We start from the raw sequence: 57,671 nt of genomic DNA, 5'->3' as shown, positions 1-57,671 counted from the left end.
TTACTGATTTTGTTTTGATGGTTGATAAAACAGCTCAAATGTTTATAACAGGTCCAAATGTTATAAAGGCTGTCACAGGAGAAGACATATCTAAGGAAGACCTTGGTGGTGCATATGTCCACAATTCAAAGAGTGGTAATGCACATTTTCTTGCGTTGGATGATAGACAGGCAATTGAAATGGTTAAAACTCTTCTTTCTTATATTCCTCAAAACAATATGGAAGAGCCCCCAGCAAAAGATGAATTTGCAAAGCCAGATTCATCAGACATTCATACGATAGTACCAATTGATTCAAAGAAAGGCTTTGATGTTAGAGATGTTATAAAAAGGATAGTCGATGATGGCGTGTTTTTTGAAGTTCACGAACACTTTGCTAAAAGTATTGTGATTGGGTTTGCGAGAATAAACGGTCATTCTGTTGGTGTAGTTGCTAATCAACCTAATTATTTAGCAGGTGTTCTTGATATAGATTCTTCTGATAAAGCAGCAAGGTTTATTAGATTCCTTGACGCATTCAATATTCCAATATTAACTTTTGTGGACACTCCAGGCTATTTACCTGGTGTAAAACAAGAACATGGTGGAATAATAAGGCACGGGGCGAAGCTACTTTATGCTTACAGTGAAGCAACAGTACCAAAGATAACAATAATTTTGAGAAAAGCATATGGAGGAGCGTACATTGCAATGGGAAGCAAACATCTTGGAGCAGATTTTGTTGCAGCATGGCCCACAGCAGAAATAGCTGTCATGGGTCCAGATGGTGCAGCAAATATTATATTCAAAAAGGATATAGACAGTTCTGAGAATCCAGAAGAAACACGAAAGCAAAAAATAGAAGAATACAGACAAATGTTTGCTAATCCGTACTTTGCCGCTTCAAGAGGATACATAGACGCTGTTATTGATCCAAGAGAAACAAGAGAATGGATAGAAAAAGCACTTGAATATGGTTCGACAAAAGTAGAACCAAGACCAAAGAAAAAACATGGGAATATACCGTTGTAAGATTAGTGAAATATTTTTTGCTTTTAATAGCGGGGTGATGAAATGGAAGGAGTAAACGAATTAACAGTAACAGTAGTTGGTGTTCTAACTGTTTTCGTTGTATTCGTAATACTTTATGCTATTTTTAAAATCATGGAAATGGTTGGAATCAGTCAAAACAAGAGGATGAAATTACCAAAGCAGATAGAGGAAAATACGCCAAAGGTAATTGGTTTTCACAATGTAGAAACTACTCAAAAAGACACAATAAACACAGAGCATGAAGAAATAGCTGCGGTATTCTCTGCAATATATTCGATTTTAGGGGAGGATGTAATTATAAAATCAGTGACTCCTGTGAAAAAAATAGCCAGTAAGAAAGGAAAAAGAGAATGGGAAGAATGGAGAATGTATGGCTGGAGAGGTGGAAATAGATGGTGAAGAAATTTCTTGTTAGAGTAAACGGTAAAGAATACGTTGTTGAGGTTGAAGAAGTTTCAAGTGCCCAATCATCAATTCATACTCAAAAGCTCCAAGAAACTAAGCAACCAATCGAAATGACGCAACCAGTTACACAAAATATGCAACAAGAAAACCAAACAAAACAGTTAGCTGAAGAAAAATCTGTAGTTCAGTCATCAAGTCCAACGTCAGAAAGTATGAAAATCCATGCCCCAATGTCTGGAGTCATTTTAAAAGTGCTTGTAAACAGTGGACAGAAAGTAGAGTATGGTCAGAAAGTTGTTATACTCGAAGCGATGAAGATGGAAAACGATATAGTGGCAGATAGACCAGGAATCGTGAAGAGAGTACTTGTTAAAGAGGGCGATACAGTCGACACAGGTCAAGTGTTAGTTGAATTAGAATAATATCGAGAAAATCAATAACAATAGCGGAATAAAAAAGCAGGCATAAAAGCCTGCTTTTTTATTAAAATTTTATTTTTTATATCATGGTACCATTAGTGTTAGTTTTACTTTCAGTACTTTTTGGCACACTTTTAGCAGTTGGTGATGTTAGGCTTCAGCTTGTTGGTCATGTTGGTCAAAGTGTTAGCTGGTCACAAACACTTACTTTCTCTGAAAGGCAATGGATTAGGATTTCCTGGGATAAGGTATTATCTGGACAGCTTGTCGTTGTTTTCTTTGGAGTTGAAAACATATCAAAATATCAAATGACTTCCAAGTAAAATTTGAATTTAGCTTCATGTCATTCTAGGAATAAAGATAAAACTGAAAAAAGGTGCCGTTTGTGGCACCTTTTTATTTCTCTGCAATTGAAGCTAGCAATTTTACAAACTCGTCGTACAATGTTTCTGAATAAAGCTGTGTTCTTTTGGAAAAATCAAGAAATACATCCCTTTCTTTCTCCACAATAGTCCAGTCTTTTCTTTTGATTGGTCCTGTTAATGCCATAGTTATGTCCATTTTTTCTATATTTTCACTTACCGTCCTTAAAAGCCTTGAAATTATTTTTCTTGAATTTTCATCATCAACTCCGATCTCCCTATACAGAAGGTATGAGATATATGCTAAACCTACGGGAAAATTACTTGAAATCACCGCAGCAAGGTGATACAGGACCTTTTTCTCAGAGGGGATAATAACATAATTTGCTTCTAAGAGTTGTACAAGATTTTGAGCGGTAGCAATACCTTTTTCTGTACCTTCTAAACCAAATAATACGTCCTTAAATAGGGTAGAATCACTTGCAACCGCACAATTAGGATGCATAGAAGCTGGGTTCCAATCATTTGGAAACACTGTCGAGGGGTGGAATCCACTGAAATGAATAGCAATTATATTCTCTATTTTTGAATAGAGTAACCTTTCTGCTTCTGGCAAAGTTGAATCATTTAACCCAAACAGCACTACGCCGTTCAACTTAAAATCGTCGTTGTAAGTAGCAGGTATTGCATTTAGTTCTTTGGAAACCAACTTTGCTTTCTCAAAATCACGTGATACAAAATACCCGAACTTTACTTTACCTTCAAGTTGTCTTGCTATTGAAAGTGAAACTTTTCCAAGTCCAACAATATTCACAAGCACGCTGAACTCTCCAATTTTTTAGTATCGATTCTTAGCTTCGCAAAACTTGCTTAATATGTACTCAACTATTTCTGAAACACTTTTTCCTTCTGGAATTCCATCTGACAGAATCTTTTGCACTCGTCTGTTCAAAATAGTTTCGGCGTGTTTCTTTCTTCTTCTTTCCTCTCTCTTGTAAATCTCTCCAGATTCGGCAAGGTAGTTTCTGTGTTTCTCAATTTCATTGTACAATTCTTCTATTCCCTTTCCAGAAGTGGCGATACACATGACTATTGGTTTCTTAGTATCTGAAAAAGAAAGTGTAGTTTCCAAGTTTAACTTCAACAAATCGGCACCTTCCATATCTGATTTGTTTATAACGAACACATCTGCGATTTCCATAATGCCAGCTTTCATAAGTTGTATCTCGTCACCGCTACCGGGTGATAGCACCAGGATAACTGTATCTGCCACAAAAACAATATCTATCTCACTTTGTCCTGCTCCAACAGTTTCAATTATTATATAATCAAATCCGTACAACTTATAAAGCAAAGTAACACCGAATATGGAATCGTTCAAACCACCTACATTTCCCCTACTTCCCATGCTTCTTATGAAAACATTGTCATCGGTGAAATGCCTCTTCATCCTGATTCTATCTCCTAACAGAGCACCACCAGTGAATGGACTGGAAGGATCCACAGCTATTATTCCAACTTTTTTTCCAACTTGTCTAAGGCGAGAAACATACGCATCTGTCAATGTACTCTTTCCAGCGCCAGGACTTCCCGTAAATCCAACAATGTGAGATCTACTATCTTTTAGCTTATTCCGATACTTCTCTTCAATTTTAAATATCAGTTCTGGTTCATTCTCGATTATTGTAATCGCTTTTGCAAGAGCAATCTGGTTTCCAAGAATCACTTGATTTGATAGTTCTAACAGTTTATCTTTTGTATTCATTGCATTTCTACACCTTGCTCAAGTACTTCCTTTATTTTCTGAACAACTTCAGAAATAGGAGTACCAGGTCCAAAGACAGCCTTAATTCCCATTTTCAACAATTCTTCAGAATCGTCAGCTGGGATAATTCCACCAACAAATACAGGTACGTGAAAATCGTACTTATCCATTAACTCAAGAATCTTTTTACAGACGCTCATATGCGCACCAGACAAAATAGAAAGTCCGATGATATCAACATCTTCTTGTATAGCCGCCTTGACAATTTCTTCCGGCGTTTGTCGTAACCCGGTGTATATAACCTCCATACCAGCATCTCTTAACCCTCTTGCCACAACCTTTGCGCCTCTGTCATGCCCATCAAGGCCAGGTTTCGCTATAAGTACGCGTATTTTTCGTTCCATACACCCCACTCCTTCTTGAAAAGTTTGTAAAATATACTATTATCCGTGTTAATATAACTCAAGTCAATTTTATCATGACGGAGATTATTTTCAAATGCAAAAAGTGGTGAAAAATAATTGAAAATAGTTTAGACAAAGCTAAACACTCGCTTTTCCAACCTAAGCCAATTTTCATGACATTCGAAAAAGAAAGTTGTATACTCCTAAATTGCAATTTTTAGTAAATTATAATTTAATATTTTCTCTATTCAAATTAACATTTATCGTATGAAACTTTACTGTAATTAGAAGTCATAAATTAGTTTAACATGCAATATTTGTAGGTTATTCTGCTATGATCTTGTTTTTTCTGAAAATGGAAAGGTGTGGAAGGGTGAGGAGTTTGATAGGTTCTTGGGAGACTTTTCAATTGATGAAGCTTCAGAGTTATCACCTTCTAAAAGAGAAATATTTATTTTCATGTACTTGCTAACAAAGCGTAAATATACGTATGTTAATCAATTAGCAGATTTTTTTGTGTTTGAAAGACAAGTTGATAGCTCAACCATAAAAAGATTTTGAAGAACTTAGCAAAGAAGTTACAACAGGATAAAAAATTCTTGATTCTAAATTACTGAGAGGTTTTGATGACGACTAGATTCAGTAGTTTAGGAATCTTGTGAACAAGATTTACAGTAATTTGTTACTCCAACTGAGAGGAGGCGTAAAGACATTTTGAAAGCTAAATTATACAGTTATCAACGAGAGAAAGATACTTTCTTCGTCAAAATTTTGGACGAACAGGAAGTAATAAATATGTTTAAATATGTTAGAGACGTTATACTAAGTCAGAAATTTTGTAGAGAGTTGATAGGAGGTATGGATAACGATATTCCAACGCAATCAATAGTTAGCATCGAAGTGATAGATTTTATCACAGATGGTTGAGATTATGTCTTTGATGGTCCCAATAAAAAGTATATTTAAAGCAATATGTGAAGCTAAAAGAATAAAGTTATGCACTCTCTATTCAACAACAGAAAAAAGTGGTGGTTAATTTCGACATTCCAGTAGATCTTCCTGGTGCCACCGGTGTATTTGCTTTAAGAATCTTGCAAGAAAAGGCAACGGTAGGTCAAGTTCAAGTAAAACTAAATTATATAGTTCCATTTTTTGTAAGATTTAGGAATATTCCTGTGTATCAATCGATAAAGATAACAAATATTTTTGTAAGAGACCTTTCAGAGGAACCTGATGATACTTACGGAGATTTTGAATCATTGATAACACCTGAAATAGAAAACAACGATAATATCTTCTTTCCTCCAAAGGGATTTGAAAACAACGATATCAGAAATTCCAATAGACTCTTTCGATTTAGTGATTTTTCCCGAAAGGAAAACTTACTATACATTCTACACTCCCTATGTTTTACCTAGGGATAAAAAGATGTTACCCCGTCTGGAAAATCTTATGATATGAATTTTCATACAAGTTCTTATCATTACTTTCTTCAGAAAATCAAAATATCTCATTTTATCCGAAGAAATTGACAATTTATCCCTATAAATCCGTAACATTTTCTATTAGAATAACGAATAGGATTTAAAGATATTGTTATACCACCAATATTAACAGAACTAACCGATGTTCACACTTTTTGTTTCTTCCGTGATCATAATTTTCTCCGACTCGTTGTAATACCACTGAATCACTATGTATTGGGCGATGTTTATTCTTTCTACAAGTATAAAAATATCACCGCAAGAACCTTAAAGTTCAGCATAAGCAACTCCGCTAAATGTTGTGCAGTTAAAAAATGGTAGCAGAATGATTCTGCTACCAGAAAATTTTAAAAATCATATTGTTATTTTGAATGTCATATAGTTTGTATCCACAATATCTTTGCTTTTTCTTTTCCAGGGTTTCTAAGGTAGTGTATACAATCGGCGGAATAATAGAAGCAATCTCCTTCATTGGCTCTATATTTCTTGCCATCTATATAAATCTCCACAGATCCTTCTATTACAAATCCAAACTCATCACCATCGTGATAATCCTCTTGTTCTGTTTGTGCTCCAGGTTCAAGCTCAACGATCTTTGCATCGATTTCCTTATCTTCTACTCCGTCCATAAGTATGTCAATTTTGACGCCTTTAGGTAATTCGTAAATTGGTACGCGCTCTATTTTTTTGAAGACAATTTTCTTAGGCTCGTCCGAGAAAAAATGTTTTAAATCTGTTCCGAGTACCCTTAATACACGCTCTAAGGTTTCTACGGATGGTGAAACTTTATCACTTTCAAGTTGTGATATAAAACTTCTCGACAAATCACATCTATCTGCAAGTTCTTCCTGAGTATACCCGCGTGCGATTCTCAATCTTTTTATCTTACTGCCAAGCTTCACTATCTCACCTCGTATCGGTTAAACGCATAAAATTGTTTGATAATCTCAAATTTAATTAAGAACGGCAGGATAAAACCTGCCGTTTACCAAAAATCTTATTCTTCACCTATGTACTTTTTAACAAAATTTGGAAGTGCGAAAGCAGCTACATGTATCTCCTCATTATAGTACCTTAAAGGTTCCTTGAAACTTTTTACTTTTTCAGGGTTGAAATCTTTCACTGGATGTATTTTAGATTTTGATGCGTATGTGTAAGACCAAATACCACCTGGGTAAGTTGGCATAAACCCAAGATACATCTTAGTTAGAGGAAAGTTTGATTTAATTCTTTTATAAGCAGTTGAACCCCACTCATAATCGTAGGTCATACCTTCAGTTTGTGCACAAAGTATTCCGTCTTCTTTTAGAGCCTCGTAACATGCTTTATAAAACTCAAGTGTAAACAAATGCCCACCTTCACCGGCAGTCGGATCTGTGGAATCGATTATTATAACGTCAAATTCATTTTTAAATTGTCTAACGAATTTTGCACCATCTTCATATACAAGTTCAACCCTTGGATCTGTTAATTTCGAAGCGGTGTATGGAAGATACTCCATTGCAGCCTTAACTACTAACTCATCTATTTCGCACATAACAGCTTTTTCAACACAAGAATGTTTCAAAACTTCTCTTATACTTCCACCATCTCCGCCGCCTATGACTAACACTTTTCTTGGGTTTGGATGCATGAACATCGGTACGTGCACAAGCATCTCATGGTACATGAATTCATCTATCTCTGTTGTCATTGTTATGCCATCAAGTGCAAAGACTCTCCCATAAAATGGTGTTTCAAATATATCTATTCTTTGATATTGACTTTGAGCGGAATAAATGTACTTGTTAACTCGCATAAAAAGACCACCAGGATCTTTTGAATACCATTCCATGTATATTATGTGTCTGCCTGTTTTTAATTCCTTTTCCAGTTCTTTGCTCACAGTTGCACCTCCTCGGAGATAAATTAAGCAAAGTTTGATGTATCAAGAACTTTTACAAACTTTCAACTAATTCTTCAACGTACGCTTTATGTGGGGCGTTTTCTGGAATACCAACTTCGTCGTATTTTCCTCTGAGGTGTTCAACAACATGGGCTCTCTGCGATTTGAAGATTTTCTTAAGATATGTAAATGCCTTCCAAGGATCAACATGATCACCGCATGTGAATAAGTCAACAGCTGCGTAACCATATTCTGGCCATGTATGAATTGTCAAATGCGATTCGCTTATTACAACTACACCGCTCACTCCATAGGGGAGGAACCGGTGAAAAGATGAGTTAACTATCGTTGCACCAGTTTCATAAGCAGCTTGTTTCATGTGAAACTCAATAGCGTCGATATTGTCGAGTATTTGCTTGTCGCAGTCATAAAATTCTGCTATGATGTGCCTTCCCAAACTCTTCATAACAATCCCTCCCCATCAGTATTTTTTGTCGTGTTAAGTATACATCCTTTAGTAACTTATATAGTCATGTCTACTTAAGTGAACAAAATACGTCAGTAGTACGAACAATATTATATACACTATTTTTGATTTTTATGGTTACGAAGATGTAAAAAATATGGTAAATTTTGGTTTAAAAAATGGTCTTTGATTCGATGGTGAAGTATAATATCATGCCATAAAAATCGCAAAATTAGAAATATTTAGCTGGTAAAAGGAGGACCGGATTACATGAAAACAGAAAAAAGGATTATGCTATTTACAACACTTTTCATAACAGGCATTGTTATTTCAAATGTTTTAGCTTCCAAAGTGGTCAAGCTTGGTATCTTTGTTTTTCCAGCGTCTATAGTGAGTTATACATTTACTTTTATACTTTCCAATATGGTTTCTGACGTTATTGACAGAAGATATTCCAAGTATCTTATATTTATGGGTTTCTTAGCACAAGCAACGGCAAGTGGACTCATTTTGGTTAGTTTATTTATGCCTGCGCTTTCAATTGAAAGATCAGAGGCTTACAAGCTTATACTTGGTACTAATTGGAGATTTACATTATCAAGTTTATTAGCGTATGGTGCATCGCAACTTGTAAATCATTACATATTCAACAAGGCCTTTTTCAAGAATACTTTCTTTTCAAACTTACTTTCTGTAGTCATAGCTCAGCTTGTTGATACTTTGGTATTTACTTACGCGGCATTTCTTGGTGTTTATCCAAGTCTTTGGTCTATGATATTGTCTCAATATGTAATTAAGGTTATAATAGTTTTGGCTATAAATCCTGTCTTTTTATTAACAAAAAGATTTAAGGAGTGACTCGGATGTATTTCTATGAATCATACAATTTAGACGGCGCAACGAATATGGCTATAGATGTTGCATTAGGTGAGGTTACAGATGATGTAACGGTGAGGTTTTATACCTGGAAGATTCCGACTCTTTCTCTTGGAAAACATCAAAAAATAGAAGATTTGAATTACGAGTACATAGAAAATCAAAAATTTGATATCGTTAGAAGACCGTCTGGAGGTAGAGCGGTTCTTCATTGGGAAGAGTTAACTTATTGTGTGATTATTCCAAAAAGACACGAGCTTTTTAATACAAAAGTTTTAGAGCTCTACCATTTTATATCAAAGATTATTGCCGGTGGATTAAATGATTTAGGATACCCTGTGGAACTAGTTGATGGAAAAAGAAAGTTATTGACTGACGTATGTTTTCAAGTTCCATCTGCATATGAGGTAGTTCTTGATGGAATAAAAGTAATAGGTAGTGCCCAAATGCGCACACAAGATTATATATTGCAACATGGATCTATCGTACTTGTACCTCATGATGAAATAAAGTACTGCTTTAAAAAAACGAGAGATCTTGAAATACCTATGAAAGGTCTCTATGACTACAAGTTTGTTCCGTTGAAAGATATTGTGGAAAGATTAAAGGTAGCCTTTGAAAAACACTTGGGCCCAACTAAACTTTTTCCATTTGAAGAGTTATTAAAAGCAAAGGCAAATGAATTGAAAGGTAGGTTCTTATGGAAAATGTAAATATAGATAATAAAGGTGTACTTTATGTGATAGGAACTCCTATAGGTAATTTGAAGGATATAACGCTGCGCGCTATAGAGACACTCCAAATGGTAGATTTAATACTAGCTGAAGACACAAGAAGAACTTTAAAATTACTCGAACATTTTGATATTAAAAAACCACTTGAATCTTTTAACGAGCATAATTCCAATAAAAAAATTGAAAAAATAATTCTGCAATTGAAATCTGGAAAGAAGATTGCTCAGGTAACCGACGCAGGGATGCCGGTTATCTCTGATCCTGGATGTAATTTAGTAAGAAGATGTCACGAAGAAGGTATAACTGTTAGAGTTATTCCTGGTCCAAGTGCGCTTACAACATCTGTAGCTTTAAGTGGATTCTCTGGGAGTCATTTTTATTTTGTTGGTTTCATGCCGAAAGATAAGAATAGAAGAAGGTTGTTGAGGAAATTATATGAAATTAGAGATTATGAATTAATAGACACTCTGGTATTTTTTGAGAGTCCCGAGAGGTTGGGCAAAACACTTCAAGATATACTGAACATATTGGGGAATTGTGAGATTTTTATCGCGCGTGAGTTAACTAAGATTTACGAAGAATCGTTTTTTGGGAAGGTTGAAGATGCTATTGAAAGATTTAAGCAAACGAAAGGTGAATTAACAGTAATTGTTAAAATAACAGATGCGATCAACAAAAATAAGACAGAGAGTGGAGAATGATGTTGCGGATCGAAACGGGTAAATACAAAGGAAAGATAATTAACACAGTGCCGGATTCAAGAACAAGGTACACGCCTGCTGTAATTAGACGCGCACTTTCGAGTATGATAGATTTTAACGGTAAAATTTGTGCTGATATCTGTTGTGGCAGTGGTATTGTAGGATTTGAAATGTTGAGTAACGGAGCAAGTAGTGTTACATTTGTTGACGCTTCCGCAAAAGCGATTTCTACTGTTAAAACTAACGCCAAACTCCTAGGAGTTGAAAGTATTGTGAACTTTTATAGAAATGATGTTAGAAGTTTTCTTGAAGAGTGCGGAAGAAAATTTGATTTAGTTTTTTCAGATCCTCCTTATGACTTAGGAATAGTAAAGGATATTGTTCAAAGGGTACACCATATAATGAATAATGATTCGATTTTTATTCTTCAATGTTCGAAAAGAGAAAAACCAAAAGAAGAAGACATAAAACTTTTAGAAGTAATTAAAACGAAGGAATATGGAGATTCTTTACTTTACTTCTTCGAAAAAAAGCAATTTGTGATATAATTGTGTAGGGGTGTTAATATGCCATTTGCATTTGCAAGGAAGGAAAAGGAAGTGATTGAAAAAATTATAAATCTTTCCTTTAAGACAGTTGAAGCCACGTTGGCTTTAAAAGAATATTTTAGTTGTTATTTCTCAGAAAATTGCGACAGAATGACCGAGTTTTTTTCTGCTATCAAGCGTATAGAACATGAGGCCGATGAGATCAGGCGATATATAATTTCAGAGACTTACAAGGGTTTGTTTTTACCCGACATGAGAGAAGTGATACATTCATTAAGTGAGAGCATAGACAAAATTGTGAACAAATGTGAATCTGTCAGCAAAATAATCGATTATCAGCGACCAAACATACCAAAAGATCTAAGAGATATGATTTTTTCTCAGCTTGAGTGCAGCATAAATGCGACAAAGTCTTTTTCTAATTCCGTTAAGGAACTTTTCAATAACATAGATAACGTTACTCCACTTATTTTGGAAGTTGAAAAATTAGAACACGAAGAAGATATTGTTGAAGAAAAACTGCTTAAAGAGATTTTTTTACTAGACATACATTTATCAGAAAAGATGCAACTGAAAGAGTTGGTCATAAATATTGGCGATATAGTTGACAGAACCGAAGATGCTTCTGACGTTCTGGAGGTTTTATTATTAAAATTGGTGTACTGAATCTATCAATATTGCTTTGTGTAATTTTCTGTGTTTCAGTTGGATTTGCTGAGGAATATTACGTGTATTACAACGGGATAGTCCCCGTTTATAGGTCTCTTTATGAAATAAAACCCTTTTTTGAATACACAAAAGTGGTAAAGCAATCTTGGAAAAGACCAGAATGTAAACTTGTTGAATTAAGAAAAGGCAAAGAACCTGTAATTCTTATTCATGGAATAGATCCGTATGAAATTTATGGGGAGTGGACTCTTTATAAAAAGCTCTTTGCAGAAAGTTGGTTAAGGTTATTGCCGGAAGTTTATGGGTTATACATTTTCATTTATCCATCATTAGATGTTCCTCTTGAAGAAAGTTCAGAAGTATTAATTAAAGAAATAAAAAGACTAAACTCAAAGGTCAACATTTACGCACACAGTATGGGTGGAATTTTAGTAAGATACGCTCTTCAAGATGAATCTTTCAGAAATCTTGTAATCAAAATAATATTTGCTGGTACACCACACATTGGTTCACCGTTAGCTAATTTTGTTCTTATGGACAAGTTAATTTTAAAACTTCATCATAAGTACAGTATTATAGAACCTATACTTTTATCTGCGAATGCTTCAGGAGTTTTTATTGAGGCACCAAACTACAAGTATGTAGCGGTGGGGTTCAATAACCCGGTTATACCTGATGGAGTAGAATTCCTAAATCTTGCTGGAGTTGTTGTTAATGAACCAACAGAAGTCCTTTTAAACATCGTTGATACAGAAATATTTTCTACTGCAGCGTTGTATGCGATCAGTACCGTTGTAAAAATTTTATATCCGGAAGATTCTGTGTACGTTCAAAGTGATGGACTTGTACCTCTGGTAAGCGCCACATATTTTGGAAGAGAAAAGGTTTTTCTAAATTGTGATCATGCCGATTTGGCTTTTGATAGAAGGGTTATAAATGAATCTATTCAGTATTTCTATAAAGAAAATTAAATTGGATATGCTAAGAGGTGTTAGACGATGAAGAAAGGTATCTACATTTCGATAATAGCTTTCATGATGTTCTTTATTCTTTATTCTTGTTCGATACCGTTTTTGCCGGAAGTTCCACCATCAAGTTACTCGTTGGAGGCTGCTATAAACGTACTTACAGGAAAGTATTACCTTCTTGATAGTGGTTATATAAATGGCTTTGGTGACATAAACCTTGAAGAAGGTAGGTATGCCGTGTTCGATGGGGTCGATGGTCTGTTTATGGTGTTTAGATATGAAAATCTTGATCAAGCGAGAGAAAATTGGAATAAGATTACGAAAAGGTATGGAAATCCATTTAAAATTAAATACGTGAAGATTAATATGCAAAGTTATGGTATTTTTACAATACGGCTTGAAAAAACGGATTTATATGCCTGGTACAAGGATAATTGGTTGGTAGTCATAACTGGCGATGGAGTTGAAAATTTCGTTAAAGATGTGAACAATATATATAAAACTATCAAAAGATAAGAACTGGTGATAACATGATAAATTACAGAATTATCGGAGTTGATGAAGCAGGTAGAGGACCTATATTTGGACCAGTGGTTGCTGCAGCGGTTTATTTTGATGATGGAACTTTAATTGAAGGTGTAACAGATAGCAAAAAGTTAAGTGAGGAAAAAAGGGAAGAACTTTACGAGAAATTATTTCTTAGTGCCAAATTTGGTATAGGCATTGCAACAGCCGAAGAAATAGATATGTACAACATACTTCATGCTACAGAAATTGCTATGAACAGGGCACTTGAAATACTCGCTCAATATATTGAGATAAAAGAAGTCTATGTTGATGGCAAAAATTTAAGACTAAATTTCCCTTGTAAATGTGTTGTTAAGGGTGATGAAAAGATATACCAAATTTCGGCAGCCTCCATATTAGCAAAGGTTACAAGAGACAGATTAATGAGAAAATTTGACGAACAATTTCCACAATATGGTCTTTCGAAAAATAAAGGATATCCTACGACTGAACATATTAAAGCTTTACGTGAGTATGGTCCTACACCGTATCATAGATTGACGTTTGATCCGGTTTTTAATATGATAAGCAAAAGTTTGTTAGATAAATGGCTTTCAGAAAGATTGATATCACTTGAAAGATACAAATTGCTTCTTGACTCTATGGAGGTGGACATGTTTGGAAACACACGAACCAAACACTTCAAACGTAAAGTCAAGTAAAAACTTTCATGAACTGAAAAAAAGTATATTAGATAAAGGATTTGTAAGACTTGTCGATATGATGGGGGATGATTATTCGGCAATATTGGCCGCTCGTGTTTCGTATGGGCAAGGACTAAAAACCCCAGAAAGGGACAAGGCGCTCATTATGTATCTTATGGAGCATGGACATGAAACACCATTTGAACATATTGTTTTTACATTTCATGTAAAGGCACCAATTTTCGTTGCTCGACAATGGTTCAGACATAGAATAGGTTCATTCAACGAGATTAGTCAAAGATACACGGAAATTAAAGAGGAAGAGTTTTATATACCACTAAACGTACGTGTAAATGTACCGGAAGACAGGCAAAAGGCAGTTGAAGTAAATGACAAAGATCTATTTGAAAGTGTTGTTCGTAAAATGGAAGTTTTATTTGAAGAGAGTTACAAAACTTACAAAGAACTTCTCGAGATGGGAGTTGCACGCGAGCTTGCAAGAATAGTCCTCCCTCTTGCTACATATACACAATTCTACTGGACAGTTAATGCACGAAGTTTGATGAATTTCTTAAGTCTAAGAGCGGACTCACATGCGCAGTGGGAAATTCAGCAATATGCATTAGCAATAGCGGAGTTTTTCAAAACAACTTGTCCTTGGACTTATGAGGCATTTGTTAAATATTCTTATAGAGGTGATATTTTGTGAAATTGGGGCAATTATTGGAACTTGTCGAGGGAGAGGTAGTGGTTTCTTGTGATTCGAACTTAGACGATATAGAAATAGAAAAAGTGGCAGCTTCCGATTTAATGAGCGATGTACTTGCGTTATCAGAGCCTGGTTCATTACTTGTAACTGGATTGGCAACACCTCAGTGTGTTAGAACTGCCGGTGTGGTCGGTATACCTGTTGTATTGATCGTTAGAAATAGGGAGATAATGCCAGAGACAAAAAAGGCAGCTGAGATGTCGAATGTTGTACTTTGTGTTACAAAGAAAGGTATGTATGAAGTTTGTGGATTGTTGTATCAGGCCGGTTTAAGGCCGGTTTATGGTCAAACTTGAAATTTGTACTTAATTTGGGAAGGTTACAGAGGTGAAGAAAAATGATGGTAAATCTTGAACCGCTTTATTCATCAATAGTTGAAAATATAAAAGAACGAGTAGCGGTTTTAACTAATCCACCAAAGCTTGCAGCTGTCACTTGTCAACCAGAGGCATCAACACTAGCTTATTTGAAAAGTCAAGAGAAACAGGCAAAACGTTTGGGAATAGAATTTGCTGTTTATGAAGCCCCGAAAATTTCCGATTTAAAATCACTGTTGCCAAAACTTTCAGCAGATTCTTCGGTAAATGGAATATTTTTAACACATCCACTTCCGGAAGGTATATCTGAATATGAAGCGGTTACGTTAATTTCTCCTGATAAAGATGTGGAAGGAAGACATCCTGCTAACTTAGGAAACATAATATATGATCATCCAACGTTTTCACCTTGTACTGCCGAGGCTGTACTAAGGATCATAAACTATCTGACCAGTCCGTCGGGAAAAAGGATAACTATTGTTGGTAGAAGTGTAACTGTAGGAAAACCTCTTGCGATGTTACTTTTGCAAAAGGGAATTGATGCTACTGTAACTGTATGTCATTCAAAAACTAGGAACATAGATGAAATTACTCAGAGTTCAGATATCGTTGTGGTTGCAATTGGAAAAGCGAAGATGTTGGGTAAAAATTATTTTAAACCTGGAAGTATAGTCATAGATGTAGGTATAAATGTTGAAGACGACGGAATATACGGTGATGTTGATCCTTCAGTTGCAGAAATATGTGAATTAACGCCAGTGCCAGGTGGTGTCGGTAGGATAACAACACTTGTTTTGATGGAACATACAGTAAGGGCAGCTGAAAAAGCTGCTGGGTTATAAGAATCAGGTTCAAAGAAATAATTTAAAGTTTATCAATACTACCGAAGGAGGGATTTTAGTGAAGCTGATTTTTGCAGGTGCACCGGATGCAGGAGCATCCACAGCAACATCTCAGACAACAGGTGGAGCAGGAGCATTGATGCAAATGCTCATAATGTTACTCATATTCTTTGCCATGATGTACTTTCTTGTTATTCTTCCACAAAGAAGAAGAGAAAAGGAATTCAAACAAATGATCGAGAGTATGAAAAAAGGAGACGTAATTGTTACAACAGGTGGTATCATTGGTAAGATTATAGACATAAAGAAAGACACGGTGAAGATTAAAAGTGCAAACACCACCGAACTTGAAGTTCATAAAGCCTATATTGCCAAGGTTGTGAAAGAAAAAGAAGAAACACAAGAAGAAAACGATAATTCCAAACAATAAGTATTAAAAGGAGGGTTACAGAATGCGAAGTGATCGCATAAGACTCATAGTCTCATTGGTACTACTGATCGCAGCCGTTGTGGCTTTATTTTTACCTGGAGGTAGGCCTGCTACGGGATTAGCTAAGCTGTTTAGTAGAATTAAACTTGGCTTAGATTTGAGTGGTGGGGTACGGCTTGAGTACAGGGTAGAAGTTGAAAAAGGTGCTGAAAATCCAAGTGCAGTGGTTGATGATGTATGGACAGTTTTAAGAAGCAGACTTGATTCCGCTGGTTACACGGAGGCGGTTATAAGGAAAAGCTTTCGAGAAAATAATTCCTTTATAATTGTTGAAATACCAGATGCCACTGACACAACATCTGCTGAAAAACTTGTTGGCTCAACTGGTCTTTTATGGTTTGGTCAAGCGATCGATGAGAGAACATCTGATCCAACGTTAAATCCAGATGATGTTAATTTGGCAACAAGAGAAGGTGCACAGTGGTACCCAGACAAAGATGGTAAGAAGTGGTATTTAATTAGGAAGGAAATAAACAATAGAAAAGATCTTATTTTATCAGGTCCAAAGATTATAGAAGCTATTCCTGTGATTGATCAAAAAGGAGTAGCAAATTATGTGGTTTCATTTACCTTAGACAGACAGTTTGTAGAAGTGTTTAAGAACATTACAAAAGAATTATATGTCCCTGAGCAAATTCTGAACAGTGGAGCAACACAATATCAGATAGCCCTCAAAAAGAGGTTAGCAATAGTCCTCGATGATAAAGTTCAATTTGTTGGATTTGTTGTAAGTCCTATAGAAGATGGTAAAGGGCAAATTAGGGGCAACTTCACGTTCGACGAAGCAAAAGAACTTGCAGCAATATTAAGAAGTGGTGCGCTTCCTGCAAGACTTGAAAAAACAACTGCAAGCTTAGTTTCTCCATCACTTGGAAAGGATGTGCTAGAACAATCTTTAAGGGCAGGTATAATTGGTGCTATATTAGTTATGGGATATATGCTAGCTTTCTACGGTGTAATGGGTATAGTTGCGGTAATTGGTATTTTCTATGCATTAATAATCATATTTGGTTTCTTAGCCGGTACAGGTGCAATACTTACCTTACCAGGTATTGCAGGTATTATATTCACTATCGGTACTCTTGTTGATGGTAACATAATAATTTACGAAAGAATCAAAGAAGAAATAAGAGCGGGAAAGACAACCAAAGCGGCTATAGAAGTTGCGTTTTCCAGATCGTTCTGGACCTTGTTCGATGCGAATTTGACAACAATCATTGCTGCTTTGTTCTTGTATTATTTTGGAACAGGTACTATAAAAGGGTTTGCAATAACAACAATAGTAGGTATATTCTCAGCGATGTTTATGAACCTTGTATTCAGTAAATTCTTGCTCGATGCAATGGCTGCAGAAATTAGAGTTAGAAAGACTGGGGGTGCGCAGTAATGAAAATTGATTTTGTTGGTAAGAGATACTACTTTATATCTTTGTCTATTGTTCTTATTGCCGTGTCTTTAATAAGCTTTTTTGTAAAAGGTTTCAACCTCGGTCTTGAATTTCTCGGTGGAAGCGAAATGGTAATAAAAACTTCCCAGAATATGACACTATCACAGATAAGGGAGAAGATATCATCGGTTGCTCCAGAGTTTGCCAAGGCTAGAATAATAGAAGTTCATGCACTTGGTCAGGCTGATGAAAAAACATTTTCAATAGTGGTTGCTCCAAAAGATGAAAAAGGTAGTTTAAGAGTATACTCTGCTGATGAAAAAGCTGAGCTTTCAAAAAAGGTTGAGCAAATTTTAAATACAAAGGTTGTATCTTTTAACGAAGTTAGCGGAGATGCTGCAAATGAAATAAAAAATCTTACATGGAAGGCAGTAGTCTTCACACTTATTGGTATACTTGCGTATGTAGCATTGAGGTTCAAATTTGCATTTGGAGTAGGTGCGGTCTTAGCACTTATTCATGATGTTGTGATTACCCTCGGATTTTTCTCAATCTTTGGCATTGAGATGAATATTGCTGCGATTGCGTCCCTTCTTACACTTGTTGGTTATTCTGTTAATGATACAATAATAGTTTTTGATAGAATAAGAGAGTTTGGAAGGAAGTTCAAAGGGAAGGATATGGCATCAATTGTGAATGATAGTATAAACTCAGTTATAATAAGAACTATAAACACATCACTCACAACTTTCTTCACCGTTCTGATGCTTTTACTTTTCTCAACTGGTAGTATCAAATCATTTGCTTTTGGAATGACAATAGGTGTTGTTGTAGGTACATATTCATCAATCTTTATAGCATCTCCGATAGTGATAAAGTGGGTTAAATCCCTGTAATTTTCAACTGATAGACTCGGGGGCACCCACAGTGCCCCCGTTTTTGTAATTTCTGTCGTTTTGAAATTTTTCTTGGGAGGTGATAACTTGGCAGTTTTAATTTCCTCGATCTTAGCAGGTGTGGTGTTAATTATTTATTTAACACTCTCTGTGCTGGACAAGAGTACTGGAAATGAAAAAACAGATAAGATCTCGAGAATTATTCAGACTGGTGCTCGTTCTTTCCTTTTCCAAGAATATGCTGTGTTTTTCCCAATAGTAGTGATTCTCTCCCTAATTTTTACCTTTTCAACAGGTTATAAAGCTGCTTTATCGTTCATGATAGGGTCGATTTTTTCTGTTCTTGCAGGTTTTTTTGGTATGATGATAGCAACAAAATCAAATGCGAGAACTGCTTGGGGGGCAACAAAAGGAGTTGGGGAAGCACTTGATATTGCTTTCTCAGGTGGAGCGGTTATGGGATTAACTGTATCAGTACTTGGGTTATTTGGACTTGCGTTGGTGTATCAGATATTCGGTTTGCAGGAAGTTAGCTTTTATTCGCTCGGTGCATCATTTGTGGCTCTATTTGCAAGAGTCGGAGGTGGAATATACACAAAGGCTGCTGACGTCGGAGCAGATATAGTGGGTAAAGTTGAAGCAAATTTGCCAGAGGACGATCCAAGAAACCCAGCCGTTATAGCTGATAATGTTGGGGACAATGTTGGAGATGTTGCTGGTATGGGTGCGGACCTTTACGAATCGTACGTAGGTTCGATCTTCTCTGGTATTGCACTTGGATACCTATTTTTTGGTGAAAAGGGAGTATTAAACACTCTTTATATTGTCGCGTTTGGATTGATTTCGTCTATATTAGCAATAATATTTGTAAAAGTTTTGTCGAAACTCAACACTGAACCGGCCCTTGCGTTAAGAAGTGGTACCATAGCTTCAAGCATTATATTTTTGATATTGTCATTTGCGTATGCAATTTTGGAGAAAAATTTGAATATATTTTGGATAGTTTTAATAGGTAACGTTGTAGGGGTTGCCATAGGGTTGATAACTGAATGGTACACATCGGGTAAAAAGGTTGAAAAACTCGCACACTCAGCTGCGATGGGACCTGCTAATGTGATAATTAGTGGAACTGCACTTGGCATGGAGTCAACAGCAGTAATAACTATATTGATAGCAATTGGTACACTTCTGTCCTACAAGATAGCAGAACTTTACGGAATAGCGATGGCAGGTGTAGGGATGCTTGCAACACTTGCGATGAATCTTTCTGTAGACGCGTACGGTCCCATAGCTGATAATGCCGGTGGTGTGGCTGAAATGTCTGGACTTGACAAAAGTGTCCGTGCAATTACGGATAAACTCGACGCACTTGGTAACACGACAGCCGCCATGGGAAAAGGATTTGCTATAGGTTCTGCTGCTTTGACGGCTATAGCCTTATTTGCAAACTTTGGTTCGGCGGCGCGTATACAAGAACTACAACTTCAAGATCCAAAGATGTTTATTGGAGCACTTATAGGTGCTATGTTGACATTTTTCTTCTCTGCTTTGACAATGAACGCTGTTGGTGATGCCGCAAACGATATGGTTGAGGAAATAAGAAGACAAATAAGAGAAATTCCTGGAATTTTATTAGGTGGTGCTGAGCCAGATTATCAAAGCTGTATAAAAATAGCTACAAAAGGTGCACTAAAGCGAATGGTATTGCCATCGATACTTGCTATATTATCACCCATAATACTTATGGTAGGCTTAGGCGTGCAATCAGTTGCTGGGTTATTGATAGGTTCCACTGTTACTGGAGTTGCACTCGCTATCTTTATGGCAAACTCTGGTGGTGCATGGGACAATGCAAAAAAATATGTAGAAGAAGGGCACCTTGGTGGGAAAGGTTCATTTGCACATAAAGCTACGGTAGTTGGTGACACAGTAGGCGATCCATACAAGGATACCGCAGGACCTTCTCTGAACATACTGATAAAATTAATGGCAATAACATCCATAGTTTTTTATTCAATAGTGGGGAGGTGGTTATAAATGAGAAGAATAGGTGTGTTGTCTGTTGGTAACGATTGCCCTGGATTGAATGCAGCTATAAGATCTATTGTTGTTAATGCAATTGAACAAGAAATAGAAGTCATGGGAATAAAAGACGGCTTTGAAGGACTATTAAAAGATAAAGTGGATATACTTGTGAGAAACAATGTATCGGGGATACTTCACCAGGGTGGTACAATACTTGGTACTTCCCTTTTTATTCCAGAGAAAGATGAAGAACTTGTAGCCATTAAAAACAAGACAATTCAATATGGAATCACTGGTTACTTACTCCTTGGTGGACGAAATGCAGTTAGAAGTGCACTGAATTTACAGAAATATGGTATACCAAGCATCTTAGTTCCAGCAACAATAGATAACGATTTATCATTTACGGACTTTTCCATTGGCTTTATCACTGCATTAGAACATGTAACACAGGCACTTGATATTATACACTCAACGGCGGAATCACACCATCGGGTTATGATTGTAAAAACAATGGGTGCTCCTGGTGGATGGCTTGCAACATTTGGTGGACTTGCTGGAGGGGCAGATTTTGTTGTCACTAACTCTGACGTACTAGAACCGAAGGAACTTATAAGAACTATACAACACAGATACGAAAGTGGTAAGCGATTTTCCATAGTAGTTGTCGAAGATGGTGTGCAACTACCAGAAGAGATATTGGAAGAATGTAAATGTTCTTATGAAACAGACCCTGCCGAAGTAATAGGGTTATACATCGGTAAAAAGCTTGAACTTGAGTGGAGGTACACAAATCTTGGATACATTCAAAGAGGTGGTACACCTGCAGCAATAGACAGAATAATAGCAACTCAAATGAGTTCAAGGGCTGTTGAGCTTGTAAAAATGGGCAAATTTTACCATGCAGTTGGTATAAAAGGTTTCATAGTTACAGAAGTACCATACAGTGAAACATTGCTGAATATCCGACCTGTAGATTATTATATAAAGCAACTCGCCAAGCGATTCTACTAATTTACATCTCAATGAGTGTAACAAAAATAAGATCTGTAAAACGTAATTTTGTTGGCCAAAAAAATGGTTATAATGTAGCTGAAAGCTTTATCTATGGGAAAACTCCTTCACGATTAAACAAAACAAAGCGGCTTGTACTAAAGCCGCTTTCTTTTTTAAAAAAGCTCTATCACACGCTTAGAGACAATTAGTTTTTTAACAATTTTGTATTCTCAAGAATCTTTTTCAAAGCTTCTAAGTCAGTTTTAGTTATAAATTTATCGGGCTTTTTAACAAAATCTAAAACTGGTATTATCCGCAAAGAATTTTTCCCATTCTTGGAAAAGCGATGTCTCCAAGTTATTATTGGATTGACCACAATGGCACCTTGCTCTGTGTCGTAAGAAACATTTAGAATAACCCCTACATCCGTGTATGGTTCTAGCATATTTGAGACAAAGTTTCCAAGAGAATATGCTATAACTTTTTTCTTGCCGTTGTAGTTAACCACATCTACTCTTTGTAAGACATGTGGGTGTGAACCTACAACAATATCGGCACCATTTTCTATGCACAGTTTAGCTATTCGTTCTTGCTCTTTTGTTGGATTTCTCATGAATTCAACACCAAAGTGGAAATGTACGACAACTATATCTGAATTTTGACGCATCTGCTTAACAGTTGAAAGTACAACATGGTCATTTATATAATCAAACATATAAGCATATTCACGTTGAATAGGTATGCCATTAGTAGAAAAAGTAAAGCCCGCGAAAGAAATCTTTACACCATTTACCTCAACAATAGAATACCTTGGTTCGTCGGGTGACAATCGTCCACCAACCGAAGTGAAACCATAGTTTCTAACTTGCTGAATCGTCCTTCTCAAACCATTTGTACCTGTGTCGAGCATATGGTTGTTTGACACATTTACAACATCAAAACCTGCCCAATGTATCGCCTCTAACACTTCATCGGGAGAGGAAAATTTCGGTACACCTGTGTATGGAGGTCCTCCGAGTGTTGTTTCAAGATTACAAAATGCAATATCAGACGAGGAGATTATATCTTTCACCTCGGAAAATATAGGCTTAAAATCATATCCAGAAGGTGTTTTAAACATCTCAAGAATAGATTTTGGAAACATTACATCTCCAACAAAAGAGAAATTCACAACTGCAGAAAGCGAAATTGAGCAAAAAATTATCAATAACAGGAGAAAAAAATCTTTTCTCACACCAAGCACCCCCAATGCATTTAATCCTATTAATAGAGCTCAGAATTTTTCATAGTTATTATAACATTGGACCATTTACAATTCAATAAAAAAACCGCCACATTCAAAAAATGGCGATTTTTTTATATTTTACATTTAGAACACTCTTTAAAAGATTTATTTTACTCGAGCAATTTCTTGTACTTTCTTATCCAATGATTGCATGAAAAAGATGCCTGAGTAGATGTGTTACCGTGCCAAAGGCAAACACCTTTTGTTCCTTCAGAAAGTGTGGACACGCAGCTGTTTTCCCTTTTTCTGTATCCAGTCCAAAATAAGCACGTCAAACAAACGTTTTCATCTGTGTCTTTTGAGTACTTATTCGTATCAATCTTAAATTTTGATACTTCAGCATCCGTCATGCTCGCTGATCCCCCTTGGCTAGCTTTCGCTACTCGCGCAGAAGAGTGACTTGCATTATCTCCAAAAAAATTATACATTTGATCAGTTGCACAAATTTATCTACTAAATATATTTTATTTTTCAAATAGGTTAAAATCCTGTTTATACCAAAAGTTCGACAAAACGCACCAAATTTACCATCCTGATTTAAAATTCTTAGAATGCAAAAGAAAACATTGCAAACGATAGAAAAAATGAGAAAGAAAAAGATAATTCAAGAAAATTAGTTATAGAAAACTAACCAAAGTTATCGGCATTACAAAATAGACATAAGAACAGAGGGGATTGAATGATAAAATATAATCGATTTTATCGGTAACGTTACCAATCATTCAATGAACAACTAGTTGTGCTGAACATTTCACAACAAAATCTTATATTACAATCTGTTTTAATATTTTCAAATCTCTGTTCGAATCTCTGGAGGTGTTGCACAATGGAGAGGTTGCCCATGTGGAAGAAATGGATGTACGCACTTGGACAATTGGGGTGGTCACTTACGAGTTTTTCAATAGGAAATGTGTTGGTGTATTTCTACATGCCACCGGAAGGTATCAACTTTCCTCAATTTATACAGAAAGGCATAGTATTTGCGGGCTTGACAATTGTTGGATTGGTGTTGGGAGTATCGAGGTTTTTTGATGCCATTACTGATCCCTTAGTGGCAACTTTGTCTGATCGAAGCAAAATGAAACTTGGAAGGAGAAGGGGATTTTTAGCAATCAGTGTCTTACCGTTTGCTGTACTTTCCTTTTTGCCATTTTTGCCACCGTCAACAAGTTACAATTTAAACACTGTTTGGTTGTTTGCAACAGTTATAGCATTTTACTGGTTTATGACTATGTACGTTACGCCTTTTTTTGCTTGGATGAGCGAGCTTGGAAAAGATCCAAATGAAAGGCTTCAATTAAGTACAATGATTTCAATTACCTGGGCAATAGGGTATGTAATCGGTACTCAGGTATATCTGTTCCAAGGAATGCTTGAAAATGCTGGTTTTCAACCTCTTAGAGCATTTCAGATTGTTACTGTCGTCTATGGTATCTTAGGTTTTATTTTTATGATTCTACCGGTTATATTCATTGATGAGAAAAGGTATTGTGTGCAACACACCATTACTGAGGGTAGTCTAGAGTCTATAATAAATGCGTTTAAAGAGAAAAATTTCACGATTTTTGTTATCCAAGATCTACTTTATTGGGTTGGACTTACGGGAATCAGTCTTGGTTTAGTTTACTATGTGACAATTTTACTTAGGCTTCCAAAAGAACAGGCTTCAAAAGTTCAGCTTATTATGTTTTTGTTATCGTTTGTTTTCTATATACCTGTAAATATATTAGCCAGGAAGTTGGGTAAAAAACGTCTGCTTATGATTGGTTTTATAATATTTGCTTTTGATTTTGCTTTTACATCTTTATTGGGAAAATTTCCTTTTTCTGCTTATGTGCAAAGTTATATAGTTGCTGTTTTGTCTGCTATACCTCTTGCAATCTTTGGAATATTACCAAATGCCATGGTTGCAGATATTGCTGAAGCGCATGGCAGAGAAACCGGAAATTATAAAGCTGGTGTGTTCTTCGGTGCAAGAACTTTTATGCAAAAAATGGGACAAACATTAGCGGGACTTGTATTTCCATCTGTTTTTATAATTGGTTCAAACGAGGTAAATGAATTCGGACTGAGAATAAGTTCGCTGATATCCTTGATATTCATGAGTTTGGGATACATATTATTGATCTTCTACAATGAAAAAAAGATTCTCAAAATACTCGGTTTTACTTCGGAAAAATAATTAAAATAAACAACCTTGGTGTTTTTACCAAGGTTGTTTACTTTCTATCATCTTGATTCTGACAATTTCTATTATTTTTTGAGGAGCTAATTTACTAACTGTTGCGATGTTTTTGTTGGTGTATTTTAGAAAGTCTTCAGCACAGAGTGGGTTGATTAAGTCGAAAATTTTTTCATACTTCTCAAAATCTTCATCGGTTTCAATCTCAACTATATATTTAACGGATACATTGTAAGGTCTATCAAGTTGGATGAACTCATCGAGTACAACCTCGGCTGGTTGAAACATTAAGAAGTATCGAAGTTTTGCAACAACTGGTTTGAAGTAAAGTAAGCTGAAAATTTCGTTTGATGCACTTAATTGATCTTCTTGCTCTTCTCTTGTAAAGTCATTCATTAATTCACCTTTTGTTGCGATTATCCATTCTTCGCTCCCACTGACATCAAATGTGTACCTTATTCTACAACCATTGCTTTTTCCAAACAACTTACAATCGTCAATATACCATTGTACTGCCCCTATTGTTTTAAGTGATTTTTTCATTAAATTCTTTGCTTGCTCATCTGTTATTAAGTACTTTTTTTCACGTTCAAGCTTCATCTTTTCCTCCTGATCCTTTGATGATTAACATTTTTGGACAAGCTTGTACGCTGTCAAATAGTATCAGTGGCAGATTTATTGAACGATTGTTTGTTCTACAGGATAATCAATTTCTTCAAGTTTCTTGACAACTTTTTCAATGTTGTTTGTTTCAATAATTACTTCCTTTTCTGAAACTCTTATTTCAAAATTTTTTTCTCCGATTTCTTCAAGTGCTTTTGAAATTCTCATTTTGCAGTGATTGCAAGAAATATCTGGTACCTTCAAAAGATATTTTGTCATACTGTACACCTCCAAGTAATTTTTAAACTATCAGCTAGAAAGCTTCGATAATCTTAGAGAATTAACGATAACCGTTATTGAGCTTGTAGCCATTGCACCTTCTGCAATCGCGGGATGTAGAAGTCCGAGCATAGCAAGTGGTATAGCGAGAATGTTATAAAAAAATGCGAATATAAGATTTTCTTTTATGATTTTAAATGTTGCTTTTGAAATTTGGATGGCATCAACAACTTTTGAAATCCCTCCCTTAGTTATTATGATATCTGCATTATCTATTGCAAGGTCACTTCCACTGCCTATAGCTATTCCTATGTCGGCTCCTTTCAAGGCTATTGCATCATTTATTCCATCTCCCACCATTATTACCTTTTTGCCTTTGCTTTGAAATTCTCTCAGTACAGATAGCTTATCTTGAGGTTTCGCGTTTGCATAAACGTAATTAATACCTACTGCGTTTGCAATATATCTTGCGGTTTTTTCGTTATCTCCAGTCACCATAACAGGTACAATTCCAAATTCTGAAAGCTTTTTTACAGCCTCCTTAGAATCTTCCCTGAGAATATCTTGAAATACGAAGAAACCAATAACATTGTCATTTTTTACTACTTCTACAACGGAGGCACCTACTGATAAATAATTTTCATATTTTGAAAAATCGCGAGGTTTCCCGATAAAGTAATTTTGACCGTTAATTTTTGCATAAACACCTTCTCCGTGAACCTCGCTGAACTCTTCAAAGTTGATTATTTTACCATCTTTGTTGTCTCTTCCAAGATATTCTACAATAGCTTTGGCAAGTGGGTGGTTTGAATAACTTTCGATAACGCTTAAATATTCTTTGTCCTCAAGTGGACATTGTGCATGTACAACAACGGGTTTGCCTTTCGTTATTGTTCCTGTTTTGTCAAACAGAACATATCCTACTTCCTTAGCTGTTTGGATGGCTTCCGCGTTCCGGATTAGTAATCCTCTTTTCGATGCAATTGACGTTCCTACGATTAGTGCCATAGGTGTTGCAAGACCAAGTGCACAAGGGCAAGCTATCACTACTGTTGTTAAGAAGACAAATATTCCAAAAGAGACTCTATCTTCTATGTGTATTGACCACGGCAAAATTTCTCTTACATTTTTCGTGAGTATATTGAGTGTATCAAAACCAAAATACCACACAATTCCACTCAAAAGAGCCAAAAAAATAATAAGTGGTACGAACCAATTTGTAATTGTATCCGCTAACGCTTGAATTGGTACCTTTGACCCTTGAACTTGCTGAATAAGAGATATCATTTTTGACAAGAAAGTGTCTTCACCTGTCTTTGTAACTTTAATTTTTAATAATCCACTTAGGTTAAGAGAACCACCTATGACTTCATCTCCAACGGACTTAACCACGGGTATAGGTTCCCCAGTAATCATAGATTCATCTACTGATGTTTCCCCATCTAATATAACACCATCCGTTGGAATTCTATCGCCAGGTTTAACAACTACAGTAAATCCCTCTTTTATAGCCTCTATTGGCATCATGAACTCACCTTTCTCAGTAAGTACTTGTGCCTCCTTAGATTGAATGGAAAGCAGCTTTTGTATCTGTTTTGAAGCTTTATCTCTTAGATAAGATTCTATAAACCTACCGACAAGATGAAGTGAGATAATCATCGCACCAATAGTTCCAAATGGGTGTACATTAATCCCAAAGTAGTTAATAATGCTTGTTAACCATGCAGTTACAGAACCGAATATTATCAATGTATCCATATTTGCATGCTTGTGCATTAAGGCTATTAAACAAGCACGTACCGTATCGCGTCCAGCGTAAAAAATTGCTACTGCAGACAAAACAATTTCAAATTCAGAAAAATATGGAATATGAACATTACTCATGTGTAAAAACATTAAAAGCATTAAAGGAATACTAACCGATAGTGAAATGAGCATATTTGTTTTGATACGTTTGAGGCGTTTTTCTTCTATACGTTCAACTGATTCATTTGAGACATCGTATCCAACACTTTGGACTGCCTTTACAAGAGCTTCCTCAGAAATAGGTTTATCCAACACAACAAACGCGGTGTTTGTTGCAAGGTTTACTGCAGCAAATTTAACACCTTCAACTTTTGAAAGTGATCTTTCAACAATCCTTGCACAATTTGTGCATGTCATACCTGTAATTTTTAACGTTTTTTTGTCTTCCAAAAAAAATAACCTCCATCAATTCAGTGGAATCTTACAAGATACATTATTATCTTATCATTTATTGGCTTCTTAGTCAATTAGATAGAACTAATTTATTCTTTGGAATTTATATTTAGGTTCGATGCGAGGTAGTATTTTAAATTATTTGATTTTGCATAATACATTGCGATATCTCCTTTTGTAATCAATTCACCGAAGGTGGAAGCATCTTGTGGATAAAAAACGATTCCGAAGTTACCTGAGATGTTTATTTTAATGTAGTTGTAGTATATATCTTTTTCTATCTCTTCAAGGATTCTATCAATAAAATGTCGATGTTCTTTACAGTCGTAAAGTAAGAACACAAATTCATCTCCACCCATTCTTGCAACAAAATCACTTTTTCTTATCACAACCTTAAATCTTTCACTAAGAACTTTAAGCACATAGTCTCCCACATTATGTCCATAAGCATCATTTACTGGCTTGAATTTTTTCAAATCAAGATACATAAGGCACAAATTTTTATTTTCCCTGTTTGCCAGCGCGATTAGACGTTCACCTTCTATTTCAAGAAAACGTCTGTTGGGAAGCCCGGTAAGTGCATCGTGAAGTGACAGGTATTCCAACCTTTCCTTCTGTTCTCTCAGTTCTTTTTCTAACTTTATTCTTTCAAATATTACTCCTAATTGGTTTGCAAATACCTTTCCTATTTGAACTGATAATTCTGAAAATGCATCGGGATTTGAAAGATTATCGAGATTAAGAAATGCTTTAATTTCGTCGTCAACAACTATTGGGAGGGACAAAGTGGATTTTATTTCGTTAACTCGACCTGCACTTCTTAATATATTTATTTTGTCATCTGTAAGGTTTTTCTTGTCGAAATCCCTTATATTTCGTATTATCTTTATATCTTTTTCAAATCCTTGGGCTAATTCGTGTGGTTTTAGTCTTAAATTTGCAAGAGCCTCAAAATCGTAACCAACAACGGCTGAAAAAACAAACTCTTCACCTTCTTTTGTTAAAACACTACCAGCTTGTGCACCAGGGATTATTTGAACAGCTTTCTGTAACAATAGTTGATAGCTTGGTTCCAAAATACCTTTAAGAAGTGACTGTGTAAGCTCTGTGATAGCCTCGAGTGCTAACTTCTCAGTTGACTCGGCCTGTCTTAATTTTCTTTCTGTGGTAAATAAATATAAAATTGCTAATATTAAGCTTATAGACAGTAAGCCAACAAATATGATTAAATCAGCGATTGAGAACCTAAATTTATACTTCAAATTGTAGATAAAATTAAATCCTGTTTTTGAGATAAGTATATTTCTTACGTGTAACCCGTCTAATATTTTTTGAGCAGGGATTAAAATTGAAACCAATTTGTTCGGTACGTATTTAGTGCCTTCTGTGTTACATATACGAAACTTTATAATTATACTTGTTTCGTCAGATGAGATTTCGAAAAGATCATCTTTTTCTATTTTGTCGATAGTGATTATTACATTTTCAACCTCGGGAAATTCTAATTTTATATCGTTGAGCATTCTTTGAATGAATTCATCGTCGTTGTTTAAAAAGGCACTGTACATCTCTGTCCATTGAAAATAGGAAGCAGAAATACCTTCTGCCAAGATTTCAACAGTTTTTTTAAAAACTTGTATGGTAGAATCAACTATTGAATTTTGGTAATACCAAAAAATACTCAAAGACATTGCTAAGGCTATAGAAATTATAATTATAAAAGAAATTATTTTCTTTTTTAAAAACATTTATGTTCCTCCTTATTATCTTTCTGAAAGATGGTTTCCTTATGTATTTTATCACAAATTGTATTTTTCGAAAACCATACCCCATTCTCAAATGAACTTATACGACTCTATTGAAATTACCTTAGGAGTTGATGTATAATTATATTATAAACTATCAACAGTTCAGGTAGGTGGTCCGATTGTACGAGATATTCGGCGCAGGAAGCGCACTTTATATAAAGAAAGGACGTGGCCGATTAAGTCAGCAAGAGATTAAAGAGATAATTGAGAAATTGTCCGCACTTGGAATCAGGCAAAATTTTGATTTCTTGATAAAGTTTGGAGCAAAAGAAGACGAAAGCATAGAGGAGATTTTACCGGAGGATATAACAGTTCTTATTTCTCCTGATGAAATGGAGGCAAGGGTCAAAATCAATGTCAAAGTAGCCTTTTCTTTTGAAAAGGTTCTTGAGAAGCTTAAAAACTCTGGAGTTGTTTACGGTATTCTTGAAGAAGAAATCAAAAAAAATTTGGAGAAACAAAATGTAGAGTTTGTAGCAGCTATTGGAAAGGTACCGGTAAATGGCGATGACGGAAGAATAGTAATGCATGTTGAATTGCCAAAGAAGAGAATTAGAGAGTTATCCAAGGAAGGTAGGGTAAATCTTTACGATCTTGATATATTCAGATTTGTCAAAAAAGACCAGATTATTGCTGAAATAATTCCTCCAACAGACGGTATCGACGGTATGACAGTCACGGGCAGAGTTCTCAAATCTAAAAAAGGTGAAAAAGCAGTTTACGTTTTAGGTGACAACGTTTATTTGGATAACAATTTGATAAGGGCAAGGATTGAAGGTGTCTTGAAATTTGAGGATAACAAGTTTTCTGTAGACCCCGTGCTTTATATTCCAGGAGATGTGGACATTTCAACAGGCAATATCAATTCCGAGGTTGATGTATACATAAAAGGTTGGGTAAGAGCTGGGTTCAAGGTAATTTCTAAGAAAAATATAACGATAGAAGGTGGTGTCGAGAAAGATTGTATCATACAAGCCGAGGAAAGTGTAACAGTGAAAGGTGGAATTTTCGGTGGTGAAAAGACAGAAGTTTCATGTAAGAAAAATTTGAGTGCTAAATTCATCCAAGATGCAAAAATAAACGTAGGTGGGGATATATTTGTTAACGAGTATATTATGAACAGTGAAGTAAAATGTGAAGGTTCACTTTTCTTGAGTGGTGAAAGTGGAAAACTCGTAAATACGGAACTTTCTTTAAAGTACGCTGCATATGTCAAGGAAATAGTCGGAGGCAAGAGAAAATTGAGGGTTGAAGGTTTTTCTCGAAGGGAACTTGTCAGTATTATCAAGAAACTCGAGGACGAGAAAGAGAAAACAAAAAAGATAATGATCGATCTCTCCATAAGGATAAAAGAATGTGTCACTAGATTAGTTGAAGGCAAGTTAAGTGCACATGAGATGGAAAAAGAACTCAAAATGCAAAAAGAATTTACCGAAAAGTACAAAAAAATGCTTGAAATGTATGGCAAACTTGAGTCAAGAATTGAAGAAATTAAGGATTTATTGTCACATGTTAAAGGTGAAGGAGCTGTCTATATAACGTCAAAAGCTCGAGATTTGAAAGTCATACTTAAAGATAAACCCGTTGACATAGCAGAATCATATTTTAGGGTTTTGTACATAGATGAAGACAATGAGGTGAAGTTCGAATGATGTGTTTTGGAGATCTTGTGGAATACTCAAAAGTTTTCGGGACAACACTCTTAGATGAATATATTCTAAAGTTTTTTAAGAACGTGGTAGCATTAAGAAAGTCAAGTGATTTTTCGGGTTATTGGATTGTGAGTTTTTTTAACGAAGTCTTAGTAGAAGATTTTGTTTTTGATGGCATCGAAAAAGCCAAGGAAGCATTTCATTTTCTTCCTTATGTTTTTGAAATGGAAGAGGTATTGATTTTTTCGAAAGAACCTCTACCAGAAGAATTAAAAAGTATCTACGCAGACTCTGAAAAGTTTAGAAAGTTGACCGATATAGAACAGCGTTTAACAAAGTTTTCTTATCAAATCAGTGGAATAGGTTCGATTCTTTCATCTTTAACTGAACCACTTCCCACTGAACTTCTTTTACCACTTTTTGCAGAAACGATCAGTGAGCTATTTGTAACTTCTGTAGGTGTGTATAGACGCCTCAAGGAACGTTCCCATTTAATCTATTTCGTGGGAAATTTCAAATTCGAGAAGGAGATAGAAACTCCAAAATTCAACGGATTGATATTCGGTAAAACATCGGAGGGCTTTGGATTTGAGTTTGAAGGAAGTGAGGGCGAGAAATTTTATGTATTGCTTGAAAGAAAGGATCTTGAAATTGAAGAACAAAGTATACTCAGCGCTATTGGCCTTGTTTTTCAAAAAGGTAGAGATCTGATGAAAAGTGCAGAAATTTTTGGAAAGAATGAAAAACTTGTACAACAGTATGAATTTATTTTGCGTTCTTTATCTGAGTTTTCTGTTTATGTCTTATCTTCAAAAAACTTTGATGAACTTAAAAAGAACATAGTGGACTATATAGCGGAAGTTTACCAAGCAAAGCATGTATTACTTTATGAAGGAAAGGAAAATCTAAGGCTGACATTTTATAAAACTTTTGAGAAAAGAGCTTTTCCAAATCTGATCACATATGATGAAATTAAAGAAGAACTATCGAAAGCACTTGATTTTTACAGTTTTGAATTGATGGATGAAAATGTATTTATAATTGTAGGCGAGGAAGTGTTACCTGGTTATTTGAGTGAACAAGTAAAGGAATTGATAAAGCAAACGATTTCTACAGAAATACTCAGAGCAATCCAAAATGTATTTTATCACGAACAACTCATCAAGGAAAAGAATGTCGTTGAATTTTACAACACAGTGATATCTTTTATAGTCGAAAATTATCTTGCTTTTCAAGAAATGGCTCCAGAAGATATATTGGATGTTTTCGAAACTTACAGTAAAAGCTTTTTCCCATTTGTTATAAAAGGTATATCTCTCTATGACAAGTATGTGTACGGACAAATAGATAGCTTAAATGAACTAATGATAAAAAATGTTGCATCAGTTTATGGGAAAGTTTATTACGAATTAAAGAGGCCTTTAACCTTAGAAGATGAAAAACTTCTTGTGTTAAGTAGCATTGTTCTGTTTAGTTCCATAGAATATTCCATCTTACTTAATAAAAATTCATTCTCAAAAGAGGACATTTTGAGATTTGGTGAATTCAGATCTCTCAGAAAATCAAAAGACGAACTGGCTATAATTGAAGGTAAAGATGACTTAGCAACTGTTACTATTGACTTTGGTGATAGGTGTTACAGCATTTTGCCGAAGATATTCTTAGAATAAAATGTTAAAAAGGAGAGGAGCTTTGTGATATTTACACTTACAATGAATCCTTGCCTTGATAGGTATATATATGTTGATGAACTTATCGTTGACGATACAATTCGTGCAAAAAAGGTTGTTGATTATCCCGCTGGAAAAGGAATAGATGTGTCGCGGGTTATAAGAGAGCTTGGTGGTGTTTCAATAGCTATTGCTCTTGTTGGAGGAGACACTGGACGCAAACTGGAGGAAATGCTTGATAAAGAAGGTGTTATTTATAGCTCAATCAGAGTTCCGCAAGAAACAAGAATGAATGTGATTTTAGAAACGAGCAAAGGTCAGTACAGAATAAGTATGCCAGGAGAAAAAATAAGTGTTAAAAAGCTGCAGGTAGTTCTTGAGGTATTACAAGCACTTGTAAGAGAAAAAGATACAGTTGTTGTTTCCGGAAGTTTGCCTAAGGGAGTTGCTTCAGAATTTTATACTGGTATAATTTTTGCTCTCAAGCAATGGGGAGCAACGGTTTATTTCGATGCTGATGGTGATAAGCTAAAAGCAGGCTTAATTGCTCAACCTGACTATATAAAACCTAACCTCCATGAATTTCAAAGACTGATAGGTAAACACATCTCTTCTAAGGACGAAATAGTTTCCGAAGCAAGAAAAGTGATAGAAGTTCACGAACTTAGTGGTATATTGCTAACTCTTGGTGGCGAGGGTGCTTATTTCATTTCAAAAGAAAAAGTGCTCTTTACAAAAACAATTAAGGTAAGTGTAAAGAGTGCTGTTGGTGCTGGAGATTCATTCTTGGCAGGATTTGTTCTGAAAAAATCTGAAGGAGCAAGCGATGAAGAGGCATTGAGATGGGCTAACGCTGCAGGAACCGCAGCAGTAATGACACCTGGAACAAGACTTTGTAGAAGGTCGGATGTTGAAAAGCTAATTGACAAAATATTCGTAGAAGAATTAAATTGTTAAATTGTTGTTATGTTTTTCCATAAGATTCGTAAGAATTAATTTCGTTTCTCATCGAATTCTAAGATTCCAACTTCGGTTTTTCTAAATTCATTTGAGAAATTAACTCCAAAAAATTTTTCTTGAATTGTTCAAATTCTTGTAGTTTATCGTATAGATTCTCTATCTTGATGCTTTTTGATAGAGTTTCGTAGTATGCAACGTATTCACCAAATTTTTTAACTTGCTTACCAGCATTCTTGCTAAATAGATTTTTTAAGTCTTCATAAATTGACGAATTCACAAGCATACCAAACATTTCTTCAGGATAAAGTTTGTAATCTCTTAAAAATGGATCTTGTGTTTTTGTGTATAATTTACCAAATAAAGACCTTTTTGAGATTGCAAAATCTGGAAAATTTTGCAATTCATCGGGTATCATTTCCAAAATTCCATAAGTATAAGGAGCTGGGTTTTTTTGATTAGCAACAACCTCGAAGAAATAACTACCATGAGAAAGTTCTACAATAAAATCAAACCTTAACAGCAAAACAGGGATATTTCTTACCTTTTCAAAAATTTTAATGATGCTCTTATGTTCCTTACTTTTTGCCTCTATTATTCTATATCCCAGGCTATTAAAAATCTTTTTCCTCTGTTCATAGTTTGTTTTGTTAACTTTGTAAACCGTATAAATTATTAATCCATCGGCAATAAATACTGAAATTAAAAGAAAAATCATAATTGTATATGACATAGATCCTTCCCTCCTTTAGAACAAAATCAAAAGCTAACCTTTTACCAATTTAATCCCGTAAACTTCAAACACTGAACAAACAGGTTCATAGGGACAATTCATTGGACCAAGCTTTCCATATCCGCGACATTTTCTGGTCTGTTTTGATCCTTTTGGAACGTCAAACTCCTGATTTTCCGTGGTAGAAATTTTGTTTATAAAACTTTTCGAGGTTGGGTCTATAAACACGGGAGTAAAGTCACCATTTAGAGATATTTCATTAAGCAGTTCAGTTAGCCAGTCGATAAATTCTTTTGTTTCAATGACAATAAAGTTATTTTTTTCCTCTCCTTCAGTTTTTACTTTGAAAACTAAATACTGTGATTCACTTATTTCCTTCTTTACATATGAGTATTTGTAACCTCCATTACTCAACTTTGTTGCAAGTAAAATAAGATAAAAATCTACGGGTTTATCTTTTGGAATCAGATCGTTTTCTGAATTTGAAATTACATAATCATACAATAATAACTGCTCGATTTGAGAGTTATCAGTGGATGTTGAGTGTTTGTAATCTATTATCGCATATGCAGGTCTATCAATCGGGGTTTTCTCATCTTCCATTGCATAGTTTTGCTCTACTTTGTCTATCCTATCAATGCGGACTATTAAATTGTATTTTCCGTGATTTATTCTAAATTCTTTTTCTAAGGCAACGGTATTTTCAGATATTAAATTTGCATTAGTTTTCTTTCCGTCTTTTCCTGGTTTAAAAGACTTTGCGTTGAGTTTTATTATTCTTCTTGATTCTACAAAATCTCTTAGCAAAGGTATCAATGATTTCAAAATTTCATTGACTTTCATTTCCCGAGGTACAGAATATTTCCATATGCCTTCGGAGAATATAGAACTATATTCTTCACGTATCCAGTTTTTTACCTCATCTTCGTCTATATGAAACCCAATTGGTTTTTCAAAAAATCTTCTCAACACTCTGTGGACAATTAATCCAACACCTATCGATAATTTTTCGCTTGATTTTACTGGTTTGCTGACATCTGCTATAGATGAGTAATAAAATTGCAGCGGACAACGTAAGTAGTTTGATAACTTCGAGTGACTGAAGTCAAACACATTAGTTTGTCCGACAATGAAATCAAAAGGTTTAATATAAAATTTTTGTTTTGTAGAATTTTTCAACTTATAAATTTTGTAGTCGATTTCTTTAAATATATCGTTTATTGTGAACGTTGCTTGCTCGTAGACGTTACAGAATTCGGAGATATACTTTGATCTAACAAGCTCTTCGCCAGTGTTTGTAGCACGAGGAAATAACAACTTTGCACACTCAGAAAAGACGAAGGATAAGATCACGTTTCTACGTTCGTTATTTTCAAGTACCTCGTATATCTTTGAACGTTCGTTGTTTGTTCTGTACAAGAGAGGATTTATCTTGTTTATTGAAGGATAGTAATCATCAGTGAATTCCACAAAAAATTTGTACTTCTTTGTTACAAACCTTGCTGTTGATATGTCAATAATATCAATTACATTAGCCGATTTAAATGTGTCCCTATACCCAACTGTGTTTAGAAGTACTTGGAGAAATTTAAATATCCTATCCCAGCTCTTAAGTTCTTTCACAATATTGCTTTCTCTTAGTTTTTTTATGTACATTTCTAACTTGTTCAACACCTCAATAAATTTAGAAAACGCATTCAGTTCCTTTCCAAGACTCTTAATAGTTGAAAAAGTTGAATAGGAAGACTTGGTTTTGCCAAGTTTACTGAGCGTGTCGTTAGAGTTTATAAATTTCTCGATAAACCCCCTATACCAATCGAAAAAGTCCACATCGTTTTTTCTACTTTCATGTATATCATCCAATATTTCGAAAGTTCTTTCCATTATATGTTTAAAATTCTCCAATTTTTCTAATCGTTCCTTTACCGAAGCCATTACATCTATCTCTTCTTCATCTTCACTTTCTTCACCATCGAATTCTTGCTCATTTTGTTTCAACTTTCCTTTCAGAAATTCAATATCTTCGTTGAGGTTTTTGAAGTAAACTTCCTGCCTTTTTTCTTTATCCTTCATTTCAGATGGTGTTAGGTTTATCGAAAAATAATTGTATTCTTTAAACAGTTGTTCTATCTCGTCCATTGTGAGAGTTCTTTTTTGGACAAGAAAAGATTGGGTCATATTAAGTGTGTCTTCTTTGTTGGAATTTTTTTTAATTCCTAACAATGGAGATTCGATCAAGGCGAGCAAGTCCTCACTATTATAGTTGTTTTCAATAGTTACTAAGGGTTGCAATAAAATTTTAACAATTTGGCTCTCCACAAGCGAATTTTTTCCACTGTATCTGTATGGGATCTTCGCTTCTTCGAATTCATCCATTATCCGCAAGCTAATGGTTGAATTAGGAACAACAATACCTATATCTTCTGGTTTTACTCCATCCAAGAGCAATTTTTTGACTTCTTTAACAATATATTGGTACTGAAAGTAAACATTTTCTGTATCCACGCAAGAGATGTCGTTTTTTTCTAAAAGCTTCTTAACACTGATACTCTCTTCTGGACAAAGTGTGTAGTCAAATTGGAAATTCAATTCTTCAAGAAACTTGTATATTTCTCTGAGAGTCTCAAACGGTTCGTCTTCTATTTTTTGCCAAACAAAGAAGATAACATTTTCGCTTTTTTCAATCATCTCTTTTAAAGCTTTTTGTATTAGAAGTGGCATATCGAAAAAGCCACTTATTACAAGATATTTCCTTTGCTTTTCTATATGCTTTGCATTATTAATATACCAATTGTACACACTAATCGGGTCGTAAACACTTCTTGACTGAAGCATTTTTACTGCCTGTTTTATGTTTGTAACTATATCTCTTACTATTTGTGCAAACGTGCTTTCGTCATTTAAAATACTTTGAACAAGAGCGTAATGTCCAGTTGTTTCTATTTGTTCACCGTACAATTCTAATTCCCAAAGTTTTTCAAATATCTCTACAATATATTGAATGATCGTGTTCGATTTTGACAAAGTCCTTAGAAGCAGAATCCTTTGGTTATCAACGTTATCTTCGCTTTTTCTTGCTTCTTCGTACATTTCTTCAATAGTTTTTGATATGTAAATTGTATAAAAGTCTCTATCGAGTACTTCGGCATCATAGTTGCTTTGCAACAGCAATTCGGTAACGTATTGGTTTATGACTAAAAACGCGTTCCTATTTAACGTCTTGCCCATATTCTGAGCCATTTTATCTGCAATTTGGCGTGTGTAGAAACCAGTTGGACCTATGAAAAGAAAATCGAAAGGATTCTCTAAATAAATTTGTTGTATTTGAGATACTATCAAATCAAAATGTTCGTTGTTTACTGGAATGACGAGGGCTTTTTTATTTTTTTCCACTGTTAAATCACCACCTCAGCTGATTCAAACAGTCTGATTTTTTCAGCGATTTGCTCTGTAAATTTTTCATCCGGACATTCTACGGTAACAACCCAGCCGGTCTTTATATTTACAATATAACCACGTTCCACTTTTCCAAAGTCTTTCAGAAGATACATGTAAAATTGCATTTGAAATATAAATTTTTCTAGTTCTAATGTTCCCCAACTAAGATAAGTACACTTAAAATCAACGACATAGATCTTGTTATCCTTAAAGAAAACTTTATCAGGTATTCCAAAAAGCACGTATTTTTTTTCGTTTACTTCAAAGTGTTTGGCAAGTCGCCATTCTGATAATACCTTACTGTTTTCAAATAATTCTTTCAATATATGGGCTTTCAAAATTCCTTGTGGTATTTGACCAGTTTGTGCAAGATATACAATCTGGTTGTATTCATTCACACTCATAAGTTTTCTGTGAATCTGTTTACCTTCCAAAATCTCAGAAGAAGATTCTAAGAATTTGGATAACTTATCCGATATTTTGGATGGATAGCTTATGAGATTCTCTGATTCATTTACTTCTTCCAAATTTTCATGATCAATTTCAAAATCACTTTTTTCGTCTAAAATACCGGAAAGGATAGTCGGGGATAAGTACCTTTTGTACGCCATTTCGGAAAGATCGCTTATCTGTTTTTCAACAATAGCTTCATCCAGAATCTCTTGTTCATCTTTGGGATATTCATTATCTTGTTGAGATTTTAAATTTATTTCTTCTAAAAAATTCTTACTGATATTTATTAACATTCTGTGTTCATCATCATGCTTTCTTTCGAAAATTTTTTTCGCCGTTAATGCCTTGTTTTTATTACCATCGGGTAGTAAAACTACAAATAGCATATCCTTAGCACGTGTTATTGCAACGTACATTTTTCTAAGCAACTCCGTTTCATCAAAGATGACTTCCGCTTCGAGCTGTTTTATAAGTTCTTTATATTCTCCACTGTCGCTATTAATTTCATCCTTGAATTTATCCAAAAATCGCTTTATGTGCAGATACCTACCATCACCATCATCACTTACCGGAAACATAACATTTTCCTCATCTTTCTCCGATTCGCTATTTCCAACCAAAAACACTATATTAAATTCCAGACCCTTTGAGGCATGCACAGTCATCATCTTTACTACATCATTTTCTTCGGAAACTTGGGAAGCTTCCATTTCTTGCAAGTCAGTTATTTTCTCAAACAGTCTCGTCAACTCAAGGAAAGAATTAGCCTGTTGGTTGAATTCGGATGCTTGGTCCATCAATTTCTTTACATTCTTTAGTTTTTGTTCAGAACCCTCAAATTTAGCAATTTTGGTTAGATAATTGCTCTCTTTGATAAAATTTTTCATGACCTCTGCTGGTCTTAAGAAATATTTCATTTCGTCGTACTTTTGAATAAGTTGTATCATCTCTAAGACATAATTTGGTAAAGAACCTGAGTTTGAGAGTTCCTTTGCTGCTTGGAAAAACGAATATGTTCCTTCCTTATCCTTGATTTCTTTTGCTTTAGAGACTATTTTGTGGAATATCTTAAACTTGTCGAAAGAATCTTTAACTTCGGTGTCTTCAAAAAACGGTGTGAAGAAAAATTCCATGAAGTTGTAATTATTGTTTGGGTTTTGAATAACATTCAGTGCGCTTATAATTGATTTGATCTCTGGCCTTTTGTAAAAGCTTCTTCCTTTAACAACGTACAGTGGTATATTAAACTTTGCAAACACATCTTTGTACGTGTCTTCTACATTGCTAAGTTTGTAAGAAAGAATGGTTATATCTTTGTAAGTGATCTTTCTTTTTACAGGCTTTAATCCGGAAGAGTCTTTTTCAAAAAACGTCATCTCCTTGCCCACTAACTCGTTAATCACTTTTGCTACCAACAAAGCCTCCATGTAGGTATTATTATTAAGTTTTTCTCTATCATTTATACACATATAAACAACTCTGCGAAGATTATAACTTTCTTCCAAGTTAACTTGTGGAAGTGTTTCATTCTCACAACCTTGATTGTTTGCATTTGAGATGTCATCATCCAAAAAGAAAAGTTTATCGTACAATTCCGGAAATCTGAGTCTGAAAACTTCGTAATAATTAACGCCATTAACTTCATCTTCTGAATTTGAACACGGCGAATCAGATTTTATTTTCGAACAAAATATTGCTTCTTTAGAAACATAGTTGAAATACTTTACTAAATCCTTGTGTGAACGAAAATTCGTTTGTAAAGAAAGAATTTTATACTTTTCTGGACTATCTTTTTGTTTTTTTTCAAATTCGTTCATGGTTTTAATGAACACTGATACATCAGCACCACGAAATCTATATATCGATTGTTTTCTATCGCCTACATAAAAAACATAATTTTTGTCTGTATGGAGCATCTCAAATAGTCTTCTTTGTAAGTCATTTGTGTCTTGATATTCATCAACGATAATATATTTGAACCTTTCTTGATATTGTTTCCTAACCTGTTCTTCGTTTTGGAGTAAACTTATAACCTTCTCAAGCGTACCTTTGAAGTCATATTCGAAATTATCGAGAGTCTCTGCTTCGTATAGCTCTACAGCAATTAGACACATTAGCCTGAAAACGTTCAACGATGTTCCGACTTTTTTGAATAAACTTAAAAGTCTCTCACTTATCTTAGAATAGTTTAATTCTATTCGCCAATTCTTCACAACGTTTGCTATATGTTTTTTAACAGTGTCGATATTTTCCAGTCTTTTGAAAAGTTCAAGTATAGCTTCCTTATTTTGTCTTAGTTCAGAAACATAGTTTTCCAGTCTTTTCCTTCTTTCTACTGGAAGCGTTTGTCGAAATTTAACATCAATATCTTCGTATATTTGAAAAGCAACTTCTATGGCGTATTTTGAAACATTATCTATTATTTTCATCTGCTTAAGCTCGTTTATTATCTTGAAATTTGGATCAACACCAGCAGTTATATTTTGTTCGACTAAAATCCTTCTGCATAAACTATCTATTGTTGAGATAACAGCACGAGACATATTTGAATAAACACGCTGCCAGTAAATATTTGACGTTGCCTGAATTTTCTTTCTTACTTCACTCATAATTCTATCTTTCATCTCATTTGCTGCTTTATTAGTGAATGTTACAGCCAAAATATTGTCGACAATATCAGGTTTGTTATAATTCTCCCAATATTCGAGAATACCCATATAGTAATTTGTGAGTGTGTAAGTTTTGCCGGTGCCTGCAGAAGCAGAGATAAAATAATTACAATTTGGATTCTCACGCACTAACTCAGCCGGTGACTTTATCATGGATCTTTCCCTCCAAATGATTATGATCCGGTTCCGATCTTCAAAATAGATTTAAATGTCTAGCTAACTTTCCTAATTTATAATTCTACCATAATCCTGTTTCATTGCTGCCATTGACTTTCCGGTCCATTTGTGATACTATATATAGTAGTGCATATTGTCAAAGACACAATATAAAGTTATCAAGAGGATTTCTCGAGGGGGAGAGTTTATGGTATTTTCAGAGCTTGGTAACTCTTTTGGGCTTATCAGAAGTGTGAGGGTGACTTATGGAGATCATCCAAATTTACCTTCGATTAGCGTTTATTTCCAAGGTTGTGATGCTATTCCTAAGTGCATTGGTTGTCACAACCCTGAAACTTGGAAATTTGATAATACTTACAAAGTTGAATTTTCTCATCTTCTAAAAATTTTGGATAGAAAAATTGAGCAGCTGTTAATTTCACACAAAGTTATATCCCTTGCCTTGCTCGGGGGTGAACCTTTGACAAAAATAAATAGAGAAATAGCATATTTGCTTGCAAGGTTTGTAAAAGAGAAATATGGAGAGAGTGTAAGGACTATATTGTATACTTGGAGAAGTTTCAAAGAGCTACTTTATTTAGACATTCCTTTGGATTATTTTGATGAGTTCGTACTTGGAAAGTATGTCAAAGAATATGATACAGGTTCATTTCCTGCATCAAAAAATCAAGTTTACATAACAAAAGATAGGCTGCTTCCAATATTGCAAGGTTTGACGGAATGGGGGGAGAAAGTATGTCAGAATTATTAAATTTTTTATCATTAATGAGTTTTTCTCCTGATTTTGTTGAAGAGTTCAAAAAGACTCCAGAGAAGCTTTTAGAACTCGAAGGTCTAGGTTGGCAGCTTGATATTAATAAATTCACAAAGCACTTTTTCAACAACGGCATACTGGATTCATCGATAGATTCAAACGCAAATGTTAGAAGCACAAACGTTTATACTTATTTCAATGAAGTTGTAAAACCATGGTCTAAGTTGTATTCGCTTTACTATGTTTACGAGAGAATGAAAGATTTATTTGGACAGCGAGAGGCAGAAAAATTTTTAAAATACCAGCTTTATGGCGATATATATCTGCACGATGCGCATCACGCTGCATTCGAACCATATTGCTATGCTTATTCGCTACGATTAATAGTTGAAAAAGGGTTGTTTTTTATCGATAGCATCAAATCGGTGCCTGCAAAGCATCTTTCTTCGTTTATACAACATGTAATACAGTTTGTAATGTTTGCCTCCAACCAGCAATCAGGGGCAGTTGGTTTACCTGACTTTTTTGTCTGGCTTGCTTATTTTTACAATAAAGATCTGAAGGCTGGAATTATTCCGGAAGATCAGAAAAAACAATATCTCCATCAGCATTTCCAGATATTCACATATTCTATCAATCAACCTATCCGTGGTACTCAGTCACCTTATACAAATTTTACGTATCTTGACAGAAATTACATTAGAACTATCTTTGAGGGTGAGAAATATCCGGATGGAACACTTATAACTGATTACGTGGAAGATATAATTGCACTACAAAAAGAATACTGGCTTTGGATCAGTCAGGAAAGGGAAAAGCAGATGTTCACATTTCCAGTTCTGACAGCTTCGCTTTTGTATAAAGATGGAAAGTTCGTTGATGAAGATAGTGCAAGGTTTATAAACAAAGTTAATTTGAAATGGCAGGATACAAATTGGTATATTTCAGATAGTATAGATGCTGTGGCATCGTGTTGTAGACTAACAAGTTCAACAAAAAATCTCAAATTCAAAATAGGACCTGAGAAATTGGCTGGTATGTCTAATTCTATTGGAGGTTCTGACTTAAACATTGGTTCATTCAAAGTCGTGACGATAAATCTTCCTAGAATTGCATTAGAGACTAAATCAAAAGCTGGGTTTATGAGCAAGCTCAAGGAAAAACTAAGTGTCGTTCATAGAACACTTTCGGCAATAAGAAGTATAATTCAAGAAAGGATTCAGCAAGGTGTATTGCCGTTGTACAATTTGGGGTTGATGGATTTGAATCGCCAATATGGCACAGTTGGTATAAACGGCTTATACGAGGCGTGTGAGATTCTTGGATTAACATATGAAGATATAGATGGCGTTAAGTACACAAAAGAAGGTGAGCAGTTTATTTTCGATGTGCTTAATCAAATTGCCAAAGCAAACGATGAAGCCTTTGAGATATACGGATTCACATTCAATATTGAGCAAGTACCAGCAGAGAAAGCAGCAGTAACACTAGCACAAAAGGATAATTTACTGTATGGCACCAAATACATCTTGTATTCCAATCAGTGGTTGCCACTAACAACTAATACAGATATGTTGAACAGAATACGATACTCAGGTATGTACGATAAAAAAGTTTCAGGAGGAGCAATATTGCACATAAATTTAGACTCACCTTTTAGGAACGAAGAAGAAGCATGGAATATGGTGAATCTTGTCGCAAGTATGGGGGTTGTTTATTTTGCTTTTAATCAGAAGATAAATGTATGTGAAGATGGGCATGCCTTTTATGGTATGAGATGTCCAATGTGTGGCAAACACAAAGTAGATGAATTCATCAGGATAGTTGGTTACTTAGTGCCAGTAAAGTCATTTAACAAGACAAGGCAAAACGAAGAATATCCAAAAAGAGTGTTTTATCGGGTAAATTAAAAATCCATTGTTACACATAGCCCGCAAAAGCGGGCTATTGTTTTTAAGTTATTGCTGATAGAAATCTGCAAACTTCTTGTGATGTTATAATCAAATGCTCTGAAGTTTATGAGCTGACGGGTAAAAGATTATTTAAGGTATACAGTCACAACTTTTATGGATTTTCCTGTTCAAAGTTACATTTGTAAAGCGTGTGCTATGTGGAAATAAAAGATCCAGTCTCAAACAATAATCTTGCAGAAGCGAAGGGTGTCAAAACGAATCAAGTTATTAGAAGTGCACTATTAATTGCATTCTAAATGAGTATGTTGATGTTATTAGTCATATTGTAAAAATTCATAATCTGCTCAGATAGCGACAGGAAGATCTCTAACAATCTTGGATCAAAATGTGATGGTTCAACCCGTCCATCGCCATTTGTAATAATCTCAATGGCTTCCTCGTGTGTAAAGGCTTTTTTATAAGGTCTATCACTCCTAAGTGCATCATAAACGTCTACTATTTTAACTATTCTTGCTTCAAGTGGTATTTCATCTTTCGACAAACCAAGCGGATAACCTGTTCCATCGTAATTTTCATGGTGAAATAAGGCTATGTTAAGTGCAACTTTGAACCTTGGATGTGCAAGCAATCGTTTGGCATATACAGTATGTCTTTTTACCTCTTCAAACTCCTCTTTTGTTAATTTACCATTTTTATTTAAAATTTCGTGTGGAATGAATATTTTACCTATATCATGTAAAGTTGAGTATTGCACTATTTCATCTTTGTATTCTTTTGGCAATTCCAATCTTTCGACCATCATCCGTGTTAAAACTTGCGTTCGTTTTATGTGCTTTGATGTCTCCTGTTCGTAACCTTCTACAACAGTTGCCAGTCGTTGCGAGAAATCAAAGAAGGCATCTCTTAATTCATTTGAAAGTGTCTCAATCTCTGAGTATAGTTCTTCTATCCTAGCATTTGAATTTTGTAGTTCTTCGATTTGGTGACAAACCAGATCGTAAGTGTTTTTGAGCAAATCGAGTGTTTTATCAATTTCAACGATGTCGCTTTCTTTCTTTTGACCGCATACGTTTCCTTGAAAATCACATATGGCATCATCTACTTTTTCTAATTCTTTGGCTAAATGATTTGAATACTTGCCCATCTTGACAATTAAATAGGTAACGGAAAAAACAGTGAGAACAAATAAAACTATAATAGGAGAAACTATTGAATCGTAGTTAATATCAATCCATAAAACAAGTTTACGGTTCAATAATCTTAGTTCATCTTCCATTGTAAAGACTTCAGTTGACCTAAAAAAGACATTCTTTCTTTCCTTCTCGAATTGGAAAATAGGTTTTAAACTTTCTTCGTCGAACAATTTAATTCCATTTATCATATCGTATCTTTTTAGATTTATTTTTTTCAAGTAATCTTTTATATACTCATCAGGCAAGTAGAATCTCAATTTTATTATCCCTTTTCCATTTAATCTTTGAAAAACATCAAGGTATATTCTTTCCTTTGATATGTCAAAACCTGTTCTTGTTTGTTCTTTTAATAAGATTTGATTATCTATGTTCTTCACTATTTCGTATTCAATTTCACTAAATGGTGGAATAAAGTATGAAAGATAAATGTTTATATATGATTTCACAATAGAATCGTTTAACTGGCTTTCGTTTTTTAATACGTTTGTCATCTGGTAAGTTACATCTAAAATTGAGTTCTCGTAGGTTTCAAAGAGATTCTTGACACCAATTTCAATGAACTGGACTTGGCTACTAATTTGATTGTAAATTTGGAATGAAAGTGTACGATGTACATTTCTTATGAAAATCCCGAGAAAACCTATCCAAGTGAATACAGTGATAATCAAAACTATAAGAAGTCTTAGGAATATCTCTTTCCTAAAAAATTCACGTATCGTTACTTTTTCACTCAACCAAAAACACTCTCCTTTGGATTCGATTTTATATATTTTCCAAAAGGAGAGTGTATCAGATGAAGATTAAGAAAATTCAAAACTTTATTAGAATTAACAGCGGGTTCTTAAAACCTTCTATTTCTTCTTTCTCGTATCTTTTCAATTTCACTAGTTGAACTTATATGCTTTGGTAACTTTTGTAAGTGCAATTTGTGTTTTAAGAAAAATTCAACATTGTATTGAAAAAAGTCGACAAAGTTTTCTTCTTTTAAAACACTGACGTAGTTTTCGAACGATATAAACACGGGTAAGAAATTCTCTGTGATAGCACGTTTGTTTATCAATAGGTCATGTTATAAAAAATTTTCATATGTTAACCTCTTTGCTGAAAAGTTAGAAAAGTTTCATTTGACCTTCTGGAATACTTTTTCTTGTTGACTTTATTTTTTTCATCTGTCCTTCTTTTAATATACCAACTTTCTTCTCAATATCGCTTTTTTCTACAATTATATTCAATATCTCCTTTGCTCTTTCTATTATACTTTCTGGCAATCCAGCGATAGCTGCTACTTCAATTCCATAGCTTCTATCAGCTACTCCTTCAATGACTTTATGCAAAAAGATTACGCCATCGGTTGTTTCCTTTACATCTACTGTTAAATTTTTTATTCCGTTGTATCCTTCAGAAAGCTCTGTGAGTTCTGTGAAATGCGTTGCGAATATCGTCTTACACTTAATTTCGTTGTAAATATACTCACTCATTGCCCATGCGATACTTATACCGTCGAAAGTACTTGTACCTCTACCAACCTCGTCAAGTAAAACTAAGCTGTTTTTCGTAGCTTTTGCAAGTATTAAGGCTACTTCATTCATTTCGGTAAGAAAAGTGCTCTTGCCTGTTGAAATATCATCTCTTGCCCCCATGCGTGTGAATATCCTATCAAAGATCGGGATTTTTGCAAAATCTGCTGGAACGAAACAGCCTATCTGAGTCATTAATGCAATGAGTCCAACTTGTCTTATATATGTGCTTTTACCGCTCATGTTTGGTCCTGTTAAAATGAACATGCGTAAAGTACTATCCATGTATATGTCATTTGGTACAAATTCTTCTACGAATCTTTCAACAACAGGATGTCTACCTCGTAATACTTTGAATTCTTCGTCGGAAATCTCTGGTTTAACGTAATTGTATAACCTCGATACGTACGCAAAGTTGGAATATACGTCAATCCAACTTATTAATTCAGCCAATTTTCTTAACTCTTGAGTATACTGTTTTATTTCATCGCACAGATTTTTGAATATCATTTTTTCTAATATATCGACTTTTTCCTTTGCTGCAAGGATTTTTTGTTCAAAATCTTTTAGTTCGGCTGTTGTGAATCTTTCCGCGTTCACAAGAGTTTGAATTCTTGTATAGCTTTCCGGAGCAAGTTTTGCTTGTCCTTTTGGGATTTCTATGTAATATCCAAAGACGTTGTTAAAACTTACTTTAAGCTTCTGGATACCTGTTTTGTGCTTTTCTTTCTCCTCAAAATTTTTCAGCTTCTCGTTTGCGTGATATAATAACTCTCTATATTCGTCAAGTTCTTTTGAAACACCATGCCGTATTATCTTACCTTCACCAAGTTCACCTTCAATCTCTTGGTATAACGTATTCTCTATCTTTAATCTCAGATCGTCCACGTTTGGAATAGAATCGGCTATAGGCAAAAGTTTTTCATTTGTAGAAAGGGCATCCCTTATTGGTTGCAGAACCTCAAGAGTATTTTTCAAACTAATTAAATCTTTTGGTTTTGCGCTGTCGTATTCGAGTCTGTTTATTATACGTTCGATATCATATATCCCATCGAGGTATTCCCTTATTTCGTTTGTTAATAAAGTATCTTCAAAAAATGCCTCTACATACCACAAACGCTTTTCTATTTCGTTTTTATCTTTCAATGGATGCAGTATTACCCATTTCAGCAATCTACTTCCCATAGGGGTTTTTGTCCTATTCAAAACGTCATAAAGGTTCTTACCTTTATCACCTGGAATAAGTGATAAATTCTCAACAGTCGCTGAATCAAGATTCATGTATATAGATTCTTCAAGAATCTTCGGAAATTTTAACTTTGCATTCTTATTAAGAGTATAATTTAGATACTTTATAGTGGCACTGAGAGGTTTAGCCGCCTTTCCAAGTTCAAAATGTTCTATCGAAACAACACCGTACGCCTCTTTAATCGTTTGTTCTTCATTTGTGTAATACCATTCATCAAGCTTGTCAACGAAAATCCCAAAGCTGCGTGCAACACTAAGAATATCGTTGTAAAAATCCTCCGGACAAATTATCTGCGAAATCTTATGTGTTTGAATAAAATCAGCTATCTCATTTACATTGTCCAGTTTCTTGACAATTACTTCTCCAGTCGAGGTATCAGTCAAAATACATTGGATATCATTTTCACTTGCGTACAACGACATCATATAATTACTTTCTGTAGTAAGTAGTTCATCTTCAATTAGTGTTCCAGGTGTAACAACCCTTGTCACTTCTCTTTTCACAATACCTTTTGCAAGAGCAGGATCTTCCATTTGTTCGCATATGGCAACCTTAAATCCTGAATCAACTAATTTTTTAAGATAATTCTCAAGTGCATGATAAGGTATGCCGGCCATTGGAGCATCCTGACGTTTGGTCAAGACAATGTTTAGCACTTTCGAAACTGTCAATGCATCATCAAAAAAAGCTTCGTAGAAATCCCCGAGTCTAAATAGTAAAATAGCGTCTTTGTATTTTTCTTTAATATCGAGATATTGCTTCATCATAGGTGTAACTTTAAAATTTCTGGTACTGAACAATTCTTGATTCAAATGGTTCATTCTTTTCACCCCGTATTTTATGTTTATAAGTAGGTCAAAAATTGAAAGAACTTGTCTAGAATCAATTATACAACAACCATAGGCAATTTTAAAGCGATGATAGTTCCGCGTATTATTTTGCATTTTTCTTGCAATTTTCGACAAAAATGTAGTAAAATATAATTAATTAAACATTCTTAATTTTTGACATGATTTTGAGGAGGGGGGATAGGTTGTATGAGAAACAGAAGGTTTAGGAAAGTAGTTTTGTTAGTTTTGGTTACATCCATTTACCTCGTATTCGGCTTCAAAGTCCCGGAGAACGCGGATTTTGTATTTCACATTTCATCTGTCGACAAAGTTCTAAGTTTAATCCTACCAGATTACAACTTCGAATTCGGTCAAATAACACTTTTTGGTAAAGATTCGTTTGGTGGAATTTCGGAGATTTTGCTGGGATTTATGTTGGAAGACGAGCGAATAACGAGTAAGGCTTTTTTGAAATTACCTATTGTTGTAGCTATTGAACCGAAATTTTCAGAAGATGCTATAGCCAAAACCTTGGCTGAGCTTATGAAAGCATCATACATTGTAACTGACCTTGATAAATCAACCAAGAAGATTCAAATTGGGGAGGTTGCATTTTATACAATTCGCTCAAAAGAAGCACTTTATCTAACATGCTCTGAAATCCAAAAAATGGTTGTTGAAGATATGTTAAATTCAAAGGTTAAGCTTGTAGAAGTAAATATACCTCAAGAGGTTGATATATACTATAAGAACTTTGGTACCACTCCCATAGGAAACTGGTTGTACGCATTTGGTGATACTTTTGGAAAGCCAGTTTCGGAAGAATTAAAGGGTTGTATCGAGCAAAACAAAATTTGGTTTGAACTCATAATTGAAAAGAATATTTCAGATTACGAAAAGACCTTGCTTAAGAGAAATGAATTCTACCTTTCCGAGCTAAATTATGTACCCAATTCAAAAATTTTTATAGGTGCAACTAGGAACTTTAATTTCCTCCCACTTTTAATATTACTCCAAGAGCTTCCGGAGGAATTAGTACCTTTCTTTACTGAAAACATCGATATTTTCTTGATATCAGGAAGTACCGATCTTTTCATGTGCGCAAAATATAAACCTGAGTACGAAAAACTCGTTCAATTCAATTTGAAAGAACATTTCCAGTATATGAAATTTGATAGAATTAACAATTTAGTAAACGCATGGCAAGGTAAAGAAGTAGGGATTGAAACAAAACATAAGGATTTAGAAAATAGCTTGATGTATATTGGAATAATTGGTGAAGAAGAAGAAGACTTTAGCTTTTTACTAAATGTGCAAAGAATAACCAATGGTGGCATAAAAATAACGGGAAAGGTAACGAATCTTCAAAAGTTTTTGGAAAAGTATTTAGAAGAGGCTTTTGAAGAAACGGAAGAATATTATTCAGATGAATATGATTATTATGAAGAAGAAGAGATAGAGGAAGAAGACTATGAAGAAACATTTGATGAAATAGAATATGAAACAGGGGATGAAACAGAGGAAGCCCCACCGGCAGAAGGACTTTACGAGGAAGAATACGAAGAAATTCTCGACGAAAATTACGTTTACACAACAGTTGATAATTTGGTAAGTGTAATTAATTACTTAATTGAAAAATTAGACGAAGGATTTATTCCAACAATTTGGTCATTACGCAATTACCCACAAAACTTTTTGAAACGCTTAGAATTTTTCCCAGCAATAGGTAGAGATGGAACAAAATATTTTACAATATCTTTCCAACTTCCAAGTGAGGAAATTGGTGAAGCAATAATGATGAAACTTGAAGAATACGATATATATTCCTGGATTGTTTACGGAAAATTGATAATAAACTATGTAATAAAAGCAGAAGAATAATATTAGCTTTACAAATTCAGTGCAACAAAAGCCACCTTATCAGGTGGCTTTTGTAGTTTAATTTTTACGAACCTTTTAATTTTTGCTCCCTTTTTTCAAAATTCAACTCGGCTATGCTTTTTTGAAGATACAATGGCTCTACAACATCTACAAGCCTTCCGGCATTTATTTCCATTTCCACGAGCCTTAACAAATTTCTTGCACTTGGGACATTGTAATTATTTTCATCCAATCTATTTTCAAAAAATTCTGCTCCATCACCTATGCATAAACTTGGTGCATATGCTTTTACCTTTTTCCTCACTGATTCGATATCATCTATAAAAGGCTTTTCTATTTCTTCAATTAAACCCTGATTACCATTACCTTTATAGATCGCTCCATACAGGTAACCCTCTCTTGCTTTTCTTAGGACCACTACGTATCCATTGTAAAATTCCAAATTGTAAGCTATCAATTTCAAGGAGTTTATTTCGACGAATTTTTTTCCTATTCCAAGCCCTGTAGCAAATGCTATTCCCACTCTTAATCCTGTTAAGCTTCCAGGACCTATTCCAACTCCGATTATATCAAGATCACCGAAGTCCACATTGTTAAGCATGTCCGCTATCTGAGTTACTTGAATTCCATGCTTAGCCTTTGTTTCAAGTTCAACAAGCATTTTCTGCTCGTCATCACAGTAACAAGCTACAACTCTTGGTGTTGATGTATCGATTGCAAAAATTTTCAATATTATTACCTCCCTTAGACTTTGAATTCTTGCACTTTGTATAATTTTCACAGAATTTTCCCAAATTCTGCTGTGATTTATTATATCATGAAAAAGTAAAACGTGTAGAGTTTTTGATATCATAAGTTTTTTATAGGTAAATAAAAACTTTCAGTGACTTCATAAAAAATGTACAAAAATAATAACTTTTCAAGTTTTCTTGTGAAAATATTTACATTGGTATCATATAATTGCCCGCAAGGGTAAAACTCAGCGAAAGGGAGGATATTTATGAAAAGGGTATTATTTGTGATGCTTGTAGTGACCCTTATGTCAACGGTCTTGTTTGCCAGTGTTGTATACGAAAGAAAAGAAACATTGTATGCCGGTGGCGGTATGTGGGCACCTCCTTCAAACTGGAACCCGATAACACCATGGAATGCAGTAACTGGAACAGTAGGTTTGATATACGAAACGTTGTATGGATATGACCCGTTAAAAGACGAATTAATTCCCTGGCTTGCTGAAAGTGGTAGATGGACATCAAAAAACACTTTTGAAATCAAATTAAGAAGAGGAGTAACGTGGCATGATGGTACACCGTTCACATCAAAAGATGTAAAATTTACATACGAGCTTGCAAAGCAAATACCAGAGATTTCATACAGCCCAATTTGGACATGGCTTGCAAAGATAGACACTCCTGATGATTACACCGTGATTTTCACATTCTCTTCACCAAGGTACCACGAATGGAATTATAACATCTATCAAACTCCGATCATACCACAACATATTTGGTCAAAAAAATCTAAAGAGGACATTCTTAGCGGTGCAAATGAAAAGGCAATAGGTACCGGTGCATATCTTTTCGAAACGTACAGTGATGACAGAATGATTTATCTGAGAAACGAAAATTGGTGGGGTAACAAGGTGTTCGGCCAACCAAAACCAAAAAGAATAGTCTATTTAAGAGTTTTGAGTAACAACGTTGCCTTGGGTATGATAATGAAAGGTGAACTTGACATATCCAATTTCTTCCTACCAGGAGTTCCAACGCTGAAGAAAACATATTCTGACATTCACACTTGGTTTGAAAAGGAACCCTACATGTTATCTGACAACGTTGCTTATTTGTTTATCAATACAACCAAAAAACCTTTAAACGATCCTAACCTTAGGAGAGCTATAGCATTTGCCATTGATCCAAGTGTTATTGCAAGGACTGTATTCGAAGGACAAGTTGTTCCTTCCAATCCTGTTGGTTTCTTACCGATCAAAGGTTGGATGAAATACTATCCAGAGAATGCTGCAAAACAATTTGGATTTAAGTATGACCCAAAAACTGCTAGAGACTTGCTTGACAAGGCTGGTTATAAAGACGTGAATAAGGATGGTTACAGAGAAGCGCCAGATGGGAGCAGGTTCAAAGTAGAAATCATCGTTCCGTTTGGTTGGACAGACTGGATGGAATCGATAAAATTAATAGCATCACAACTCAGGCAAGTTGGAATTAACGCTGAAGCGAAGTTCCCAGATTACAGCAAATACTGGGAAGATCTAACCACGGGAAAATTTGATATGGCAATTAATAACTTCAACAGTCAAATGACAGTATCACCGTGGACGATGTATAATTGGGTCTTCAATTCAAATATTAGCAGTGAGATGTACAACGGAAACTTTGGAAGGTACGTCAATCAAAAACTTTTTGAGTTGATCACACAACTTAACTCAACACCAATGGATGATGTCTCGGGTTGTAAGAGAATTGTAGAGCAAATAGCGGAAATCCATCTCAAAGAAATGCCAGCTATACCTCTCTGGTACAATGGTATGTGGTTCCAGGCAAGTACCCAGGTATGGAAAGGTTGGCCAAGCGAAAAGATGCCATACGCATATCCAGTTACATGGGGTGGCAGATGGCAAACTGGCGGAGTACTCATGCTCATTGGTTTAAAGCAATAGAATAGCAATTTCTTATAACCGAAGAGGTGTATTTAATGAAAAAATACCTTAGAATGAAGATATTAGTTTACGTCTTAACGTTTATCTTTGCAGTTACTATCGACTGGTTGATTCCCAGGCTGATGCCTGGGAATCCTATCCTTGTTCTTGTCTCAAGATTTTCAGGATTGCCAGAATCAGCGAAGGTGATCTATAGTTATTTGACAAAAGCTTTTGGTCTTGATGAGCCTATGTGGAAGCAATATCTCAATTTTTGGATAGCGTTTTTAAGGGGAGATTTGGGAATTAGTATCTATCTTTATCCAAAACCTGTTCTGGATGTTTTGAAGAGTGCGCTACCTTTTTCGTTAGGACTGCTTTTACCATCGATAATAGCAAGTTGGATCGTTGGAAATAATCTTGGTGCGATCGCTGCAAGAAGAAAAAGACTTGATTCAATAATATTACCAACAATGTATTTTATAACAGGTGCACCTTATCTATGGCTTGGTATACTACTTGCTTACTATTTTGGAGTTGTATTGAGGATATTTCCGATTGCCGGTGCGTATAGCTTTTCCCTAAGACCTCATTGGTCGTGGTTATTCATATCCGATTATCTGAAACATTGGATTTTGCCATTCTTGTCACTCTTTATAGTTCAGCTGGGTGGTTGGGCAATAGGAATGAGAAATATGGTAATATACGAACTTGAAAGTAATTATTCAAGATATCTTGAAGCACTGGGCGTTAAACAGAAACTTATTCGAAAGTATGCGTTTAGAAATGCAATTCTTCCGCAGGTGACAGGTTTAGCATTACAGCTTGGAACAATAATCGCTGGTCAAGTAACGACAGAAGTTGTTTTTTCGTACCCTGGAATTGGTTATGTACTTACACAGGCGATATTGAATCAAGATTATTTTTTGATACAAGGATGTTTTATATTCATAATTATCGGAGTTCTTGTTGCTAACTTCACTGTTGACTTGGTTTACATGCTTTTAGATCCTCGTGTAAGATATTCATACGGTGGTGAGATATGATGAATGAAATGTTGTTCTTTGCGTTTAGAAATAAAAAACTCAGAATAGGTCTTTCCATAGTCTTGTTTTTTGTTTTTCTTGGACTTTTTGGACCACTTATTTCCAAGTACAAAGATCCACTTGAATATGTTGGCGGAGGTTATCAACCACCGAGCAAGGAATTTTGGCTTGGAACAACCACATTTGGACAAGATGTTTTTACACAATTGGTGTACGGAGTACGCTCATCTTTTCTTGTAGGATTAATAGGTGGAGGATTGGCCACTTTAATAGGTTTGATTATAGGTTTTTTTGCTGGTTATGAAGGTGGATGGATCGATGAACTACTTATGATGATAACGAACATCCTTTTAGTAATACCAACCTTAGCATTGTTAATAATTATAGCCGCTTACTTACCTTACAGAGGTATTTTAGTAGAGAGTATCATAATAGGATTCACGGCTTGGCCATGGACTGCTCGTGCAGTTAGAGCCCAAACACTTTCACTTAGGGTTCGAGAATTTGTGAATCTTGCTCGAATAACAGGTAGAAGCCACCTTAAAATAATATTGTATGAAATTATGCCAAATATGTTTTCGTACGTGTTCATGGTTTTTATTCTTCAGTTTGGTGGTGCAATTCTTGCTGCAGTTGGTCTTGATTTCATTGGTCTTGGTCCGACTAAGGGTATATCGATTGGCTTGATGATGCAAAACGCGGTACTTTGGAATGCCATACAACTTGGAATGTGGTGGTGGGCGATTCCTCCAGGATTAGTTATTACGCTCATAGTAGGTGCTTTGTATTTTATGAACACAGGGCTTGATGAAGTGTTTAATCCAAGATTAAGAGAAATGTGAATAAGGAGCTGAATGATAAAATGCTCGAAGTGAAGAATTTGAAACTTTACTACAAAACGTTAAGAGGGTATGTCAAGGCTGTTGATGATGTATCTTTTACCGTTGAAGATGGAGAACTACTCGGCTTAGCTGGTGAATCAGGTTGTGGAAAATCGACACTTGGTAACGGCATAGTGCTTCTCAAACCTCCAATGTATTACATGGGTGGAGATGTTTACCTTGATAAACAAAAATTACCTATAGAAGATTACGAGAAGATGAGAAACTTTAGATTTACGAAAGTTTCTATCATACCACAATATGCGATGGATGCACTTAACCCAACACGGAAAATTGGAAAATACATACGAGAGGTACTTTTAAGTAAAGGAATAGAGCCTGAATCTGTCATAAATGAGTTGATGGAAAGACTCAAGATGGTCAACCTTCCAGAAAGAGTTTTAAATATGTATCCTATAGAACTTTCAGGTGGTATGAAGCAGAGAATGGTGATGGTTATTAGTACACTACTCAATCCTTCATTGCTTATAGCCGATGAAATAACTTCTGCTCTTGATGTTTCTTCTCAGAAGGCTGTTTGTTTAATGATTAAAGATTTTAAAGATGCTGGAATAGTTAAATCGCTCATTTTTGTTACACATGATCTGTCAGTGCTCTATCAAATAGCAGATCGGATAATGATTATGTACGCAGGTAAAATCGCTGAAATTGGCACTACAAGACGATTAATTGAAAACCCAGTCCATCCGTACACAAAGATGTTGCTGAATTCACTACCGGAAGTAGGTATTCGCTATACCGAAAGATTATTAAAAGGCATCCCAGGTCAACCACCTCAACTTTTAAATCCACCCACAGGTTGTAGATTCAAAGACAGATGTCCGCTCCGTGGTCATGAATGTGATGAGGAACCACCTTTGGTTAAAGTCGAAGAGCATCATGTTGCATATTGTTGGAAGGTGAAAGCAAATGCTTGAGGTCAAAAACTTGACAAAGGCTTATTCAGTTGGTCCATTTGGTCGAGAAAAATTTTATGCTGTAGACAATGTAACTTTTGAAATTGGTGATAATCAGATAGTTTCGCTTATTGGAGAGAGTGGAAGTGGCAAGACAACGATTGGTAAGATGATACTTAGACTTACAAAACCTTCCAGTGGAAAGATATTTTTTAACGAGTTGGATATAACTACTATAAAGGATATTAAAGAATACTATCGACATGTCCAAGGAGTATTTCAGGATCCATTCAGTTCTTACAATCCTATTTTCAAGATAGATAGAGTTTTTGAGATGGTGCGTGAAGAGTTCTATCCTGACAAAAATCAGCAAGACTGGCGACGGGAGGTTGCAAGGGCGATTGAAGATATAGGACTTAACCCATCCGAGATACTTGGTAAATTTCCTCACCAACTCAGCGGGGGACAGTTGCAGAGATTACTTATAGCAAGGGCGTTATTGATAAAAACCAAATTTCTGGTAGCGGACGAAATAATAAGTATGCTTGACGCATCCACAAGAATTGATGTGCTGAATGCACTCATCAAATTAAAAGAGAAAGGCTTGTCTGTACTTTTTATTACTCACGATTTGTCGCTTGGTTATTATACAAGCGATAAAACGGTAATTCTATATAAAGGTTCGATAATGGAGTATGGAGATACTGTTAAAGTTTTCAAGAATGCTCAACATCCTTACACAAAAATGCTTTTGTCTTCTGTTCCAACAGTTCAACAAAAATGGGAGAAGACTACTATATCGCTTCATGGTAGAGAAACACCCAAAGGATATTGTAAATTTTACGATAGATGTCCATTCGGTGATGAAAAATGCAAGAATGTCGAACTCGTTGAGGTTGAAGAAAATCACAAAGTCGCATGTGTAAAGGTTTGAAAATATAATTTAATTTATAAAAGGGGGAAGAACGATTGAGAATAATTGCTGAAAGTCTACCGAATATTCCTTGGGAAGATAGACCAAAAGGTAGTAGTGAAGTCGTTTGGAGATATTCTCAAAATCCTATAATAAAGAGGAACCA

54 protein-coding genes (1 of these 54 running past the window's edge) are annotated in these 57,671 nt (G+C 35.0%); 35 read left to right on the top strand and 19 right to left on the bottom strand.

Going from position 1 to position 57,671, the window contains the following annotated elements; genetic code table 11:
- The 4 genes from N2Z58_07345 to N2Z58_07330 all read left to right on the top strand — a co-directional run.
- A protein-coding gene (locus N2Z58_07345) for a methylmalonyl-CoA carboxyltransferase (protein MCX7654469.1) crosses the window boundary here: on the top strand, positions 1-1,010 show its 3' portion. Its footprint begins 529 nt before the window's first position; only the last 1,010 of its 1,539 coding nucleotides appear in the window; its start codon lies beyond the left edge, outside the window; it ends in the stop codon at positions 1,008-1,010.
- Positions 1,011-1,052: 42 nt separating this feature from the next.
- Positions 1,053-1,430: an OadG family transporter subunit gene (locus N2Z58_07340; GenBank protein ID MCX7654468.1), complete on the top strand. Its 378-nt coding sequence runs from the start codon at positions 1,053-1,055 to the stop codon at positions 1,428-1,430.
- Entirely contained in the window at positions 1,424-1,858 is a 435-nt protein-coding gene (locus tag N2Z58_07335; GenBank protein MCX7654467.1) for a biotin/lipoyl-binding protein, read from the top strand. Before N2Z58_07340 ends, N2Z58_07335 begins: the two co-directional genes overlap by 7 nt.
- Positions 1,859-1,953: 95 nt before the next feature.
- A complete protein-coding gene (locus tag N2Z58_07330) occupies positions 1,954-2,178 on the top strand; it encodes a hypothetical protein (protein MCX7654466.1) in 225 nt (74 codons plus the stop codon).
- Positions 2,179-2,251: 73 nt separating this feature from the next.
- Here the strand turns inward: N2Z58_07330 and N2Z58_07325 are convergent, their stop codons facing one another.
- The 3 genes from N2Z58_07325 to N2Z58_07315 are packed head-to-tail and all read right to left on the bottom strand — an operon-like array spanning position 2,252 to position 4,386.
- Positions 2,252-3,037 (bottom strand): DUF2520 domain-containing protein, encoded by a 786-nt coding sequence (locus N2Z58_07325; GenBank protein MCX7654465.1) that lies wholly within the window; start codon positions 3,035-3,037, stop codon positions 2,252-2,254.
- An 18-nt stretch (positions 3,038-3,055) separates the two neighbouring features.
- Positions 3,056-3,982, bottom strand: a complete 927-nt coding sequence (gene meaB / locus N2Z58_07320; protein MCX7654464.1) for a methylmalonyl Co-A mutase-associated GTPase MeaB — start codon at positions 3,980-3,982, stop codon at positions 3,056-3,058.
- The gene (locus tag N2Z58_07315; GenBank protein ID MCX7654463.1) at positions 3,979-4,386 is read right to left on the bottom strand and encodes a cobalamin B12-binding domain-containing protein; all 408 of its coding nucleotides are present in this window, start codon (positions 4,384-4,386) and stop codon (positions 3,979-3,981) included. The genes meaB and N2Z58_07315 overlap by 4 nt, the downstream gene beginning before the upstream one ends.
- A gap of 363 nt (positions 4,387-4,749) precedes the next feature.
- Here N2Z58_07315 and N2Z58_07310 point away from each other — a divergent pair, with 363 nt between their 5' ends.
- The 3 genes from N2Z58_07310 (at position 4,750) to N2Z58_07300 (ending at position 5,804) form a co-directional block, all read left to right on the top strand.
- Entirely contained in the window at positions 4,750-4,947 is a 198-nt protein-coding gene (locus N2Z58_07310) for a hypothetical protein (protein ID MCX7654462.1), read from the top strand.
- 153 nt (positions 4,948-5,100) lie between these two features.
- Entirely contained in the window at positions 5,101-5,313 is a 213-nt protein-coding gene (locus N2Z58_07305) for a hypothetical protein (protein ID MCX7654461.1), read from the top strand.
- A 101-nt stretch (positions 5,314-5,414) separates the two neighbouring features.
- Positions 5,415-5,804, top strand: a complete 390-nt coding sequence (locus N2Z58_07300; GenBank protein MCX7654460.1) for a hypothetical protein — start codon at positions 5,415-5,417, stop codon at positions 5,802-5,804.
- 440 nt (positions 5,805-6,244) lie between these two features.
- Here the strand turns inward: N2Z58_07300 and N2Z58_07295 are convergent, their stop codons facing one another.
- The 3 genes from N2Z58_07295 to speD form a co-directional block, all read right to left on the bottom strand.
- Positions 6,245-6,772 carry an XRE family transcriptional regulator gene (locus N2Z58_07295; GenBank protein ID MCX7654459.1) on the bottom strand — a complete coding sequence of 176 codons (528 nt, stop codon included), beginning with the start codon at positions 6,770-6,772 and terminating at the stop codon, positions 6,245-6,247.
- Positions 6,773-6,867: 95 nt separating this feature from the next.
- Entirely contained in the window at positions 6,868-7,704 is an 837-nt protein-coding gene (gene speE / locus N2Z58_07290; protein ID MCX7654458.1) for a polyamine aminopropyltransferase, read from the bottom strand.
- Positions 7,705-7,807: 103 nt separating this feature from the next.
- Positions 7,808-8,221 carry an adenosylmethionine decarboxylase gene (gene speD, locus N2Z58_07285; protein MCX7654457.1) on the bottom strand — a complete coding sequence of 138 codons (414 nt, stop codon included), beginning with the start codon at positions 8,219-8,221 and terminating at the stop codon, positions 7,808-7,810.
- Positions 8,222-8,491: 270 nt separating this feature from the next.
- Between speD and N2Z58_07280 the strand changes: the two genes are divergently transcribed.
- The 16 genes from N2Z58_07280 (at position 8,492) to N2Z58_07205 (ending at position 21,668) form a co-directional block, all read left to right on the top strand.
- Positions 8,492-9,079 carry a queuosine precursor transporter gene (locus tag N2Z58_07280; protein MCX7654456.1) on the top strand — a complete coding sequence of 196 codons (588 nt, stop codon included), beginning with the start codon at positions 8,492-8,494 and terminating at the stop codon, positions 9,077-9,079.
- A gap of 5 nt (positions 9,080-9,084) precedes the next feature.
- The gene (locus tag N2Z58_07275) at positions 9,085-9,810 is read left to right on the top strand and encodes a lipoate--protein ligase family protein (protein ID MCX7654455.1); all 726 of its coding nucleotides are present in this window, start codon (positions 9,085-9,087) and stop codon (positions 9,808-9,810) included.
- Positions 9,798-10,532 (top strand): 16S rRNA (cytidine(1402)-2'-O)-methyltransferase, encoded by a 735-nt coding sequence (rsmI, locus tag N2Z58_07270; GenBank protein MCX7654454.1) that lies wholly within the window; start codon positions 9,798-9,800, stop codon positions 10,530-10,532. Before N2Z58_07275 ends, rsmI begins: the two co-directional genes overlap by 13 nt.
- Positions 10,532-11,080 carry an RsmD family RNA methyltransferase gene (locus N2Z58_07265; protein ID MCX7654453.1) on the top strand — a complete coding sequence of 183 codons (549 nt, stop codon included), beginning with the start codon at positions 10,532-10,534 and terminating at the stop codon, positions 11,078-11,080. Before rsmI ends, N2Z58_07265 begins: the two co-directional genes overlap by 1 nt.
- An 18-nt stretch (positions 11,081-11,098) precedes the next feature.
- The gene (locus tag N2Z58_07260; protein MCX7654452.1) at positions 11,099-11,746 is read left to right on the top strand and encodes a TIGR00153 family protein; all 648 of its coding nucleotides are present in this window, start codon (positions 11,099-11,101) and stop codon (positions 11,744-11,746) included.
- 62 nt (positions 11,747-11,808) lie between these two features.
- Positions 11,809-12,720 carry an acetyltransferase gene (locus tag N2Z58_07255; GenBank protein ID MCX7654451.1) on the top strand — a complete coding sequence of 304 codons (912 nt, stop codon included), beginning with the start codon at positions 11,809-11,811 and terminating at the stop codon, positions 12,718-12,720.
- A 27-nt stretch (positions 12,721-12,747) separates the two neighbouring features.
- Positions 12,748-13,233, top strand: a complete 486-nt coding sequence (locus tag N2Z58_07250; protein MCX7654450.1) for a DUF3242 domain-containing protein — start codon at positions 12,748-12,750, stop codon at positions 13,231-13,233.
- Positions 13,234-13,247: 14 nt separating this feature from the next.
- Entirely contained in the window at positions 13,248-13,946 is a 699-nt protein-coding gene (locus N2Z58_07245; protein MCX7654449.1) for a ribonuclease HII, read from the top strand.
- A gap of 13 nt (positions 13,947-13,959) precedes the next feature.
- A complete protein-coding gene (gene thyX, locus N2Z58_07240) occupies positions 13,960-14,637 on the top strand; it encodes an FAD-dependent thymidylate synthase (GenBank protein ID MCX7654448.1) in 678 nt (225 codons plus the stop codon).
- Positions 14,634-14,993, top strand: coding sequence for a hypothetical protein (locus N2Z58_07235; protein ID MCX7654447.1), 360 nt, complete (start codon positions 14,634-14,636; stop codon positions 14,991-14,993). Before thyX ends, N2Z58_07235 begins: the two co-directional genes overlap by 4 nt.
- Positions 14,994-15,034: 41 nt before the next feature.
- Complete coding sequence (locus N2Z58_07230; protein MCX7654446.1) at positions 15,035-15,856, top strand: bifunctional 5,10-methylenetetrahydrofolate dehydrogenase/5,10-methenyltetrahydrofolate cyclohydrolase; 822 nt, start codon at positions 15,035-15,037, stop codon at positions 15,854-15,856.
- Positions 15,857-15,908: 52 nt separating this feature from the next.
- A complete protein-coding gene (gene yajC, locus N2Z58_07225; protein MCX7654445.1) occupies positions 15,909-16,286 on the top strand; it encodes a preprotein translocase subunit YajC in 378 nt (125 codons plus the stop codon).
- A gap of 22 nt (positions 16,287-16,308) precedes the next feature.
- Complete coding sequence (secD, locus tag N2Z58_07220; protein MCX7654444.1) at positions 16,309-17,733, top strand: protein translocase subunit SecD; 1,425 nt, start codon at positions 16,309-16,311, stop codon at positions 17,731-17,733.
- On the top strand, positions 17,733-18,629 hold the full coding sequence (gene secF / locus N2Z58_07215; protein ID MCX7654443.1) for a protein translocase subunit SecF: 897 nt from the start codon (positions 17,733-17,735) through the stop codon (positions 18,627-18,629). Before secD ends, secF begins: the two co-directional genes overlap by 1 nt.
- Before the next feature lie 87 nt (positions 18,630-18,716).
- Positions 18,717-20,666 carry a sodium-translocating pyrophosphatase gene (locus N2Z58_07210; GenBank protein MCX7654442.1) on the top strand — a complete coding sequence of 650 codons (1,950 nt, stop codon included), beginning with the start codon at positions 18,717-18,719 and terminating at the stop codon, positions 20,664-20,666.
- Positions 20,667-21,668 carry an ATP-dependent 6-phosphofructokinase gene (locus N2Z58_07205; GenBank protein MCX7654441.1) on the top strand — a complete coding sequence of 334 codons (1,002 nt, stop codon included), beginning with the start codon at positions 20,667-20,669 and terminating at the stop codon, positions 21,666-21,668.
- A 187-nt stretch (positions 21,669-21,855) separates the two neighbouring features.
- Here the strand turns inward: N2Z58_07205 and N2Z58_07200 are convergent, their stop codons facing one another.
- Both N2Z58_07200 and N2Z58_07195 read right to left on the bottom strand, forming a co-directional pair.
- Entirely contained in the window at positions 21,856-22,884 is a 1,029-nt protein-coding gene (locus tag N2Z58_07200) for a CapA family protein (GenBank protein MCX7654440.1), read from the bottom strand.
- Positions 22,885-23,045: 161 nt separating this feature from the next.
- Positions 23,046-23,285, bottom strand: coding sequence for a hypothetical protein (locus tag N2Z58_07195; protein MCX7654439.1), 240 nt, complete (start codon positions 23,283-23,285; stop codon positions 23,046-23,048).
- 476 nt (positions 23,286-23,761) lie between these two features.
- On the opposite strand from N2Z58_07195, the gene N2Z58_07190 reads away from it, so the two are divergent.
- Positions 23,762-25,117 (top strand): MFS transporter, encoded by a 1,356-nt coding sequence (locus N2Z58_07190; GenBank protein ID MCX7654438.1) that lies wholly within the window; start codon positions 23,762-23,764, stop codon positions 25,115-25,117.
- A 24-nt stretch (positions 25,118-25,141) separates the two neighbouring features.
- Here the strand turns inward: N2Z58_07190 and N2Z58_07185 are convergent, their stop codons facing one another.
- The 4 genes from N2Z58_07185 to N2Z58_07170 all read right to left on the bottom strand — a co-directional run bounded on the left by N2Z58_07185 (position 25,142) and on the right by N2Z58_07170 (position 29,946).
- Positions 25,142-25,717 (bottom strand): hypothetical protein, encoded by a 576-nt coding sequence (locus N2Z58_07185; GenBank protein MCX7654437.1) that lies wholly within the window; start codon positions 25,715-25,717, stop codon positions 25,142-25,144.
- A 75-nt stretch (positions 25,718-25,792) separates the two neighbouring features.
- The gene (locus N2Z58_07180; protein ID MCX7654436.1) at positions 25,793-25,999 is read right to left on the bottom strand and encodes a heavy-metal-associated domain-containing protein; all 207 of its coding nucleotides are present in this window, start codon (positions 25,997-25,999) and stop codon (positions 25,793-25,795) included.
- Positions 26,000-26,029: 30 nt separating this feature from the next.
- On the bottom strand, positions 26,030-28,195 hold the full coding sequence (locus tag N2Z58_07175) for a cation-translocating P-type ATPase (protein ID MCX7654435.1): 2,166 nt from the start codon (positions 28,193-28,195) through the stop codon (positions 26,030-26,032).
- Positions 28,196-28,287: 92 nt separating this feature from the next.
- Positions 28,288-29,946: a sensor domain-containing diguanylate cyclase gene (locus N2Z58_07170; protein ID MCX7654434.1), complete on the bottom strand. Its 1,659-nt coding sequence runs from the start codon at positions 29,944-29,946 to the stop codon at positions 28,288-28,290.
- Positions 29,947-30,125: 179 nt separating this feature from the next.
- Between N2Z58_07170 and N2Z58_07165 the strand changes: the two genes are divergently transcribed.
- The 3 genes from N2Z58_07165 to N2Z58_07155 are packed head-to-tail and all read left to right on the top strand — an operon-like array spanning position 30,126 to position 34,285.
- Complete coding sequence (locus N2Z58_07165; protein ID MCX7654433.1) at positions 30,126-31,658, top strand: FapA family protein; 1,533 nt, start codon at positions 30,126-30,128, stop codon at positions 31,656-31,658.
- Positions 31,655-33,328, top strand: coding sequence for a hypothetical protein (locus tag N2Z58_07160; GenBank protein ID MCX7654432.1), 1,674 nt, complete (start codon positions 31,655-31,657; stop codon positions 33,326-33,328). Before N2Z58_07165 ends, N2Z58_07160 begins: the two co-directional genes overlap by 4 nt.
- 24 nt (positions 33,329-33,352) lie before the next feature.
- Positions 33,353-34,285, top strand: coding sequence for a 1-phosphofructokinase family hexose kinase (locus N2Z58_07155; GenBank protein ID MCX7654431.1), 933 nt, complete (start codon positions 33,353-33,355; stop codon positions 34,283-34,285).
- 58 nt (positions 34,286-34,343) lie between these two features.
- Here the strand turns inward: N2Z58_07155 and N2Z58_07150 are convergent, their stop codons facing one another.
- Genes N2Z58_07150 through N2Z58_07140 form a run of 3 tightly spaced genes read right to left on the bottom strand, consistent with a single transcriptional unit; the run spans position 34,344 to position 41,731 of the window.
- A complete protein-coding gene (locus N2Z58_07150) occupies positions 34,344-35,018 on the bottom strand; it encodes a hypothetical protein (GenBank protein MCX7654430.1) in 675 nt (224 codons plus the stop codon).
- A 33-nt stretch (positions 35,019-35,051) separates the two neighbouring features.
- Entirely contained in the window at positions 35,052-38,411 is a 3,360-nt protein-coding gene (locus N2Z58_07145; GenBank protein MCX7654429.1) for a PD-(D/E)XK nuclease family protein, read from the bottom strand.
- 2 nt (positions 38,412-38,413) lie between these two features.
- Positions 38,414-41,731 carry a UvrD-helicase domain-containing protein gene (locus N2Z58_07140; protein MCX7654428.1) on the bottom strand — a complete coding sequence of 1,106 codons (3,318 nt, stop codon included), beginning with the start codon at positions 41,729-41,731 and terminating at the stop codon, positions 38,414-38,416.
- Between the two features lie 211 nt (positions 41,732-41,942).
- Between N2Z58_07140 and N2Z58_07135 the strand changes: the two genes are divergently transcribed.
- Positions 41,943-42,506 (top strand): radical SAM protein, encoded by a 564-nt coding sequence (locus tag N2Z58_07135; GenBank protein MCX7654427.1) that lies wholly within the window; start codon positions 41,943-41,945, stop codon positions 42,504-42,506.
- Between the two features lie 14 nt (positions 42,507-42,520).
- Positions 42,521-44,419 carry an anaerobic ribonucleoside-triphosphate reductase gene (locus N2Z58_07130; protein MCX7654426.1) on the top strand — a complete coding sequence of 633 codons (1,899 nt, stop codon included), beginning with the start codon at positions 42,521-42,523 and terminating at the stop codon, positions 44,417-44,419.
- Between the two features lie 295 nt (positions 44,420-44,714).
- Here N2Z58_07130 and N2Z58_07125 read toward each other — a convergent pair whose 3' ends face one another.
- From N2Z58_07125 to mutS, 3 genes are all read right to left on the bottom strand, one after another.
- A complete protein-coding gene (locus N2Z58_07125; protein MCX7654425.1) occupies positions 44,715-46,349 on the bottom strand; it encodes an HD-GYP domain-containing protein in 1,635 nt (544 codons plus the stop codon).
- A gap of 107 nt (positions 46,350-46,456) precedes the next feature.
- Positions 46,457-46,636, bottom strand: coding sequence for a hypothetical protein (locus tag N2Z58_07120; GenBank protein MCX7654424.1), 180 nt, complete (start codon positions 46,634-46,636; stop codon positions 46,457-46,459).
- A gap of 88 nt (positions 46,637-46,724) precedes the next feature.
- Positions 46,725-49,202: a DNA mismatch repair protein MutS gene (gene mutS / locus N2Z58_07115; protein MCX7654423.1), complete on the bottom strand. Its 2,478-nt coding sequence runs from the start codon at positions 49,200-49,202 to the stop codon at positions 46,725-46,727.
- Between the two features lie 216 nt (positions 49,203-49,418).
- On the opposite strand from mutS, the gene N2Z58_07110 reads away from it, so the two are divergent.
- A complete protein-coding gene (locus tag N2Z58_07110) occupies positions 49,419-51,092 on the top strand; it encodes a hypothetical protein (GenBank protein ID MCX7654422.1) in 1,674 nt (557 codons plus the stop codon).
- Positions 51,093-51,156: 64 nt separating this feature from the next.
- Here N2Z58_07110 and tsaB read toward each other — a convergent pair whose 3' ends face one another.
- Positions 51,157-51,822: a tRNA (adenosine(37)-N6)-threonylcarbamoyltransferase complex dimerization subunit type 1 TsaB gene (gene tsaB, locus N2Z58_07105; protein ID MCX7654421.1), complete on the bottom strand. Its 666-nt coding sequence runs from the start codon at positions 51,820-51,822 to the stop codon at positions 51,157-51,159.
- 270 nt (positions 51,823-52,092) lie between these two features.
- On the opposite strand from tsaB, the gene N2Z58_07100 reads away from it, so the two are divergent.
- Genes N2Z58_07100 through N2Z58_07080 form a run of 5 tightly spaced genes read left to right on the top strand, consistent with a single transcriptional unit; the run spans position 52,093 to position 57,526 of the window.
- Positions 52,093-53,769 (top strand): ABC transporter substrate-binding protein, encoded by a 1,677-nt coding sequence (locus N2Z58_07100; GenBank protein MCX7654420.1) that lies wholly within the window; start codon positions 52,093-52,095, stop codon positions 53,767-53,769.
- 35 nt (positions 53,770-53,804) lie between these two features.
- Positions 53,805-54,794 (top strand): ABC transporter permease, encoded by a 990-nt coding sequence (locus tag N2Z58_07095; GenBank protein MCX7654419.1) that lies wholly within the window; start codon positions 53,805-53,807, stop codon positions 54,792-54,794.
- A complete protein-coding gene (locus N2Z58_07090) occupies positions 54,794-55,636 on the top strand; it encodes an ABC transporter permease (GenBank protein ID MCX7654418.1) in 843 nt (280 codons plus the stop codon). Before N2Z58_07095 ends, N2Z58_07090 begins: the two co-directional genes overlap by 1 nt.
- A gap of 20 nt (positions 55,637-55,656) precedes the next feature.
- A complete protein-coding gene (locus tag N2Z58_07085) occupies positions 55,657-56,613 on the top strand; it encodes an ABC transporter ATP-binding protein (protein ID MCX7654417.1) in 957 nt (318 codons plus the stop codon).
- Positions 56,606-57,526: an ABC transporter ATP-binding protein gene (locus N2Z58_07080; GenBank protein MCX7654416.1), complete on the top strand. Its 921-nt coding sequence runs from the start codon at positions 56,606-56,608 to the stop codon at positions 57,524-57,526. The genes N2Z58_07085 and N2Z58_07080 overlap by 8 nt, the downstream gene beginning before the upstream one ends.
- The last annotated feature ends 145 nt before the right edge of the window (positions 57,527-57,671 follow it).

It is taken from the genome of Fervidobacterium sp., assembly GCA_026419195.1.
GTDB lineage: Bacteria > Thermotogota > Thermotogae > Thermotogales > Fervidobacteriaceae > Fervidobacterium.
The sequence above is the reverse complement of the archived record's forward strand: the minus strand, read 5'-3'. Positions and strand labels throughout refer to the sequence as shown.

Excerpts from the sequence above, each read along its gene's own strand:
- N2Z58_07315 (MCX7654463.1), bottom strand. The coding sequence starts at position 4,386 with ATGGAACGAAAAATACGCGTACTTATAGCGAAACCTGGCCTTGATGGG.
- N2Z58_07260 (MCX7654452.1), top strand. The coding sequence starts at position 11,099 with ATGCCATTTGCATTTGCAAGGAAGGAAAAGGAAGTGATTGAAAAAATT.
- N2Z58_07095 (MCX7654419.1), top strand. The coding sequence starts at position 53,805 with ATGAAAAAATACCTTAGAATGAAGATATTAGTTTACGTCTTAACGTTT.
- N2Z58_07340 (MCX7654468.1), top strand. The coding sequence starts at position 1,053 with ATGGAAGGAGTAAACGAATTAACAGTAACAGTAGTTGGTGTTCTAACT.
- N2Z58_07160 (MCX7654432.1), top strand. The coding sequence starts at position 31,655 with ATGATGTGTTTTGGAGATCTTGTGGAATACTCAAAAGTTTTCGGGACA.
- N2Z58_07090 (MCX7654418.1), top strand. The coding sequence starts at position 54,794 with ATGAATGAAATGTTGTTCTTTGCGTTTAGAAATAAAAAACTCAGAATA.
- N2Z58_07135 (MCX7654427.1), top strand. The coding sequence starts at position 41,943 with ATGGTATTTTCAGAGCTTGGTAACTCTTTTGGGCTTATCAGAAGTGTG.
- N2Z58_07185 (MCX7654437.1), bottom strand. The coding sequence starts at position 25,717 with ATGAAGCTTGAACGTGAAAAAAAGTACTTAATAACAGATGAGCAAGCA.
- N2Z58_07080 (MCX7654416.1), top strand. The coding sequence starts at position 56,606 with ATGCTTGAGGTCAAAAACTTGACAAAGGCTTATTCAGTTGGTCCATTT.
- N2Z58_07250 (MCX7654450.1), top strand. The coding sequence starts at position 12,748 with ATGAAGAAAGGTATCTACATTTCGATAATAGCTTTCATGATGTTCTTT.
- secF (MCX7654443.1), top strand. The coding sequence starts at position 17,733 with ATGAAAATTGATTTTGTTGGTAAGAGATACTACTTTATATCTTTGTCT.
- N2Z58_07130 (MCX7654426.1), top strand. The coding sequence starts at position 42,521 with ATGAGTTTTTCTCCTGATTTTGTTGAAGAGTTCAAAAAGACTCCAGAG.
- N2Z58_07085 (MCX7654417.1), top strand. The coding sequence starts at position 55,657 with ATGCTCGAAGTGAAGAATTTGAAACTTTACTACAAAACGTTAAGAGGG.
- secD (MCX7654444.1), top strand. The coding sequence starts at position 16,309 with ATGCGAAGTGATCGCATAAGACTCATAGTCTCATTGGTACTACTGATC.
- speD (MCX7654457.1), bottom strand. The coding sequence starts at position 8,221 with ATGAAGAGTTTGGGAAGGCACATCATAGCAGAATTTTATGACTGCGAC.
- N2Z58_07150 (MCX7654430.1), bottom strand. The coding sequence starts at position 35,018 with ATGTCATATACAATTATGATTTTTCTTTTAATTTCAGTATTTATTGCC.
- meaB (MCX7654464.1), bottom strand. The coding sequence starts at position 3,982 with ATGAATACAAAAGATAAACTGTTAGAACTATCAAATCAAGTGATTCTT.
- rsmI (MCX7654454.1), top strand. The coding sequence starts at position 9,798 with ATGGAAAATGTAAATATAGATAATAAAGGTGTACTTTATGTGATAGGA.
- speE (MCX7654458.1), bottom strand. The coding sequence starts at position 7,704 with ATGGAATGGTATTCAAAAGATCCTGGTGGTCTTTTTATGCGAGTTAAC.
- N2Z58_07335 (MCX7654467.1), top strand. The coding sequence starts at position 1,424 with ATGGTGAAGAAATTTCTTGTTAGAGTAAACGGTAAAGAATACGTTGTT.
- N2Z58_07110 (MCX7654422.1), top strand. The coding sequence starts at position 49,419 with ATGAGAAACAGAAGGTTTAGGAAAGTAGTTTTGTTAGTTTTGGTTACA.
- N2Z58_07245 (MCX7654449.1), top strand. The coding sequence starts at position 13,248 with ATGATAAATTACAGAATTATCGGAGTTGATGAAGCAGGTAGAGGACCT.
- N2Z58_07195 (MCX7654439.1), bottom strand. The coding sequence starts at position 23,285 with ATGACGGATGCTGAAGTATCAAAATTTAAGATTGATACGAATAAGTAC.
- N2Z58_07205 (MCX7654441.1), top strand. The coding sequence starts at position 20,667 with ATGAGAAGAATAGGTGTGTTGTCTGTTGGTAACGATTGCCCTGGATTG.
- N2Z58_07100 (MCX7654420.1), top strand. The coding sequence starts at position 52,093 with ATGAAAAGGGTATTATTTGTGATGCTTGTAGTGACCCTTATGTCAACG.
- N2Z58_07280 (MCX7654456.1), top strand. The coding sequence starts at position 8,492 with ATGAAAACAGAAAAAAGGATTATGCTATTTACAACACTTTTCATAACA.
- N2Z58_07170 (MCX7654434.1), bottom strand. The coding sequence starts at position 29,946 with ATGTTTTTAAAAAAGAAAATAATTTCTTTTATAATTATAATTTCTATA.
- N2Z58_07275 (MCX7654455.1), top strand. The coding sequence starts at position 9,085 with ATGTATTTCTATGAATCATACAATTTAGACGGCGCAACGAATATGGCT.
- N2Z58_07190 (MCX7654438.1), top strand. The coding sequence starts at position 23,762 with ATGGAGAGGTTGCCCATGTGGAAGAAATGGATGTACGCACTTGGACAA.
- N2Z58_07180 (MCX7654436.1), bottom strand. The coding sequence starts at position 25,999 with ATGACAAAATATCTTTTGAAGGTACCAGATATTTCTTGCAATCACTGC.
- N2Z58_07230 (MCX7654446.1), top strand. The coding sequence starts at position 15,035 with ATGATGGTAAATCTTGAACCGCTTTATTCATCAATAGTTGAAAATATA.
- N2Z58_07140 (MCX7654428.1), bottom strand. The coding sequence starts at position 41,731 with ATGATAAAGTCACCGGCTGAGTTAGTGCGTGAGAATCCAAATTGTAAT.
- N2Z58_07265 (MCX7654453.1), top strand. The coding sequence starts at position 10,532 with ATGTTGCGGATCGAAACGGGTAAATACAAAGGAAAGATAATTAACACA.
- mutS (MCX7654423.1), bottom strand. The coding sequence starts at position 49,202 with ATGAACCATTTGAATCAAGAATTGTTCAGTACCAGAAATTTTAAAGTT.